The organism is Streptomyces sp. 135 (genome assembly GCF_020026305.1).
Classification (GTDB): Bacteria; Actinomycetota; Actinomycetes; order Streptomycetales; family Streptomycetaceae; genus Streptomyces.
In genome coordinates this window covers 1,940,538-1,996,247 of sequence record NZ_CP075691.1, presented here as the reverse complement: position 1 = coordinate 1,996,247, position 55,710 = coordinate 1,940,538, and the positions used below count along the sequence as shown (strand labels likewise).

The 55,710-nt window shown below is 72.8% G+C and carries 52 protein-coding genes, 2 pseudogenes and 1 riboswitch (2 of these 55 running past the window's edge); of the genes and pseudogenes, 23 read left to right on the top strand and 31 right to left on the bottom strand.

Going from position 1 to position 55,710, the window contains the following annotated elements; all coding sequences use genetic code 11:
* The 5 genes from KKZ08_RS08985 to KKZ08_RS08965 all read right to left on the bottom strand — a co-directional run.
* Positions 1 to 692, bottom strand: partial view of a carbohydrate ABC transporter permease gene (locus KKZ08_RS08985; RefSeq protein WP_223773945.1) — the 5' portion only. 139 nt of this gene lie to the left of the window's left edge; only the first 692 of its 831 coding nucleotides appear in the window; its start codon is at positions 690 to 692; its stop codon lies beyond the left edge, outside the window.
* Positions 692 to 1,648 (bottom strand): sugar ABC transporter permease, encoded by a 957-nt coding sequence (locus KKZ08_RS08980; protein WP_223773944.1) that lies wholly within the window; start codon positions 1,646 to 1,648, stop codon positions 692 to 694. Before KKZ08_RS08980 ends, KKZ08_RS08985 begins: the two co-directional genes overlap by 1 nt.
* On the bottom strand, positions 1,645 to 3,012 hold the full coding sequence (locus KKZ08_RS08975; protein ID WP_223773943.1) for a sugar ABC transporter substrate-binding protein: 1,368 nt from the start codon (positions 3,010 to 3,012) through the stop codon (positions 1,645 to 1,647). Before KKZ08_RS08975 ends, KKZ08_RS08980 begins: the two co-directional genes overlap by 4 nt.
* Positions 3,013 to 3,102: 90 nt before the next feature.
* Positions 3,103 to 3,873 carry a DeoR/GlpR family DNA-binding transcription regulator gene (locus tag KKZ08_RS08970; RefSeq protein ID WP_223773942.1) on the bottom strand — a complete coding sequence of 257 codons (771 nt, stop codon included), beginning with the start codon at positions 3,871 to 3,873 and terminating at the stop codon, positions 3,103 to 3,105.
* Positions 3,874 to 4,108: 235 nt separating this feature from the next.
* The gene (locus KKZ08_RS08965) at positions 4,109 to 4,918 is read right to left on the bottom strand and encodes an NAD(P)-dependent oxidoreductase (RefSeq protein WP_223773941.1); all 810 of its coding nucleotides are present in this window, start codon (positions 4,916 to 4,918) and stop codon (positions 4,109 to 4,111) included.
* A 276-nt stretch (positions 4,919 to 5,194) separates the two neighbouring features.
* On the opposite strand from KKZ08_RS08965, the gene KKZ08_RS08960 reads away from it, so the two are divergent.
* The 3 genes from KKZ08_RS08960 to KKZ08_RS08950 all read left to right on the top strand — a co-directional run bounded on the left by KKZ08_RS08960 (position 5,195) and on the right by KKZ08_RS08950 (position 8,925).
* Positions 5,195 to 6,160 carry a 5-dehydro-4-deoxyglucarate dehydratase gene (locus tag KKZ08_RS08960; RefSeq protein ID WP_223773940.1) on the top strand — a complete coding sequence of 322 codons (966 nt, stop codon included), beginning with the start codon at positions 5,195 to 5,197 and terminating at the stop codon, positions 6,158 to 6,160.
* Positions 6,157 to 7,323: a hypothetical protein gene (locus KKZ08_RS08955; protein ID WP_223773939.1), complete on the top strand. Its 1,167-nt coding sequence runs from the start codon at positions 6,157 to 6,159 to the stop codon at positions 7,321 to 7,323. The genes KKZ08_RS08960 and KKZ08_RS08955 overlap by 4 nt, the downstream gene beginning before the upstream one ends.
* A gap of 249 nt (positions 7,324 to 7,572) precedes the next feature.
* Positions 7,573 to 8,925, top strand: a complete 1,353-nt coding sequence (locus KKZ08_RS08950; RefSeq protein WP_223773938.1) for a S28 family serine protease — start codon at positions 7,573 to 7,575, stop codon at positions 8,923 to 8,925.
* Here the strand turns inward: KKZ08_RS08950 and KKZ08_RS08945 are convergent.
* Positions 8,900 to 10,108 carry an MFS transporter gene (locus KKZ08_RS08945; protein WP_223773937.1) on the bottom strand — a complete coding sequence of 403 codons (1,209 nt, stop codon included), beginning with the start codon at positions 10,106 to 10,108 and terminating at the stop codon, positions 8,900 to 8,902. The two genes, KKZ08_RS08950 and KKZ08_RS08945, sit on opposite strands and share 26 nt — an antisense overlap.
* Positions 10,109 to 10,261: 153 nt before the next feature.
* Here KKZ08_RS08945 and KKZ08_RS08940 point away from each other — a divergent pair, with 153 nt between their 5' ends.
* From KKZ08_RS08940 to KKZ08_RS08925, 4 genes are all read left to right on the top strand, one after another.
* Positions 10,262 to 10,855, top strand: a complete 594-nt coding sequence (locus KKZ08_RS08940) for a TIGR03086 family metal-binding protein (RefSeq protein WP_223773936.1) — start codon at positions 10,262 to 10,264, stop codon at positions 10,853 to 10,855.
* Positions 10,856 to 11,020: 165 nt separating this feature from the next.
* Positions 11,021 to 11,758 (top strand): CPBP family intramembrane glutamic endopeptidase, encoded by a 738-nt coding sequence (locus KKZ08_RS08935; RefSeq protein WP_223773935.1) that lies wholly within the window; start codon positions 11,021 to 11,023, stop codon positions 11,756 to 11,758.
* A gap of 13 nt (positions 11,759 to 11,771) precedes the next feature.
* Entirely contained in the window at positions 11,772 to 12,110 is a 339-nt protein-coding gene (locus KKZ08_RS08930) for a PadR family transcriptional regulator (RefSeq protein ID WP_223773934.1), read from the top strand.
* Positions 12,107 to 12,865 carry a hypothetical protein gene (locus KKZ08_RS08925; RefSeq protein ID WP_223773933.1) on the top strand — a complete coding sequence of 253 codons (759 nt, stop codon included), beginning with the start codon at positions 12,107 to 12,109 and terminating at the stop codon, positions 12,863 to 12,865. Before KKZ08_RS08930 ends, KKZ08_RS08925 begins: the two co-directional genes overlap by 4 nt.
* A 105-nt stretch (positions 12,866 to 12,970) precedes the next feature.
* On the opposite strand, the gene KKZ08_RS08920 is transcribed toward KKZ08_RS08925, so the two are convergent.
* The 6 genes and pseudogenes from KKZ08_RS08920 to KKZ08_RS08895 form a co-directional block, all read right to left on the bottom strand.
* Positions 12,971 to 14,419 (bottom strand): penicillin-binding transpeptidase domain-containing protein, encoded by a 1,449-nt coding sequence (locus tag KKZ08_RS08920; protein ID WP_223773932.1) that lies wholly within the window; start codon positions 14,417 to 14,419, stop codon positions 12,971 to 12,973.
* A gap of 90 nt (positions 14,420 to 14,509) precedes the next feature.
* Entirely contained in the window at positions 14,510 to 15,187 is a 678-nt protein-coding gene (locus KKZ08_RS08915) for a response regulator transcription factor (RefSeq protein ID WP_223773931.1), read from the bottom strand.
* Positions 15,184 to 16,354 (bottom strand): annotated as a pseudogene (locus KKZ08_RS08910) (histidine kinase). The gene KKZ08_RS08915 and the pseudogene KKZ08_RS08910 overlap by 4 nt, the downstream one beginning before the upstream one ends.
* Positions 16,355 to 16,431: 77 nt before the next feature.
* Positions 16,432 to 17,463 (bottom strand): hypothetical protein, encoded by a 1,032-nt coding sequence (locus KKZ08_RS08905; RefSeq protein ID WP_223773930.1) that lies wholly within the window; start codon positions 17,461 to 17,463, stop codon positions 16,432 to 16,434.
* A 76-nt stretch (positions 17,464 to 17,539) separates the two neighbouring features.
* Positions 17,540 to 18,016, bottom strand: a complete 477-nt coding sequence (locus KKZ08_RS08900) for a GNAT family N-acetyltransferase (RefSeq protein ID WP_223773929.1) — start codon at positions 18,014 to 18,016, stop codon at positions 17,540 to 17,542.
* A gap of 3 nt (positions 18,017 to 18,019) precedes the next feature.
* Entirely contained in the window at positions 18,020 to 18,793 is a 774-nt protein-coding gene (locus KKZ08_RS08895; RefSeq protein WP_223773928.1) for an IclR family transcriptional regulator, read from the bottom strand.
* 125 nt (positions 18,794 to 18,918) lie between these two features.
* Here KKZ08_RS08895 and KKZ08_RS08890 point away from each other — a divergent pair, with 125 nt between their 5' ends.
* Together KKZ08_RS08890 and KKZ08_RS08885 are read left to right on the top strand one after the other, a co-directional pair.
* Positions 18,919 to 20,451, top strand: coding sequence for an aldehyde dehydrogenase (NADP(+)) (locus tag KKZ08_RS08890; protein WP_223773927.1), 1,533 nt, complete (start codon positions 18,919 to 18,921; stop codon positions 20,449 to 20,451).
* Between the two features lie 4 nt (positions 20,452 to 20,455).
* On the top strand, positions 20,456 to 21,064 hold the full coding sequence (locus KKZ08_RS08885; RefSeq protein ID WP_223773926.1) for a DUF1349 domain-containing protein: 609 nt from the start codon (positions 20,456 to 20,458) through the stop codon (positions 21,062 to 21,064).
* A 45-nt stretch (positions 21,065 to 21,109) separates the two neighbouring features.
* Here KKZ08_RS08885 and KKZ08_RS08880 read toward each other — a convergent pair whose 3' ends face one another.
* Positions 21,110 to 21,850, bottom strand: coding sequence for a class I SAM-dependent methyltransferase (locus KKZ08_RS08880; protein ID WP_223773925.1), 741 nt, complete (start codon positions 21,848 to 21,850; stop codon positions 21,110 to 21,112).
* A gap of 101 nt (positions 21,851 to 21,951) precedes the next feature.
* Positions 21,952 to 23,094: a Gfo/Idh/MocA family oxidoreductase gene (locus KKZ08_RS08875; RefSeq protein ID WP_223773924.1), complete on the bottom strand. Its 1,143-nt coding sequence runs from the start codon at positions 23,092 to 23,094 to the stop codon at positions 21,952 to 21,954.
* A 63-nt stretch (positions 23,095 to 23,157) separates the two neighbouring features.
* On the opposite strand from KKZ08_RS08875, the gene KKZ08_RS08870 reads away from it, so the two are divergent.
* The 3 genes from KKZ08_RS08870 (at position 23,158) to KKZ08_RS08860 (ending at position 25,441) form a co-directional block, all read left to right on the top strand.
* Complete coding sequence (locus KKZ08_RS08870; RefSeq protein WP_223773923.1) at positions 23,158 to 23,532, top strand: helix-turn-helix domain-containing protein; 375 nt, start codon at positions 23,158 to 23,160, stop codon at positions 23,530 to 23,532.
* 104 nt (positions 23,533 to 23,636) lie between these two features.
* The gene (locus KKZ08_RS08865; RefSeq protein ID WP_223773922.1) at positions 23,637 to 24,365 is read left to right on the top strand and encodes a DsbA family oxidoreductase; all 729 of its coding nucleotides are present in this window, start codon (positions 23,637 to 23,639) and stop codon (positions 24,363 to 24,365) included.
* Between the two features lie 11 nt (positions 24,366 to 24,376).
* A complete protein-coding gene (locus KKZ08_RS08860; protein WP_223773921.1) occupies positions 24,377 to 25,441 on the top strand; it encodes an aminotransferase class V-fold PLP-dependent enzyme in 1,065 nt (354 codons plus the stop codon).
* Between the two features lie 20 nt (positions 25,442 to 25,461).
* On the opposite strand, the gene KKZ08_RS08855 is transcribed toward KKZ08_RS08860, so the two are convergent.
* Complete coding sequence (locus tag KKZ08_RS08855; protein WP_223773920.1) at positions 25,462 to 25,986, bottom strand: MarR family winged helix-turn-helix transcriptional regulator; 525 nt, start codon at positions 25,984 to 25,986, stop codon at positions 25,462 to 25,464.
* 124 nt (positions 25,987 to 26,110) lie between these two features.
* Here KKZ08_RS08855 and KKZ08_RS08850 point away from each other — a divergent pair, with 124 nt between their 5' ends.
* Complete coding sequence (locus tag KKZ08_RS08850) at positions 26,111 to 27,172, top strand: alkene reductase (protein ID WP_223773919.1); 1,062 nt, start codon at positions 26,111 to 26,113, stop codon at positions 27,170 to 27,172.
* Between the two features lie 71 nt (positions 27,173 to 27,243).
* On the opposite strand, the gene thpD is transcribed toward KKZ08_RS08850, so the two are convergent.
* From thpD to KKZ08_RS08820, 6 genes are all read right to left on the bottom strand, one after another.
* Positions 27,244 to 28,143 (bottom strand): ectoine hydroxylase, encoded by a 900-nt coding sequence (gene thpD / locus KKZ08_RS08845; RefSeq protein ID WP_223773918.1) that lies wholly within the window; start codon positions 28,141 to 28,143, stop codon positions 27,244 to 27,246.
* Between the two features lie 52 nt (positions 28,144 to 28,195).
* On the bottom strand, positions 28,196 to 28,600 hold the full coding sequence (locus KKZ08_RS08840) for an ectoine synthase (protein ID WP_219687406.1): 405 nt from the start codon (positions 28,598 to 28,600) through the stop codon (positions 28,196 to 28,198).
* A gap of 53 nt (positions 28,601 to 28,653) precedes the next feature.
* Positions 28,654 to 29,925, bottom strand: a complete 1,272-nt coding sequence (ectB, locus tag KKZ08_RS08835) for a diaminobutyrate--2-oxoglutarate transaminase (protein ID WP_223773917.1) — start codon at positions 29,923 to 29,925, stop codon at positions 28,654 to 28,656.
* Between the two features lie 95 nt (positions 29,926 to 30,020).
* On the bottom strand, positions 30,021 to 30,572 hold the full coding sequence (gene ectA, locus KKZ08_RS08830; protein WP_223773916.1) for a diaminobutyrate acetyltransferase: 552 nt from the start codon (positions 30,570 to 30,572) through the stop codon (positions 30,021 to 30,023).
* Between the two features lie 377 nt (positions 30,573 to 30,949).
* Positions 30,950 to 31,477, bottom strand: coding sequence for a DinB family protein (locus tag KKZ08_RS08825; RefSeq protein ID WP_223773915.1), 528 nt, complete (start codon positions 31,475 to 31,477; stop codon positions 30,950 to 30,952).
* A 121-nt stretch (positions 31,478 to 31,598) separates the two neighbouring features.
* Positions 31,599 to 32,699, bottom strand: coding sequence for an aminotransferase class V-fold PLP-dependent enzyme (locus KKZ08_RS08820; protein ID WP_263303400.1), 1,101 nt, complete (start codon positions 32,697 to 32,699; stop codon positions 31,599 to 31,601).
* Positions 32,700 to 32,841: 142 nt separating this feature from the next.
* Here KKZ08_RS08820 and KKZ08_RS08815 point away from each other — a divergent pair, with 142 nt between their 5' ends.
* Positions 32,842 to 33,936: an amidohydrolase family protein gene (locus tag KKZ08_RS08815; protein ID WP_223773913.1), complete on the top strand. Its 1,095-nt coding sequence runs from the start codon at positions 32,842 to 32,844 to the stop codon at positions 33,934 to 33,936.
* A 339-nt stretch (positions 33,937 to 34,275) separates the two neighbouring features.
* Entirely contained in the window at positions 34,276 to 35,226 is a 951-nt protein-coding gene (locus KKZ08_RS08810) for an SCO1860 family LAETG-anchored protein (RefSeq protein ID WP_223773912.1), read from the top strand.
* A gap of 324 nt (positions 35,227 to 35,550) precedes the next feature.
* On the opposite strand, the gene cobC is transcribed toward KKZ08_RS08810, so the two are convergent.
* Complete coding sequence (cobC, locus tag KKZ08_RS08805; protein WP_223773911.1) at positions 35,551 to 36,987, bottom strand: Rv2231c family pyridoxal phosphate-dependent protein CobC; 1,437 nt, start codon at positions 36,985 to 36,987, stop codon at positions 35,551 to 35,553.
* A gap of 81 nt (positions 36,988 to 37,068) precedes the next feature.
* On the opposite strand from cobC, the gene KKZ08_RS08800 reads away from it, so the two are divergent.
* Positions 37,069 to 37,800: a ZIP family metal transporter gene (locus KKZ08_RS08800; protein ID WP_223773910.1), complete on the top strand. Its 732-nt coding sequence runs from the start codon at positions 37,069 to 37,071 to the stop codon at positions 37,798 to 37,800.
* 17 nt (positions 37,801 to 37,817) lie between these two features.
* Here the strand turns inward: KKZ08_RS08800 and KKZ08_RS08795 are convergent, their stop codons facing one another.
* From KKZ08_RS08795 to KKZ08_RS08765, 7 genes and pseudogenes are all read right to left on the bottom strand, one after another.
* Positions 37,818 to 39,170 (bottom strand): cobyrinate a,c-diamide synthase, encoded by a 1,353-nt coding sequence (locus KKZ08_RS08795; protein WP_223773909.1) that lies wholly within the window; start codon positions 39,168 to 39,170, stop codon positions 37,818 to 37,820.
* Positions 39,164 to 39,772, bottom strand: a complete 609-nt coding sequence (cobO, locus tag KKZ08_RS08790) for a cob(I)yrinic acid a,c-diamide adenosyltransferase (RefSeq protein WP_223773908.1) — start codon at positions 39,770 to 39,772, stop codon at positions 39,164 to 39,166. The genes KKZ08_RS08795 and cobO overlap by 7 nt, the downstream gene beginning before the upstream one ends.
* Positions 39,772 to 41,832: a putative cobaltochelatase gene (locus tag KKZ08_RS08785; RefSeq protein WP_223773907.1), complete on the bottom strand. Its 2,061-nt coding sequence runs from the start codon at positions 41,830 to 41,832 to the stop codon at positions 39,772 to 39,774. Before KKZ08_RS08785 ends, cobO begins: the two co-directional genes overlap by 1 nt.
* A complete protein-coding gene (locus KKZ08_RS08780) occupies positions 41,829 to 43,367 on the bottom strand; it encodes a cobyric acid synthase (protein WP_223773906.1) in 1,539 nt (512 codons plus the stop codon). The genes KKZ08_RS08785 and KKZ08_RS08780 overlap by 4 nt, the downstream gene beginning before the upstream one ends.
* Positions 43,364 to 44,312 (bottom strand): annotated as a pseudogene (locus tag KKZ08_RS08775) (cobalamin biosynthesis protein). Before KKZ08_RS08775 ends, KKZ08_RS08780 begins: the two are co-directional and overlap by 4 nt.
* A gap of 129 nt (positions 44,313 to 44,441) precedes the next feature.
* Positions 44,442 to 44,524: riboswitch (cobalamin riboswitch) on the bottom strand.
* Positions 44,525 to 44,679: 155 nt separating this feature from the next.
* Positions 44,680 to 44,913 (bottom strand): hypothetical protein, encoded by a 234-nt coding sequence (locus KKZ08_RS08770; protein WP_127912642.1) that lies wholly within the window; start codon positions 44,911 to 44,913, stop codon positions 44,680 to 44,682.
* A 12-nt stretch (positions 44,914 to 44,925) separates the two neighbouring features.
* Complete coding sequence (locus KKZ08_RS08765; RefSeq protein ID WP_223773905.1) at positions 44,926 to 46,224, bottom strand: inorganic phosphate transporter; 1,299 nt, start codon at positions 46,222 to 46,224, stop codon at positions 44,926 to 44,928.
* 305 nt (positions 46,225 to 46,529) lie between these two features.
* On the opposite strand from KKZ08_RS08765, the gene KKZ08_RS08760 reads away from it, so the two are divergent.
* From KKZ08_RS08760 to KKZ08_RS08750, 3 genes are all read left to right on the top strand, one after another.
* Entirely contained in the window at positions 46,530 to 47,216 is a 687-nt protein-coding gene (locus tag KKZ08_RS08760; RefSeq protein ID WP_223773904.1) for a class II aldolase/adducin family protein, read from the top strand.
* A gap of 178 nt (positions 47,217 to 47,394) precedes the next feature.
* Positions 47,395 to 48,531: a hypothetical protein gene (locus tag KKZ08_RS08755; RefSeq protein WP_223773903.1), complete on the top strand. Its 1,137-nt coding sequence runs from the start codon at positions 47,395 to 47,397 to the stop codon at positions 48,529 to 48,531.
* Between the two features lie 364 nt (positions 48,532 to 48,895).
* Positions 48,896 to 50,098 (top strand): hypothetical protein, encoded by a 1,203-nt coding sequence (locus KKZ08_RS08750; protein ID WP_346657917.1) that lies wholly within the window; start codon positions 48,896 to 48,898, stop codon positions 50,096 to 50,098.
* Between the two features lie 3 nt (positions 50,099 to 50,101).
* Here KKZ08_RS08750 and KKZ08_RS08745 read toward each other — a convergent pair whose 3' ends face one another.
* Both KKZ08_RS08745 and KKZ08_RS08740 read right to left on the bottom strand, forming a co-directional pair.
* On the bottom strand, positions 50,102 to 50,524 hold the full coding sequence (locus tag KKZ08_RS08745; protein ID WP_223773902.1) for a VOC family protein: 423 nt from the start codon (positions 50,522 to 50,524) through the stop codon (positions 50,102 to 50,104).
* Between the two features lie 44 nt (positions 50,525 to 50,568).
* Positions 50,569 to 51,459: a neutral zinc metallopeptidase gene (locus KKZ08_RS08740; RefSeq protein ID WP_223773901.1), complete on the bottom strand. Its 891-nt coding sequence runs from the start codon at positions 51,457 to 51,459 to the stop codon at positions 50,569 to 50,571.
* Positions 51,460 to 51,694: 235 nt separating this feature from the next.
* Between KKZ08_RS08740 and KKZ08_RS08735 the strand changes: the two genes are divergently transcribed.
* From KKZ08_RS08735 to KKZ08_RS08720, 4 genes are all read left to right on the top strand, one after another.
* Positions 51,695 to 52,534 (top strand): hypothetical protein, encoded by an 840-nt coding sequence (locus tag KKZ08_RS08735; RefSeq protein WP_223773900.1) that lies wholly within the window; start codon positions 51,695 to 51,697, stop codon positions 52,532 to 52,534.
* Positions 52,535 to 52,655: 121 nt separating this feature from the next.
* Positions 52,656 to 54,254, top strand: coding sequence for an ABC-F family ATP-binding cassette domain-containing protein (locus KKZ08_RS08730; protein WP_223773899.1), 1,599 nt, complete (start codon positions 52,656 to 52,658; stop codon positions 54,252 to 54,254).
* A 358-nt stretch (positions 54,255 to 54,612) separates the two neighbouring features.
* Positions 54,613 to 54,834, top strand: coding sequence for a helix-turn-helix domain-containing protein (locus KKZ08_RS08725; RefSeq protein WP_055550175.1), 222 nt, complete (start codon positions 54,613 to 54,615; stop codon positions 54,832 to 54,834).
* Positions 54,835 to 54,971: 137 nt separating this feature from the next.
* Positions 54,972 to 55,710, top strand: partial view of an enoyl-CoA hydratase/isomerase family protein gene (locus KKZ08_RS08720; RefSeq protein WP_223773898.1) — the 5' portion only. It continues 65 nt past the right edge of the window; 739 of the gene's 804 nt are visible here — the first part of the coding sequence; its start codon is at positions 54,972 to 54,974; its stop codon lies beyond the right edge, outside the window.

Sequence of the window (55,710 nt, the reverse complement as noted above, 5' to 3'; positions counted from 1 at the left end):
GTCAGGAAGACGGGCGCGGTCTGGGCGACGACGCCCGTGAGCACCCGCGCGAAGAGCAGTTCGTTCCAGCTGAAGATGAAGCAGATCAGGGAGGTCGCGGCGATGCCGGGCAGCGCGATGGGCGCCACCACGCGCGCGAGGACGGTGGGCAGCCGTGCCCCGTCGATCTGCGCGGCCTCGATGACCGCTCTGGGCACCTCGGCGAGGAAGGACTGCATCATCCACACCGCGATCGGCAGGTTCATCGAGGTGTAGAGGATGACGAGCAGCCAGATGTTGTCGAGCAGACCGGTGTTCTTGGCGAAGAGGTAGAGCGGCAGCAGGCCCGCCACCACCGGCAGCATCTTCGTGGACAGGAAGAAGAAGAGCACGTCCGTCCACTTCTTCACGGGCCTGATGGACAGGGCGTACGCGGCGGGCAGGGCCAGCACGAGCACGCACAGGGTCGAGGCGAGCGACGCCACGGTCGAGTTGATGAGCGCGGGCCAGGGGCTCGCGCCGCCGCCCGCGCCGAAGAACTCGCGGTAGCCGTCCAGGGTGAGCGAGGCGGCGACCGAGGGCGGGTTGGTGGCGGCGTCCTCCTCCGAGTGGAAGGAGGTCAGCGTCATCCAGGCGATGGGCAGGAAGAACAGGATCCCGGCGAGCCAGGCGACGAGCCCCAGGACGGCTCCCTTGGTGCGTGCGGCACTCATCAGCGGGACACCTCCTCACGGAAGAGGGACGAGACGACCCGCAGCGCGAAGGTCGCGATGATGACCGAGCCGATGACGACGAGTACCCCGGCCGCGGAGGCCAGGCCGTTCTCGTGCGCCTGGTAGAAGCTCTGGTAGACGGTGTAGGGCAGGTTGGCGGTGCCGAGACCGCCCGAGGTGAGCGTGAAGACGGCGTCGAAGTTCTGCACGATGTAGACCGAGCCGAGCAGCGCGCCCAATTCGAGGTAGCGGCGCAGGTGGGGCAGGGTCAGATGGCGGAAGACCTGCCAGTCGCCGGCCCCGTCCATGCGGGCCGCCTCGATCAGCTGGGGGTCACGGCTCTGCAGCCCCGCGAGCAGGATCAGCATCATGAAGGGCGTCCACTGCCACACCAGGGAGGCCTCGATGGCCGGCAGCGGGGTGTCCGAGATCCAGTCGGGCTGGGCGGCACCGTCCCCGCCGGCCCAGTGCAGGAGGCCGTTGAGAAGGCCGTACTCGGGGTTGTAGAGCACGTGCTTCCACAGCAGCGCGGCGGCCACCGGCACCAGCAGGAACGGCGCGATCAGGAGCGTGCGCACGAGCCCGCGCCCCTTGAACCGCCGGTTGAGGAGCAGCGCGAGGACGAGCCCGAGGACCAGGCTCGCGAGGACGACGGAGACCGTGAGCAGGATCGTGGTCAGGACGGACTCGCGCAGGTCGGGGTCGGTGAGGACCTCGGAGTAGTTGGCGAACCAGGTGAAGCTGCGGGCGTTCGGGTAGAGGGCGTTCCAGTCGAAGAACGAGATCACCAAGGTGGCCACGAACGGCAGCTGGGTCACGGTGATCATGAAGATCAGGGCGGGCAGCAGGGGCGCCCTGGTGGCCCAGGCGCGCAGCCGGCCCGGGGTGCCGGGAGGGTTGGCGGCGGGCACGCGCGCGTGGCCGACGGGAGCGGTGCCGGAGGCTGTGGCGGTCATCGTCCCTCGTACTCCTCGGAGATCTTTTCGGCGAGCCGCTGGGACGTGTCCAGGGCGGCGTCGACGGACTGGCGCCCGGCGATGGCCGCGCTGATCTCCTGGGAGACCTTGGTGCCGAGGTCGGTGAACTCGGGGATGCCGACGAACTGGATGCCGGGCGCGGGCCGGGGCTGCACACCAGGGTCGCGGGGCCTGGCGCCCTCGATGGCGGCGCGGGTGACGTCCTGGAAGGCGGCGGCTTCCTTGCGGTAGGCGGGATTCGCGTACGTCGAGGCGCGTTTGCCCGCGGGGACGTTGGACCAGCCGGTCTTCTCGCCGACGAGCCTCTCGTACTCCTTGCCGGACGCCCAGGAGATGAACTTCCAGGCCTTGTCCGGGTTCCGCGAGGCCTTCTGCATGCCCCAGGCCCACGTGTAGAGCCACCCGGAGCTCCTGGTCCGCACCACCGGGGCGGGCACATAGCCGATCTTGCCCTTGACCGGGGACTTGGCGGACTCCAGTGATCCGGCGGCGGCCGTCGCGTCGTACCACATGGCGGTCTTGCCCTGGGTGAGGTTGTTGAGGCACTCGGCATAGCCGGACTGGGCGGCCCCGGCCTGGCCGTGCTCGCGCACGAGGTCCACGTAGAAGCGGGTCGCCTTCTTGAACTCGGGGGCGTTCAGGCGGGCCTTCCAGTCCTTGTCGAACCAGGTGCCCCCGAAGGTGTTCACCACGGTCGTCAGCGGGGCCATCACCTCGCCCCAGCCGGGCAGGCCGCGCAGGCAGATGCCCTTCATCCCCGGCTCCTCGCCGTCCACCCGGGCGGCGAGGTCCGCCACCTGCTGCCAGGTGGGGTGCTCGGGCATGGTGAGGCCCGCCTTCTTGAAGACGTCCTTGCGGTACATCAGGAAGGACGACTCTCCGTAGAAGGGCTGTCCGTAGAGCTTGCCGTCCTCTCCGGCGAGGGACTGCCTCATGGGCGGCAGGACGTCCTTCTCGTCGTACGCGGTGTCCTCGCGGGCGTAGGAGCCGACCTCGTGCAGCCAGCCGTTCCTGGCGTAGATCGGTATCTCGTAGTTGCTCAGGGTGGCGACGTCGTACTGCCCCGCCTGGTTGGCGAAGTCCTGGCTGATCTTGTCGCGGACGTCGTTCTCGGGCAGGACGGTGAAGTTCACCTTGATGCCCGTCTCCGCGGTGAAGTGGGCGGCGGTGAGCTTGCGCAGCTGGAGCATCTGCGGGTTGTTCACCATGAGGACGTTCAGGGAGTCGCCTGAACCGGCCCCGCCCGCACCGGTCCAGCAGCCGGCGAGCAGCGGGGTGAGCAGCGTCCCTGCGGCGGCCGCGGCGAGCGCGCGCGGCCTTCGTCGTCGGCTCGGGGTTCGCATGAATTGCTCCTGGACGTAGGGGGAGGATTACGGATGTTCCGGGCATGCCGCGGCGTGTGGAGGCGCGGTGTGCCGCGTGGCGGGGAGCCGTCAGGCGCGGATGACCTGGGGGCCGAGGAGGGAGTAGCGGTGCGCCTCCGAGGCGGGCAGGCGGCTGCTCGTGACGATCGCGTCCAGGTCGGCGACGCCCGCGAACCGGCAGAAGCTCGTCGCGCCGAACTTGGTGTGCACGCCGAGGAAGACGGTGCGCCGCGAGGCCCTGATCGCCTGCGCCTTGACCTCGCTCACCGCCGGGTCGGGCGTCGTCAGGCCGTGCTCGCGGGAGATGCCGTTGGCGCCGATGTACGCCAGGTCGATGACGAACCCGGCCAGCATCTTGGTCGTCCAGTGGTCGACGGTGGCGAGCGTGCCCGGCCGCACCCGCCCGCCGAGCAGCAGCACGGTGACGTGCTCGGCCTCCGCGAGGGCGCCCGCGGCGGCGAGCGAGGCGGTGACCACGGTCAGCGGGCGCCCCGCCGCGGCGCCGGGCAGTGCCTCGGCGGTCAGCTGGGGCGTGAACCCCTCGTCGACGAAGACGGTCTCGGCGTCGCCGAGCAGTTCGGCCGCGGCGGCGGCGATGCGCCGCTTCTCCGGCACGTGCATGGTGGTGCGGAAGGCGAGGGTGGTCTCGAAGCCCGCGCTCTCCACGGGATAGGCGCCGCCATGGGTGCGGCGGACCAGGCCGTGGTCCTCCAGGGTGCGCAGATCGCGGCGGACGGTCTCCTTGGCGACGCCGAGCTGGGCGGCGAGCGCCGTCACGTCGACGGAACCGGAGTGGCGTGCCGCGTCGACGATCCGCCGCTGACGTTCCTCCGCGGTCATCGGCGCCACCCCTTCCCCTGGTCATTCCCCTGGTCGAAGCCCCGGGTCGGGGCGTGCCCGTTCGGGCCTGTGGGGAAGTTCTACAGCGCGGGCAGGGGGGTGACCAGGTGCGCAGCGGACGCGATGCTGCCCGTTTGTGCCCGTTCGGCGGGGCGGCGGCCTGGGGCGCGGGCGGCGGCCGTGCCCGTTTCGGGGGTGCCCGCCGCCCGTTCGGCGCCCGGGGCGGGGCCGGGGGTCAGTGCGGCCACACCGGGGGGCGGGTGCAGAAGTGGCCGCCCAGGTGGGCGTGGTCGGGGTTGCCGGGGTCCAGTTCGCCCTGCTCGGCGATGAGCTTGGCCGCGTACCGCTCGGAGTCGTCCCGCGGTTCGTAGCCGAGGGCGCGCGCCGAGGAGAGGTCCCACCACAGGCGGGTGTTGGCGGACGAGCCGTAGACGACGGCGTGCCCGACGTCCTCGGCGGTGAGCGCCGCGTGGAAGAGCCGCGCGCCGTCGGCAGGGCTCATCCACACCGACAGCATCCGTACGTTCGACGGCTCGGGGAAGCACGAGCCGATGCGGACCGAGACGGTCTCGATGCCGTGCTTGTCCCAGTAGAACTGCGCGAGGTCCTCGCCGAAGGACTTCGACAGGCCGTAGAACGTGTCGGGGCGGTGCGGGGTGTCGTCCGGGATCAGCGGGTCGTCGCCCTGCGGGCGGGGCGTGAACCCCACCGCGTGGTTGGAGGAGGCGAAGACGATCCGCCGCACGCCTTCCTCGCGGGCCGCCTCGTAGAGGTTGTACGTCCCTTCGATGTTGGCCTTGAGGATTCTGTCGAAGGTGGACTCCAGGGAGATGCCCGCCAGGTGGAGGACCGCGTCGACCCCGCGGACGGCCTCGCGCAGCGCCTCGCGGTCCGCGAGGTCGGCGACGATCGCGTCCGGCTCGCCCTCGATGGCGCGCATGTCGAGCAGGCGCAGATCGTGGCCGTGGGCCGGCAGGTGCCCGCGCATCAGCGTGCCGAGGCCGCCTGCGGCGCCGGTGAGCAGGACGGTGCGGGGAGCGGGCATGCGGGGTCTCCTCGTGCGGCCGTATGTATGGACGTACAGAATTCACATCCGTAGACAACCTAGGGATCACGGTCGCGCCCCGTCAAGTGTCGTCGAGTCTCTCGCGAAGGCGGTAAATCCGCTCCTGTGTGGGGAGTTCATCGGCTTGACCGGGCCCAAGGGGGCGCCTTAGCGTGGCCGTGTTCAGGGATATGGACATGAGTCAGAAACGTGCACGGGGATCAGGAACGTGCACGGGAATCAGAAAGTGCACGCCTGCACGCTTAGGGAGAGCCCGTGACGTCAGCCCCTCTAGCTTCCCGACTTCGCGTCCCCAGCGGGCCGTTGTTCTTCCCGGTCACCGCGTACGGACCCGACGGCTCCGTCGACCTGGACGCCTTCCGCACCCATGTGCGCGGCGGCATCGAGGCGGGCGCCGCGGCCGTCTTCGCCTGCTGCGGCACGGGCGAGTTCCATGCCCTGACTCCCGAGGAGTTCCAGGAGTGCGTGGCCGCCGCAGTCGAGGAGGCGGCGGGCCGGGTGCCGGTCGTCGCCGGCGCGGGGTACGGCACCGCGCTCGCCGTGCGGTACGCGCGCCTGGCCGAGGAGGCGGGCGCCGACGGGCTGCTCGCCATGCCGCCCTACCTCGTCGTCGCCGGGCAGGAGGGGCTGCTGCGGCACTACACCGAACTCGCCGCGGCCACCTCCCTGGACGTCATCGTCTACCAGCGCGACAACGCCGTCCTCACGCCGGAGACGGTCGTCGCGCTCGCCCGCGCCGAAGGCGTCATCGGCTTCAAGGACGGCCTCGGCGACATGGACCTGATGCAGCGCACGGTCAGCGCCGTGCGGGCCGAAGTACCCGGGGACTTCCTCTACTTCAACGGCCTGCCGACCGCCGAACTGACCGGCCTCGCCTACCGCGGCATCGGCGTGAGCCTCTACTCCTCGGCCGTCTTCTGCTTCGCGCCCGACATCGCGCTCGCCTACCACCGGGCGTTCAACGCCGCGACCCCCGAGGGCGACGCCACCGTGAACCGCCTCCTGGACGGCTTCTACCGGCCCTTCGTGGAGCTGCGCGCCCTCGGCCGCGGTTACGCCGTCTCCCTCGTGAAGGCGGGCGTGCGGCTCGGCGGCCTCGATGTCGGCCCCGTGCGCCCGCCGCTGCACGAGCCCGCCGCCGAGCACGTCAAACGCCTGGCCGAACTCGTCGAGCAGGGGCGTGGGCTGCTGGGGACCGCGCACCCGGGGGCGGGCGCGTGAAGGCCGCCGCGTTCCTCTACCCCTGGGACGTCGTCGGCGACCCGGACGCGCCCGCCCGCATCGCCGCGCTCGGCGTCCGGCAGGTCACCCTCGCCTCCGCCTACCACTCCACGCGCGCGCTGACCCCGCGCCACCCGCGCCACCGGATCGTCACGGCCGCGCACGCCGCCGTGCTCTACCCGCCGGGGGAGGCGTGGGAGGGGCGCGTGCCGCGGCCGTACGCCGCAGGGGACTGGGCGCCGGGCGATGCCTACGGAGAGGCCGCGCAGGCGTTGCGTGCCGCCGGGCTCGACGTGCACAGCTGGGTCGTCCTCGCCCACAACTCCCGCCTCGGCGCGGAGCAGCCGGCGACGTCCGTGGTCAACGCCTACGGAGACCGCTACCCCTGGGCGCCGTGCGTAGCGCAGCCCGCCACGCGCGCGTACCTCGTCGACCTCGCCGCCGAGGCCGCCGCGCGCCCGGAGACCAGCGGCACCGAACTGGAGTCGTGCGGCTGGTACGGCCTCGCCCACCTGCACGCCCACGACAAGATCGCCGGCGTCGGCCTCGGCGAGGCGGGCCAGTACCTGATGTCGCTCTGCTTCTGCGCCTCCTGCCGCGAGGGGTACGCCGGAACGGGCCTCGACCCCGACGGGCTCGCGGCAGCCGTGCGCGACGCCCTGGAGCCGCTCTGGCGCGGCCGGGCCGAGGACACCGGCTGGGCGTCCGTCGAGAAGCTCCTCGGCGTGGAGCGGGCGACGGCGACGCGCGCGTGGCGCGAGGAAACCGCCCGCACGCTTCAGGAGGCCGCGATCGGCGCCGTCCGCGCGGCGGCCCCGCCGGGCTTCCAGGTGCTGCTGCACGCGGACCCGGTCGCGTACCACTGCGGCGCGAACGCGGGTGTCGACCCGGCGCACATCCTCACCGTGGCCGACGGCGTGGTCGTGCCCTGCACGGGCGGCGCGCAGGCCCTGACGCCGTTCGCCGAGCACGCGGGCGACGGGACCGTGCTGGCCGCCAACCTCACCGTGGTCACCGGCATGGGCGGCAGCCCCGCGACCCTCGCGGCCGACGCGACCCGGGCGGCGGACCTGGGCGCCACGGAACTGCGGCTGTACCACGCGGGGTTGGCCTCGGACGCGGACCTGGCGCGGGTCGGGCGGGGGTTGGCGGGTCTGGGATGAGTGGCCATGGGTGCACTTGCGCGGACCCTGTCGCGCCCTGAGGGGCCGACCATGCTTGCCCCGCAAGGGCCTTGACCCGCCCGCAGTGACCGACCACGCCCGCCCCGCGCCGACCCTGTCGCCCCCCGAGTGATCGCCGCTACGATCCGCGCACCACAACCGCCGCCGGTACCGAGGACGGCCACGAACCGCCGCCGGTACCGGAGACGGCCACAACCGTCGCCCGTACAGGGGACAGAGGGAGACAAGGTGCGCAACAAGGGGATATCCGCGCTGGTCTGCGCGGGACTGATGGCGGGTGCCGCGGTGCTCGGCGGTGCGGGGGACGCCGTCGCGCAGGTCGCTGCGGCGGACCGGGAGGGCCAGACGGCCGGCACCGTCCGTGAACGCCTGGAGAAGATACCGGGCATGAAGGTCGTGTCCGTCGCGGAGAAGGAGGGCCACCCCCTCTACACGCTGACGTACGTCCAGCCCGTCGACCACGCGAAGCCCCGCGGCGCCACCTTCACGCAGCGCGCCACGCTCTGGCACAAGTCCACGGACAAGCCGACCGTCCTCTACACCACCGGTTACACCCTCGGCGGCGGCACCGCCTCCCTCACCCGCCTCATCGACGCCAACCAAGTCAGCGTCGAACACCGCTACTTCGGGCCATCCCGGCCCACCGGCGCCGCGGGCGACGACTGGTCCAAGATGACCGTTCAGCAGGAGGCCGCCGACGAGCACCGCCTCACCCGGGCCCTGCGCACCATCGAGAAGGGCAAGTGGCTGGGCACCGGCGCCAGCAAGGGCGGCATGACCGCGACCTACCACGAGCGCTTCTACCCCGACGACCTCGACGCGGTCGTCGCGTTCGTCGCGCCCAACGACGCCGACAACCGCGACGACAGCGGCTACGAGCGCTTCTTCAAGACGGTCGGGACCAAGAAGTGCCGGGAGTCGCTGAACGCCGTGCAGCGCGAGATGCTCGTACGCCGCGACACACTGCTCCCCAAGTTCGAGACGGACGCCAAGGCCAACGGCGACACCTTCGAGGAGACCCTCGGCACCACCGACCGCGCCTACGAGTTCGCCGTCCTCGACCAGGTCTGGAACTTCTGGCAGTCCGGCACCGCCGCCGACTGCCCCACCGTGCCCGACGCGAAGAAGGCCACGGACGACCAGCTCTACGACTGGTCGAAGGAGCACGGCCTGAGCGTCTACCGCGACGAGGACCTCGGCACCAACGGCTCGGGCCCCTACTACCACCAGGCGGCCACCCAACTCGGCTGGGCGGACCTGAAGTTCAAGCACCTCAAGGGCGTCCGCCACTACCCGGACATCTACCAGCCCAACTCCGTGCTGCCCGCCGCCATGCGCGGCACCTACGACAACAGGACCGTCGCCGACGTCGACCGCTGGGTGAAGACCCGCGGCGAGCGCATGATGTTCGTCTACGGCCAGAACGACCCGTGGAGCGCCGAGCGGTTCACCCCGAGCCACCGCGACTCCCACCGCTACGTCGTGCCGGGCGCGGGCCACGGCGCGTCGATCGCCAAACTGCCCGCCGCCGAACAGGCCGAGGCCGTCGCCACCATCAAACGCTGGGCCGACGTGAAGTAACCCGCACCCGGCGCCCGAGGAGCAGGGGCGCGGCGATCAGCAGCCGCGCCCCCGCGAGAACCGGCAGCAGGACGCGGATGTCGACGCTCTCCACGAGGGCCGCGCCCCCCGCGATGCCGAGCGCGGTCGGTGCGAACATCAGCGTATTGGCGGTCGCCGCCACCCGGCCGAGCAGCGCGTCCGGCGTCTCCCGCTGCACCGCGGTGAGCCCCGCGATCAGCACGCAGGGCAGCCCGGCGCCGTTCGCGAAGCTCCCCGCGAGGACCGCCGCGTCGCTCGGCAGCGCGCTCAGGACCGCCGACACACCGGTCAGCGCGATGCCCGCGCCACCGAACCGCCACGCCCCGAAACGCCGCAGCAGCGCCCCCGAGGCCACGCCCACCGCCACGGAGCCCGCGCCCTGCACGACGTACAGCACGCCCGTGTACGCGGGCGAGTGGCCGAGCCGCTCCACGATCGCGTAGACCGTCGCACCGCTGATCCCCGACGTCAGCATCGTCAGGCCGCCCGCCACCACGACGGGCCGCAGCCGCTCGTGCCCCCACAGGTACCGGGCGCCCTCGGCGGTCCGGGCCCGTAGCGAGGCGCGCTCACGCACCGGGGCGGCCTCCCGGACCCGCAGCAGCGCGTACATGCCCGCGGCGAGTACGAACGTGACGGCGTCCAGGAGCGCCACCCGGGCGCCGCCGTACGCGGTGAACAGGCCCGCCCCCGCGAGCGGCGCCATCAGCTTCATGCCCTCGTTCGCGGACATCCGCAGGCCGTTGAAGTCACCGAGCAGCTCCTTGCCGACGGCCGCCGGGACCAGGGCGGCCTCCGCCGCGTCCGTGACGACGCCGCACGCCCCGTACACCAGCAGGAGCGCGAAGAGGATCCACAGCCGTCCGGCGGAGTCCACCGCGAACAGGGACAGGAGCAGGGCGCCGAGGGTCAGGTTCACGGTCACCAGGAGCGGTTTGCGGCGCGTGCGGTCGGCGAGCGTGCCGAGCAGCGGGCCGACGAGGGTGGGCGCCCACAGGGCCAGCTGGCAGAGCGCGGCGAGCCCGTCGGAGCCGGTCAGCTCCTTCACCCAGATCCCGGAGACGAGCCACAGCGCGGAGGTCCCGAAGCCGGAGACCACCACCGCGCCCAGATAGAGGCCGGCGTTGCGGTCCCGCAGGACGCGCCCGATCGTCGATGTCATGCCTGGTGATGCTGGTTCCTGAGGCCCTCGGCACGGTATCGGGCGGTTTCCCTAAGGAAGCCGATGAGTTCGGGCCGCGCGGCCGGTCCACCAGGGGAGGCGTACCGAGAAAGCCGCCTTATCCCAAGCGCGAAGTCCTTAGTGGAGGCCCCCATGACCGTCGACCACCTCGATCTCGCCCCGCAGGCCCGCCTGGTGGCGCAACTGGCCGCGCACGTCACGGACGAGCAGCTCGCGGCGCCCACGCCCTGCCCCCAGTACGCGGTGCGGAATCTGCTCGGACATCTGATCGGCCTCGCCCGGGCCTTCGAGGCGGCCGCGCGCAAGGACTTCGGGCCGGCCCTGGACCAGGACCCCGCGAGCACCGAGCCGGACATCGGCCCCGGCTGGCGCGACGAGCTGCCCAAGGCCCTCGACGCCCTCGCCGAGGCGTGGCGCGACCCGGCGGCCCGGCAGGGCATGACCCGCGCGGGCGGCATCGACCTGCCCGGCGAGGTCGCGGGCCTGGTCGCCCTCGACGAGCTGGTCGTCCACGGCTGGGACCTGGCGCGGTCCACCGGCCAGGAGTACGCGCCCGACGAGGTGAGCCTGGAGGGAGCGCTGGCGGTGCTGGCCCCCGGTGGGGAGGAGGGCGAGGAGCCGGGCGGCCTCTTCGGCCCGCCGGTCCCGGTGCCGGACGGGGCGCCGCTCCTGGACCGGGTGATCGGGCTGAGCGGCCGCGACCCGGGGTGGCGGGCCGCGGGCTGAGGAGCGATCGTCCGTGCGTTCGGGCCCCCTGCCACACTCGACGTACCTAGATAGGTTGCATCCCTGACTAGATCGCTCTACGGTCTAGGTAGCTCAGACGCTCACGGGGGTGCGGGCACGTGCCACCGCGCACGTCCGCGCCCCCTTCGGGAAGGGGGACCCGCCATGACCATCTCGCCGGACTTCTCACCCGCCGCCACGGCTCTCACGGCCGCGCTCGGCGCCTATCTGCTGCTCGGGGAGCCCCTGCTCGGCCGTCGCATGTACGCCTCGCTGGCCCGCCGCCGCGCCACCGAACCCGGCGCCCTCGTCCGCTACTTCCGCGTCGTGCTCGCGCTGTGGTGGGCCCTCGCCGCCCTCGCGGCCGCGGCGCTGCTGCTCTCGCCGGGTACGGCCGCCGCCGACCTCGGCATCGCCTTGCCCGACAAGCCCGCCGTCGTCGCGGTCGGCGTCCTGTTCTGCGCGGTGATCGCGGTGACCTCCGGGCGCGCGCTCCGCGACCTCGACCGGCAGGGCAAGCACGTACCGGGGCGCGCCGCCATCGAGGCGATGCTGCCGGGCACGCCCCGCGAGCGCGCCCTCGCCGTCGCCTTCGGCGTGAGCGACGGCATCTGCGCGGAGTTCGTCTACCGCGGGCTGCTCATCGCCTTCGGCGTCGGCGTGCTCGGCCTCCACCTCTACGCCGCCGCGGCCCTCTCCGTGCTCGTCTACGCCGTCGCCGGCTACTACCAGGGCCGCCAGGGACTCCTCGTCTTCGCCGTCTTCGGCGCGCTGCTCAGCGGCCTGTACCTGGCCACCGGCAGCCTGCTCCTGCCCATGGCCCTGCACGTCATCCTCAGTGTGCGCGACCTGACGACGCTCACGCCGCCGACGCCGTCCGCGGCGCCGCTCACCGCCAAGTGAAGGGCCCGGGAACGTGACCGCCGACCGCCGCGCCAGCTGGTTCAAGGGCGTACTCGACCTCCTCGTACTCGCGAGCCTCACCGACGGCGAGAGCTACGGCTACGAGATCGCCAAGCTCCTCGGAGCCGCCGGCTTCGGCCAGATCAAGGGCGGCACGCTCTACCCCGTGCTGAACCGCCTGGAGGAGGCGGGCCTGGTCGCCGCCGAGTTCCGCGCCGCCGAGAAGGGGCCGGGACGGCGCTACTACCGGCTCACCGACGCCGGGCGCGAGACCCTCGGCGAGCAGGGCGGGCTGTGGCTCGCCTTCGACGGCTCCGTACGGGACATCCTCGCGAAGGCGGGTGTGCGATGAGCACCCCACACACCCCGCACACACAGGACGGCTACCTCATCGACCTCGCCGAGCGGCTCCTCGCGCACGGCCTGCCCGCCGACCGCGTCGAGGCGACCGTCGCGGACCTGGCCGCGCACCTGGAGGAGTCCGGCGCCGAGGACGCGGAGGCGGAGTTCGGCCCGGCGCGGGACTTCGCCCGGCAGCTGGCCCCCGAGGCCGCCACCCCCGACGGGCCCCCGGAGGGACACGTCGAGACCTGGCGCTGGACCGCCGACACCTACGTCGACGAGGAACTCCTGAACCGCTTCGGCGACCAGGGCTGGGAGGTCGAGCGCGTCGACGCCCTCGGCCGCTTCGTCAGCCACCGGGATCTCGCGCGGCCCCAGCGGTGGGAGTACCGCAGGGAGCTGATCACGCGCGGCCGCGAAGGCCTGGACGAACGCCTCGCCCCCGACGGCTGGGAGGCCTGCGGCACCTGGGTGGTCTACGCCTGGTTCAAGCGCCCCAGGGCGGCCAGCCTCGGCCCGGCGGCGGAGATCGCCGCGCCCCCGCCGGTCCCGGAGCGGACGAACTTCCTCAGCCGGAAGTTCTACGCCCTGCTCGCCGTCCTCGGGGCCACCGTGGCGCTGGCGGGCCTGTGGGCCGCGCTCGACGACGGCGAGGCGAGCACGGGGCTCGGCTTCACCGGCGGGCTGCTGTTCGGCGCGGCTGTGCCGCTGACGCTGACCCTCGGCCTCCGGCTGTGGGGCAACAGGCGCGGCCGGGGGCGCTGACGGGCATGGACGCGGGCGTGGACAAGTACGGACGCGGGCACTGACATGCGCACACGCGCGCGGGCCCCGGGGGCGGCACCTCGGGGCCCGCGCGCGTGTGCCGCCTCAGCCCTTCAGCGCCGCCTCCATCATCGCCTTGGCGATCGGCGCGGCCAGGCCGTTGCCGCTGACCTCGTCGCGGGCCGCGCTCGACGACTCGATCATCACCGCGACCGCCACCTCCTGGCCGTCCGCGCCCTTGGCGTACGAGGTGAACCACGCGTACGGCGTCTTGCTGTTGTTCTCGCCGTGCTGGGCCGTGCCCGTCTTGCCGCCGACCGTCGCGCCGTCGATCTGCGCGTTCGAACCCGTGCCCTTCTCGACGACCGTCCGCATCGCCGACTGGAGGCCCTCGGCGACGGACTCGCTCATCACACGCTGGGGGTCCCCGTCGCCGAACTTCTCCAGGACGTTGCCGTCCGCGTCCGTGATCTGCGAGACCATGTGCGGCGCGGCGAGCTCGCCGCCGTTGGCGATCGCCGCCGACACCATCGACATCTGGAGCGGCGTCGCCGTCACGTCGAACTGGCCGATGCCCGACAGGCCCGTCTGCGCCTTGTCCATGCCGGAGGGGTACACGCTCTTCGCCGCGCGCACCGGCACATCCAGCTTGTCCGCGCCGAAGCCCAGCTTCTCCGCCATCGCCTTCACCTTGTCCTGGCCGAGGTCGACGGCCATCTTCGCGAAGACGTTGTTGCAGGAGTACTGCAGGCCCGTACGGATCGTCGCGTTCTCGCACGGGGCCGACGGGTTCTCGTTCTTCAGGACCGTCACCGTGCCCGGCAGCGTGTACGGGTTCGGGCTGGCGGTCCTCGCGTCCACCGAGGAGTAGAGCCCGTCCTCCAGGGCCGCCGCCGCGACGACCAGCTTGAACGTCGAACCGGGCGGCAGCGGCTGGCGCATCGCGCGGTTCACCATCGGCTTGTCCTCGTCGGTCGTCAGGGCCTTCCACTCCGCGGAGTCCGTGGAGCCGCTGATCTTCGACGGGTCGTACGACGGCGTCGAGACCATGCCGAGGATCTTGCCGGTCCTCGGGTCGAGCGCGACCGCGGCGCCCTTGGTGTCGCCGAGCGCCTTGTAGCCCGCCTTCTGCACCGCCGGGTCGATGGTCGTCACCACGTCGCCGGGGTCGGCGCGCTTGTTGGTGACCGTGTCGAGCGGGTTCTTCAGGCGGTTGTCGGTGCCGTCCAGGAGGTCCTTGTAGATGCCCTCCAGCTGGGTGGCGCCGTACACCTGCGAGCTGTAGCCCGTCACGGGTGAGTACAGGGCGCCGTTCTTGTACGTGCGCTTGTAGGCGAGGTCCCCTCCTGTCGTCCGCGCGGAGCCGGTGATGGCCTCACCGCCCACGATGATGTCGCCCAGCGGGTTCGCGTACTGCTCGATCGCGTTGCGCCGGTTGTGCTTGTCGTCCGCGAGCGCCTTGCCGTCGTAGAACTGCACCCACGTCGCCCGCACCAGCAGGGCGAGCACGAGCAGCAGAGCGAAGACCGAGGCGCGCCTGATCGTCTTGTTCATCCCACGGAAGGACGAGCGAGGGGGAAGGTTTCGTTCCCTTCTGGTCCGCTTGCGACCGTTTTCTCAGAGAGTCCTCATGAACCGCTGCCGTCAGTCGGTCTTCATGAAACCGGCCTCGTACGCCGCGATCACCGCCTGCGTGCGGTCCCGCGCGCCCGTCTTGGCGAGGACGGACGCCACGTGCGTCTTCACCGTCGCCGCGCCCACCCCCATCCGTCCGGCGATCTCCGCGTTGGTCAGCCCCGCCGCCATCAGCCGCAGCACCTCGTTCTCCCGGCCGGTGAGCCGCGCCACCCAGGCGGGCGGTGCGGGCCTGGCGCGTCCGTGCTCGGCGGCCAGGGCGCGCACGGCCGAGGGGAAGAGCAGCGAGTCGCTGTGCGCGACGATGCGCACGGCCTGGACGAGCGAGTCCGCGTCCGCCCGCTTGAGCAGGAACCCGGCGGCGCCCGCGCGCAGCGCCTCGTACACGTACGCGTCGTTCTCGAAGGTCGTCACGACCACGATGCGCGGCGGTCGCGGCATCGTCCGCAGGATCTGCTCGGTGGCGCGGATGCCGTCGATCTCCGGCATGCGGACGTCCATCAGGACCACGTCGGGCTCAAGCTCCCGCACGACCGACACCGCCTCGGCACCGGTCGCCGCCTCGCCGACGACCTCGATGCCCGCCTCGGCGGAGAGGATCGCGCGCAGGGCGGTACGCACCATGCGCTCGTCGTCGGCGAGGACGACCCGCAGGGTGGGGCTCTCGGGGGAGGGTGCGGTCGTCATGCGTGTCCTTTCAGCGGAAGTCGTACGTCAAGGCGCCACACCCCGTCCGCCGGGCCCGCCGCGGCCGTGCCGCCCAGCAGCCGGGCCCGGTCCGCGATGCCGCGCAGGCCGTGGCCGCCGCCGGGGCGCGGGGCGGGGGAGCGGGGCGGCAGCGGGTTCTCGGCCGTGACGGTGAGGTCGGGTCCTTCCAGGGCGACGCGCAGGGTGACATCGGTGCCCTCACCGCCGTGCCGCAGGGCGTTGCTCAGCGCCTCCTGCACGATGCGGTACGCCTCACGGGAGACCAGCGGGGGCAGGCCGGCGGGGTCCATGTCGACGGCGGCGCTCACCCGCAGGCCGCCCGCCCCGGTGCGGCGCAGCAGGCCGTCCAGGTCGGCTTCGAGGGTGGGCGCGGGCGCCGTCGCGCGGGCGTCGTCGGCCTCCCGCAACACGCCCAGGACGGCGTCGAGTTCACCGACCGTGCGGCGCGTGGTGTCCTCGATGGCGGCCAGCGCCTCGCGGACGAACTCCGGGTCGTGGTCGAGGACGCGGCGGGCCGCGCTCGCCTGGAGCGTGACGGCGCTCAGCGCGTGGCCCACCGAGTCGTGCAGCTCGCGTGCCAGGCGGTTGCGCACCGCGAGGTCGGCGGCCCGCTGCTCGGCGGCCGCGAGCCGGTCGGCGGGCGTGGGCCGAGCAGTTCCGGCGCCCAGCGGGCGAGGAGCCCGCCGTGGCCGCGCACGCCGCGAGCGCGACCAGCGACGCGCAGCCGATGACCGGGGAGAGCGCCACCATCCAGGGCTCCCCGAAGACTTCGGGCAGCCCGATGCGGCTGCCCCCGAACACGACGAAGAACGGCAGCGCGATCAGCACGCAGGCGAACGGCGGCAGCGCGAGCGACATGCCGCTGACGATCCCGCCGAGGCCGAGGTGCAGCGTGAACCAGGCGGCGGTCCGCCCCCGCGCCACCCGCCCCCGCGCGGGCCCCTCGGCGAGCGAGTCGTCCGGCACCGCGCACAGCGCCCGCACGGCGGCCACCGACATCGGCCGGGTCAGCGGGAACAGCGCGGTGATCGCGGCCAGCGGCAACCCGGCACCGAAGGAGGCGAGTTGGGAGGTCAGCGACCCGAAGAACCGGTCGTCGCCGACGAGCGGCCCGACGAGCACCGAACCGACGAAGACGTACGGCATGGAGAGCGCGCCGCCCAGGATCAGATGGATCCACCGGCGGCGCGTCCGACGCCCGAAGAGGGCGGTGACGAGGGCCCTCACGCCGGTGAACCCGCCCGCTCCTTGAGGAAGCGCACCCCGACGGCGGCCACGAGTATTCCGGTGATCATCTGCACAGAGTAGGCCAGGAGCATGAGGCCGGTGGGTTGTCGGGAGACGTCGTCGGAGGGGCCGACGAGCGAGGCGAACAGCAGCCAGCCGCCCCAGCAGCCCACCGCGCCTGAGCCCACCCAGGCCAGCGCGAACGGCACCTTCACGGGCAGCGCGGGAAGCCACCGGAAGGCCGGCACCAGGGCGCCCGTCACAGCGGCGGCGAGGTAGACCATGTCCAGGCACTCCAGGACGTAGAAGTCGGTGGTGCGCGCCTCGGCCTGCGCCGCGCTGAGTCCGGCGGTGGAGCCGGTCGCCCACAGCAGATGGCATACGAGCAGCGCCAGGGCCGGCAGCGCGGCGGCGACGGCGGTGGCCCGCACGCCCCTCGAACCCGCGCCGGGGCGCGGCAGGTCCCCCACGCGCCCTCGCCACAGGTGCCCCCAGCGGTCCCGGGCGTACAGCACGAAGAGGGAGCCGAGCGCGATGCCCTGAAGGATGAAACCGGTGTAGACGACGCCGAAGACCCACTCGGCGAGGAACGGCTCGCCCCCGCCGCTCCCCGAAGAGCCGTGCACGCTTTCGCCGAACGCCCTGACCAGCAGTTGCAGCGGAAACCCGGCCACGATCGGCACGAGCAACCCCGTCGCCGCCCACATCGGGAACGCGAGCAGCCACGCGGGCGTCCGCAGGCCCCACGGCCGGGTCAGGAGCAGCACCAGCACGATGACGGCCGCGTCCATCAGCACGGTCAGGCCGTTCGCGAAGATCATTGACGCGCGGTGGTCGAGCAGCGGGCTGCCCTCGGGGATCCCGAGGTGACTCCCGCCGATCCAGGCGGCCTTGAGGGCGAGGTAGGGGACACAGGCGGCCAGGGCGACGCACCGCAGCACGCGGCGGGAACGGCCCAGCGCGAACGGCGCGGGGGAGGCCGGCCGCGGGGCGACGGCCAGGAGCGGGGCGGGCAGCGATCGGGTCATGTCCCCACGCTCCCGCCGGGAGAGGCCACCGCGCCTCCTGCGCCGCGATGATCCGCCTCCCCCGCGCGGCGGAGCCTCAGCCGCCGTCCAGGACGAGGACCACCTCGTCGACCTCCGCCCCGCGCGCCGCCGCGAACCCCCGCTCCCGCACGGTCTCGCGGAACCCGCACTTCGCCAGGACGCGCCGCGAGCCCGCGTTGTCGGCCGCCGCGCGGGCGTAGAGCGGGCGCTCCGGGATCAGCGCGAGCAGCTCGCGCAGGGCGGCGGTGGCCAGGCCGCGACCCCAGTACGCGCGGTCGATCCAGTACGTCACCTCGCGCTCGCCCGGCTCGCCGTACACCGCGGCGCTGCCGACCACGTCCCCGTCGGCGAGGACCGTGCGCACGTCGACGCCGGGGGAGGTGCGCATCTTCTTCCAGTGCGCGTCGAAGCGGTCCATGTCGCCGGGGTCCTTCGGGGTGAAGGCGGCCATGTGGGCGGACTCGGGGTCGTTCATCTGCCGGAAGAAGACGGGCAGATCGCTGTCGTGCACTTCGCGGAGACTGACATCCATGCGTCAGAGCCTACGAGTTGCCAGTGTCAGTCGGTCGCGCGCGTCGAACAGGGCGTCCTTGACCATCTGTTCGTGGGCGGGCGTGAGCCGCGCCACCGGCACCGAGCAGCTGATCGCGTCCCGCGCCGGGGTGCGGTAGGGGATGGCGACGCCGAAGCAGCGCAGCCCCAGCGTGTTCTCCTCGCGGTCCACGGCGAAGCCCTGCTCGCGCACCGTGTTCAGCTCCTCGATGAGCTTCTCGCGGTCGGTGATGGTGTGCTCGGTGAGCGCGGGCAGCGCCTCGGGGAGCATCTTGCGGACCTGCTCGTCGGTGTGGGTGGCGAGCAGCGCCTTGCCGAGCGAGGTGGAGTGCGCGGGCAGCCTGCGCCCCACGCGGGTGAAGGGCCGCAGGTAGTGCTGGGACTGGCGGGTGGCGAGGTAGACGACGTTCGTGCCGTCGAGCCGCGCCAGGTGGATGGTCTCCGTCGTGTCGTCGGAGAGCCGGTCCAGGGTCGGCCGGGCTGCGGCCACCACCTCGTCGCCGTCGATGTACGAGGTGCCGACCAGCAGGGCGCGTACGCCGATGCCGTACCGCGTGCCGGTCGCGTCGGTCTCCACCCAGCCGAGCTCGACCAGGGTGCGAAGGAGCATGTAGAGGCTCGACTTCGGGTACCCGACCGCTTCCTGGACGGCGGCCAGGGAGTGCATTCCGGGGCGGCCCGCGAAGTACTCGAGCAATTCAACCGTCCGCACCGCGGACTTGACCTGCGCACCGCCTCCGGTCTCGCCAGTCGACATCGCCCTTGACCCCTTAGTTCGCCGAGAAATAGTCTCCGAAGCCTCCGGTCATTCACGAACAGAGACGGCGTTCAGTATATCGAACAGCCCAGGTGAGTGGCATACGTCTGGAAAGGGAATCCGCGGTGGCAGCAGCACCAGTCTGGAGTGTCGACCCCCGAACCGGGAAGCAGCGTGAGCAGGTTGCGGTGGAAGCCACAGCCGAGGAGGTCGGCCGCGCGGTCCTCGCCGCCCGCAACGCGGCGCCCGCGCTCGCCGACCGCGCGGTCCGCGCCGCCTTCCTGCGCACCGCCGCCGAGCTGCTCCAGGAGGCGAAGGACCAGCTCGTGGAGGCCGCGGACGCGGAGACCGCGCTCGGCTCCGTCCGCCTCACCGGCGAACTCGCCCGCACCTGCTACCAGCTGCGGGCCTTCGCGGACATAGTCGACGAGGGCGCCTTCCTCGGCGTCGTCATCGACCATCCCGACGCCTCGGCGACCCCGCCCATCCCGGACCTGCGCCGCTACAAGATCCCGCTCGGCGTCGTCGCCGTCTACTCCGCGTCCAACTTCCCCTTCGCCTTCTCCGTGCCCGGCGGCGACACCGCGAGCGCCCTCGCCGCGGGCTGCCCCGTCGTCGTCAAGGCCCACCCCGACCATCCGGGCACCTCCGAGCTGGTCGCCTCGGTGCTGCGCAGGGCCGCCGCCGCGCACGACATCCCCGAGGGCGTCCTCGGCCTCGTACACGGCTTCGAGGCGGGCGTCGAGCTGGTCAAGCACCCGCTGGTCGCGGGCGCCGGGTTCACCGGCTCCATCCGCGGCGGCCGCGCCCTCTTCGACGCCGCCGCCGCCCGGCCCGTCCCGATCCCCTTCCACGGCGAGCTCGGCTCCCTCAACCCCGTCGTCGTCACCGAGGCCGCCGCCGCCGAGCGCGCCGAGCAGATCGGCACCGGACTCGCGGGCTCGATGACGCTCGGCGTCGGCCAGTTCTGCGTCAAGCCCGGCCTGGTCCTCGCCCCCGAGGGCGCGGGCGGCGACCGGCTCGTGAAGTCCCTCACCGAGGCGGTCGGCGGCACCGAGGCCGGGGTGCTCCTCGACCACCGGATGCGGGACAACTTCGTCGCCGGGGTGCGCGAGCGCGCCGGACTCCCGGACGTGGACGCCCCGGTGACCCCGGGCGCCGGCGACGAGCACACCGTCAGCGCCGGCTTCCTCACCGTCCCGGCCGCGCGCCTCGCGAGCGAGGGGGAGCACGACCTGCTCCTGGAGGAGTGCTTCGGCCCGGTCACCGTCGTCGCGCGGTACGCGGACGACGCGGAGATCACCGCCGTCCTCTCGCGCCTGCCCGGCAACCTCACGGCGACGGTGCAGCTCTCCTCCGACGAGGCGGCGGGCGTCAGCGGCCGCGGCGCCGAACTGATCGCCGAGGTCACCCCGCTCGCCGGACGCGTACTCGTCGACGGCTGGCCCACCGGCGTCGCCGTCGCACCCGCCCAGCACCACGGCGGCCCCTACCCGGCCACCACCTCCACCTCGACGTCCGTGGGCGGCACGGCCATCGAGCGCTGGCTGCGCCCGGTCGCCTACCAGAGCACCCCGGAGGCCCTGCTCCCGCCGGAGCTGCGCGACGCCAACCCGCTGGGACTGCCGCGGCGCGTGGACGGGCGCCTGGAACACTGACGCCATGGACGTCACCATCGAGCACCTCCCGTTCCCGCTGCGCAGCTACGGCCCCGAAGGCCACTGGGCGTACGAGGAGGGGGTGCTCACCGGCCGGGCCGGGGCCCGGCAGGACCGCTTCGTGCCGCCGACCGGCGCGGCACTGGACTCCGCCTCCGACGCGCCCCGCCTCCTCGGGGCGCCCGAAGGCGACTTCCAGCTGATCGCCCGCGTCACGGTCGGCTTCGCGGCCGCCTTCGACGCGGGGGTGCTGTACCTCCACGTCGGCGAGCGGGAGTGGGCCAAGCTGTGCCTGGAGCGCTCCCCCGACCGGCCCACGATCTGCACGGTCGTCACCCGCGGCCGCTCCGACGACGCCAACGCCTTCGAGGTGGACGGCGACAGCGCCTGGCTGCGCGTCAGCCGCACCGGCTCGGCGTTCGCCTTCCACGCGTCGACGGACGGCGAACGCTGGACGTTCGTGCGGATCTTCTCGCTCGGCGACGAGGAGTCGGCGGGCGCGGCCCTCGTCGGCTTCATGGCCCAGTCGCCCACCGGCGAGGGCTGCGAGGTGACGTTCGACGGGATCGAGTTCCGCCCCAACTGGCCGAAGGGCCTGCGGGACGGCTCCTGACCGGCGGCCGGCGAGGGGGGTCTGCGCGTCTCGGCGCGGCGGAACCTACGGTTTGTGGGTCACCCAGAGCAGTTCCGCCGGCCAGCGGTGTGCCCAGTCGGGCGGGTCGGTCTCGTTGTAGCCGTTGAGAGTTCCCGGTTCGGGCCGCGGTTCGATGAGGTCGTCGATGACGAGACCCGCGCCGCGCAGGACCCTGACCCAGTCGCCGTAGGTGAGCTGATAGCTGGTCGCGCCGTCGCCTTCGGCGATGGTGTGCAGCCCGAAGTAGTCCTGCCGCAGCGTCGTGGTCGCGCGGCCGGCGGCTTCGTCGTAGCAGGCTTCGAACCACGGGCTGGCGACGTTGAACACCAGGCGCCCGCCTGGGCCCAGGACGCGTGCGGCCTGCGGGACGGCCAGGTGCGGGGGCGCCCAGCTGAGCCCACCGAAGTCGCAGAACACCAGGTCGAAGCTGCCGTCGGCGAAGGGGAGCCGTTCGGCGGCGCCTTGCACCAGCGCATAGCGGGCCGCCCCCATAGCGCGGGCCGCGGCGGCGAGTTGGGCTTCGGACAGGTCGAGCCCGACCACGGTGGCGCCCTCGGCGGCGAGCGCCCTGGACCACTGGCCGGCGCCGCAGCCGAGTTCGAGGACGCGCTTGCCGGTGACGTCGCCCAGGGCGTGCAGGTGCGCGTCGGGGATCGAGTACATGCCCCACAGCCGGGGTGCGGCCCCGATGCGCGGGTCGTGCTCGTGCTGGTAGGCGCTGCTGATCCGGTTCCAGAGCCGCCGGTTGGCGGGGATGCTGTCCACGTGCCGACTCCAGCACCGCCCGCCGGGGCGGTCAACTCGATTGGGGCACCGGCCCTCGCCTCGCTCGGGCCCCGGCTCGGCCCGTGTTCGGCCGGACGAGCCTAGACGTGCACCCGGGCCCCCGTGGCCGCCGCCCGCCCGATCGCGTCCAGCAGCCGCTGGCGCCGCACCGCGTGCCCGAAGTCCGGCGCGTGGGCGGTGCCCTGCGTCAGGTCGGCGAGGACCTGGGCGTACTGCGCGCCGACGTTGTACGCCACTTCGTACGACGGAGCCCCGCGCAGTCCGTCCAGCTCCGGCACCCCGAAGTGGCGTTCGGGCACGGGTAGTTCCGCGAGGCCCGTGTCCGCGCCGCGCCCGCCGCGCACGGTCACCGCCGCCTGCTGGAGGTGGCCGGAGTCACCGGTGACGACGAGGTCTCCCTCCGTGCCGTTGATCTCCCAGTGGAAGTCCGTGCCGCGTGACAGCCCCGACCGGAAGTGGGCCGAGACGACGGCACCCGACTCCAGGCGCCCCGAGACGGCGATCTGGTCGGCGGCCGTCATCGGCGCGGTGCGCCCCGTGCCCGCCTCCCGCACGACGGGCCGCCGCGTCGCCGAGGTCGCGGAGACCTCGGTGAACTCCCCGAGCGCCATGGTCACCGCGTCGACGGTGTGCCCGAAGGGGATCGTCAGCATGGTCGCCCCGTTCGTCTCGTCCAGCAGGTACGCGGCGCCCGGCTCGAAGACCGGCCCCCACCCCCGCCCCGAGGCCACCAGGCTGGTCGAAAGGACCTCGCCCACGTAGCCGTCGGCGACCAGCTCCCGGACGTACCGGACGGCGGGCGCCGACCGGGCCTGGAGCCCCACGAACGTCCGCACCCCCGCCCGTTCCGCGGCCGCCGCCAGCTCCTCGGCCTCGGCGAGGCCGTTGCCGAGCGGCCACTCGCAGAGCACCGCCTTGCCCGCGCCGAGCGCGGCGAGGACCACCTCGCGGTGCAGCGGCAGGCGCACGCTCACCACGACGAGGTCGACCTGATCGCTGCGGACGAGTTCCTCGGTCGACCCGAAGGCCAGCGGTACGCCGTACTTCTCGGCCGCGGCCCGCGCGGAGGCCTCGCTCGACGCGGACAGGGCACGCAGTTCGTACCCCTTCAGGGCGGACAGCGCGGGCAGGTGGGAGCGGGGCGCCCAGCCGCCGCGGGCGGACAGGCCGACGAGGCCGACGCGGACGGGGGAGCCCAAGGGGGAGACAGCGGTGGAAGTCATGATCGGGACGGTAAGGCGGACCGCGTGGTTACCCGCAAGGGCCGTAACTATATTTTCGAAACCATGACTGGTCAGCCCACGTACACCGGCCCCTCTCCCCACACGCCCCACGACATCTACGGCCTGCTCTGCCCCGGCCGCGCGGTCTGGGAGCTGCTCGTCCACAAATGGACGGGTCTCGCCATCACGGCCCTCGCGGACGGCCCGTGCCGCTTCGGCGAGCTGCGCCGCAAGCTGGAGGGCGTCAGTCCCAAGGCGCTCACCCAGACCCTGCGCCGCCTGGAGGACCACGGCCTGGTCCTGCGCACGGTCCGCGCGGAGGTCCCGCCCCGCGTCGATTACGAACTGACCGACCTGGGCCGCGGCGCCCTGGAGCCGCTGGCCCACCTGCGCACCTGGATCCGCGCGAACGCGGAAAAGTTCACGGCGGGGGAATGAGCCGCTTTGCCCGTACGTTGACGCCGTGAGCGGAGGCTGCCTCCGCACCGGCCATCCGCGTACCCCCGTGTCCGCGTACCGCACGACCTGGAGAGAAGCCACACATGCGCGTCGAGATCTGGAGCGACATCGCCTGCCCCTGGTGCTACGTGGGCAAGGCCCGCTTCGAGAAGGCCCTCGCCGCCTTCCCGCACCGTGACGGCGTCGAGGTCGTGCACCGCTCCTTCGAGCTGGACCCGAACCGCGCCAAGGGCGACTCCGGGCCCGTCATCCCGATGCTCATGGGCAAGTACGGCATGACCGAGGAGCAGGCCCGCGAGGGCGAGCGGCGGCTCGGGGAGAACGCCGCGGCCGAGGGCCTCGACTACCTCACCGAGGGCCGCGACCACGGCAGCACCTTCGACATGCACCGCGTCCTGCACCTCGCCAAGGAGCGCGGCAGGCAGGACGAGTTGATCGGCCTCCTCTACCGCGCGAACTTCGCCGAGGAGCGGTCCGTCTTCGAGGACGAGGGGCGCGTCGTCGAGGTCGCCGTCGAGGCCGGTCTTGACGCGGACGAGGTGCGTGCCGTCCTCGCCGACCCCGCCAAGTACGCCGAGGACGTCCGCGCCGACGAGCGCGAGGCCGCCGAACTGGGCGCGAACGGCGTACCGTTCTTCGTCCTCGACCGCAAGTACGGCATCTCCGGCGCCCAGCCCGCCGAGGTCTTCACGCAGGCCCTTGAGCAGGCGTGGGGCGAGCGTTCACCGCTGACCACCCTCGCGGACGCCGGCGAGGGCGACGCGTGCGGACCCGACGGATGCGCGGTTCCGCAAAGCGGCCGAGACGTATAAGAGTTGACCCCATGGCGATCACCATGGGGATCAATGACGTCCGTCGCACCGAGTTCACGCCCACATCGGCGTATCTGAACACCGCGAGCTGCTGCCTGCTGCCGCGCCGCGCGAGCGAGGCCGTGGGCGCGCTCGTCGCCGGGCTGGGCGAGGGCAGGCCCGGCGGGGCGGGGGACTTCGAGGTCGTCGACGAGGCCCGCGCCTCCTTCGCGCGGCTCGTCGGCGTGGATCCGGGGCGCGTGGCCACCGGCGCCTCGGTCGCCACGCACGTCGGGCTGATCGCGGCCTCGCTGCCGCCCGGCGCCGAAGTCCTCCTCCCCGAGGGCGAGTTCGCGTCCGTCGTGAACCCCTTCGTCGTACGGGGCGACCTCCGGCCGCGCTACGTGCCGCTGGAGTCCCTCGCGGAAGCCGTGCGCCCCGGCACCGCGCTCGTCGCCTTCTCCGCCGTCCAGTCGGCCGACGGCAGGACCGCGGATCTGGCGGCGGTGCGGGAGGCCGCGGCCGCGCACGGCGCCCGTACGCTCGTCGACGCCACGCAGGCGGTGGGCTGGCTGCCGTTCGACGCGGGGTTGTACGACTACACCGTCACCGGCGCCTACAAGTGGCTGCTGTGCCCGCGCGGCACGCAGTTCCTCACGGTGAGCGAGGCGGCGCAGGAGTCCCTGATCCCGCTGCACGGCGGCTGGCTCGCGGCGGCCGACACCTGGAACTCGACGTACGGGCCGCTGACCGCACTCGCCCCGGACGCCCGCAGGTTCGACGAGGGACCGGCCTTTCTCGCCTATCACGGGGCGGCGGCCGCGCTCGCGGTCCTGGAGGAGGTAGGCGTCGAGGCCGTGCACGCCCACGACACGGCCCTCGCCGCCCGTTACCGCGCGGGCCTCGCGGAGCTGGGTCACGCCCCCGTGCCCGGGACGTCCCCCATCGTGGCGGTGCCCGGCCTCGGCGGGCGTCAGCCGGAGCTGGCCCGCGCCAAGGTCGTCACCTCGGCCCGCGCCGGGCATCTGCGGGCGTCGTTCCACCTGTACAACACGGAGGCGGACGTGGACCGGCTCCTCGACGTGCTGTCCGGCTGACGACCGCTCCCCGTCGGGGTTCAGCCGTCGGACGCCCGGCGTTCCGGGCAGTCCGCGGTCTCCGTGCAGAGGTTGGTCTCCACCCGGGTGAGCAGGTGAAGGAGTGTGGTGCGCTCGTCCTCGTCGAGACCGGCGAGCGTGTGCCCTTCCAGTTGTCCCCAGGCGCGCTCCACCTGGGCCAGCAGGCCGCAGCTGGCGTCACTGGCCTCGACGAGCACGGCCCGGCGGTCGGCCGGGTCGGGGCGGCGCCGCACGTGCCCGGCCTGCTCCAGGCGCTGGAGCATCTTCGTGACTGTCGACGGGTCGAGGTCGACCGCCTTGATGAGCTCGGACTGCCGGACCGGACCGGCATCCCACAGGTGCATCATCACGAACTCCTGGCCCGGATAGAGGCCGACCCCCTTCAGGACCTTGCCCGCCGCGATGCGGTGCAGGCGTGCCACCCGGCTGAGCGCATGGCTGACGGGGCCCGCCTCCGCCACCGCGGGGAGTCCCGGGGGACAGGCGGGGTCGGCCGGTTCGGTCTGCGGGGCGTCGGCCTTCATCACGGTGCTCCTGCTGGTCACTGGACGTCTTCCGAAAAGATTACCTTGGTCGGCCAAGAAATGCGTTACAGTGAAGCCCGGCCAGATGGTTGGCCGACCACATAAAACCTGCCCGGGAGTCCTGATGACCACCGCGTTCGACCCGATCGACCTGTCCGGCACCCCGCTCGCCAACCGCATAGCCATGGCCCCGATGACCCGCAGCCGCGCAGGTCAGGGCGGTGTTCCCACCGACTTGTCCGTTGAGTACTACGCCCAGCGGGCCTCCGCGGGCCTGATCATCAGCGAGGCCATCCAGCCTTCTGTGGTCGGCCAGGGATACCCGGACACCCCCGGCCTGCACAGCGCCGAGCAGGTCGCCGCCTGGCGCAAGGTCACCGACGCCGTGCACGCGGCGGGCGGCAAGATCTTCGCCCAGCTCATGCACGCGGGCCGCATCGGCCACCCGGTCCTGCTCCCCGACGGACTGGTCAACGTCGCCCCCTCGCCCGTACAGCCCCAGGGCCAGGTCTACACCGCCGAGGGCCCCAAGGACTTCGTCACCCCGCGTGAGCTGACCGACGCCGAGATCCGCGCCACGATCGACGACTTCGCCGCCGCCGCGCGGAACGCGGTGGACGCCGGCTTCGACGGCGTCGAGCTGCACGGCGCCAACGGCTATCTGATCCACCAGTTCCTCGCGCCCGGCACCAACCGGCGCGTCGACGAGTGGGGCGGCTCCGTGGAGAACCGCCTGCGCTTCGCCGTGGAGGTGGCCAAGGCCGTCACCGCCGAGATCGGCGCCGCCCGCACCGGCTTCCGCATCTCGCCCGGCAACCCCTTCAACGACATCAACGAGCCCGACCCCGAGCCGGCGTACACCGCCCTGGTCAAGGAGCTGGCCGCGCTCGACCTCGCGTACCTGCACGTCATGGAGGTCGGCGAGATCCGCGAGCTGACCACCCGGCTGCGGCAGGACTTCGGCGGGACGTTCCTCCTGAACCCGCAGACCGAGGGCCCCACGAGCCACGACGCGCTCGCCCTCGTCGAGGACGGCACCGCGGACGTCATCGCGTTCGGCGTGCTGTTCCTCGCCAACCCCGACCTGCCGGCCCGCCTGAAGGCCGAGGGCCCGTACAACACGCCTGACCCGGCGACCTTCTACGGCGGCACGGAGAAGGGCTACACGGACTACCCCGCCCTGTAGCGAGCGGGCAGGCCACGAGCCGGCCCGGCGCCCACGGGGGGTGCCGGGCCGGCTCGTGTCCTGCCCTCAGCTCACCCGACCGGGGTGAAGTCCCGCGCCCCGATGAACTCGGGCCTGCGCACGGGCGCCGCGAACGGCTCGACCGCGGTGTTCTCCACGCTGTTGAAGACGATGAAGACGTTCGACCGCGGATACGGGGTGATGTTGTCCCCGGAACCGTGCATGGCGTTGCAGTCGAACCACGTGGCCGAGCCCGCCTCGCCGGTGAACAGGCGGATGCCGTGGTCGGACGCGAGGTGGGTCAGCGTCTCGTTCGACGGGATGCCCGCGTCCTGCATCTGGAGCGACCGCTTGTAGTTGTCCTTCGGCGTGGCGCCCGCACAGCCGAGGAACGTCTTGTGCGACCCCGGCATGATCATGAGGCCGCCGTTGGTGTCGTGGTTCTTCGTCAGGGCGATCGACACCGAGACGGTGCGCATGTTCGGCAGGCCGTCCTCCGCGTGCCAGGTCTCGAAGTCCGAGTGCCAGTAGAACCCCGAGGCCCCGAAGCCCGGCTTCACATTGATCCGGGACTGGTGGACGTACACGTCGGAGCCGAGGATCTGCCGGGCCCGGCCCACCACGCGCGGGTCGGCGGCCAGCTTGCCGAAGAGCTCACTGATCTTGTGCACCTCGAAGATCGAGCGGATCTCCTGCGAGCGCGGCTCGACGATGGAACGCTCGTCCGCGCGCATCGCGGGATCGTTCATGAGCCGTTCCAGCTCGCCGTGGTACACGGCGACTTCGTCCGGGGTGATCAGCTGGTCGATGGCCAGGAAACCGTCCCGCTCGAACCCCGCCAGATCCCCGGCCGCGATGGGCCCTTCGGCACCCGGCTCGGACCACACCACCGGGTCCTTGCGTTCGATGAGCACCTCTTCGGCGCCTCGGGTCGGGTACAGGTCAATGGTGCGTTCGGGTGCGGTGGTCATGGTGTTGCCTGCCTCTCCTCTCGTACGGCCCTGTGCGGGATGTAGGTCGCGGTCAGACCGGGTCCGGCTCCGTGAGCAGCGGGTACACGCCGTTCTCGTCGTGGTCCTCACGACCGGTGACGGGCGGGTTGAAGACACACAGGCAGTGGAAGTCCTCCTTGATCCGCATGGTGTGCTTCTCGTGCCCGTCGAGCAGATACATGGTGCCCGGCGTGATCGTGTACTTCTCGCCGGTCGTGTCGTCGGTCAGTTCGGCCTCGCCCTTGGTGCAGACGACGGCCTCGATGTGGTTGGCGTACCACATCGACGTCTCCGTCCCCGCGTACAGGATCGTCTCGTGCAGGGAGAACCCCACACGCTCCTTGGCGAGGACGATGCGCTTGCTCTCCCAGGTACCCGACTTGGCCTTCACATGCCGGTCGGTGCCTTCAATGTCCTTGAACGAACGGACGATCACGGTGTGGTGGTTCCTTTTCTCTTACGGTGTGAGGGGCTCGGACAGTCGCTCGCTCAGGCGGTCTCGCGGACCGCGCGGGCCAGCGTGCGCAGCCCCTCGTCCAGCTCGTCCGGGGTGATCGTCAGCGCCGGGAGGAGCTTGACGACCTCGCCCTCGGGGCCGGAGGTCTCGATCAGCAGGCCCAGTTCGAAGGCCCGCTTCGCCACGGCGCTCGCGCGCTCCTTGTCCAGGAACTCGATGCCCCAGACCAGGCCGCGGCCGCGGAACTCCTTGATCTCGGCGCGGTTCTCGTCGACGATCGCGCTCAGCGCCTGCTCGACCTGCTCGCCGCGGGCGCGGGTCTGCTTCTCCATCGCCGAACCGTCGGTCCAGTACGTCTCAAGCGCGGCGGCGGCCGTGACGAACGCCGGGTTGTTGCCGCGGAAGGTGCCGTTGTGCTCGCCCGGCTCCCACACGTCGAGCTCCGGCTTGAACAGGCAGAGCGACATCGGCATGCCGTAGCCGCTGATCGACTTCGACACCGTCACGATGTCCGGCGTGATGCCCGCCTCCTCGAAGGAGAAGAAGGCGCCGGTGCGGCCGCAGCCCATCTGGATGTCGTCGACGATCAGGAGCATGTCCCAGCGCTCGCACACGTCGGCGAGCTTGCGCAGCCACTCGGCGCGGGCGACGTTGATGCCGCCCTCGCCCTGCACCGTCTCGACGATGACGGCGGCGGGCTGGTTGAGACCGGAGCCCTGGTCCTCCAGGAGCCGCTCGAACCAGATGAAGTCGGGCGTCTGGCCGTCGAGGTAGTTGTCGAACGGCATCGGCGTGCCGTGCACCAGCGGGATACCGGCGCCCGCCCGCTTGAAGGCGTTGCCGGTCACCGCGAGGGAGCCGAGCGACATGCCGTGGAAGGCGTTCGTGAACGACACGATCGACTCGCGGCCCTTGACCTTGCGGGCCAGCTTCAGCGCCGACTCCACGGCGTTGGTGCCCGTCGGGCCCGGGAACATGACCTTGTACGGCAGGTCGCGCGGGCGCAGGATGATGTTCTGGAACGACTCCAGGAAGGCGCGCTTGGCGGACGTCGACATGTCGAGGCCGTGCACGACCCCGTCGCGCTCCAGGTAGTCGATGAGCGCGCGTTTGAGGACCGGGTTGTTGTGCCCGTAGTTGAGCGAACCGGCCCCGGCGAAGAAGTCGAGGTACTCGTGGCCGTCCTCGTCGAACATGCGGCTGCCCTGCGCGCGGTCGAAGACCGTAGGCCAACCGCGGCAGTAGCTGCGCACCTCCGACTCCAGGGTCTCGAAGACGCTCAGGTCGGGCTGGGTGATGGTCACAGCGGATCTCCTGGGAGATGGAAAGAAAGACGTGGAGGTGGGGGGCTGGGGGTGGTGCGTGGGGGACTCGCCGGCTCGTGGGGGGAGCGAGCGGATCAGAAGTCGAGTGGTCCGATGCGGTACAGCACCTCGGGCTCGTGTCCGCCGTCGGGGAAGAGCCCCGCGTCGAACAGGACCTCGCGCTCGACCTGCGCGCCGTGCCGCCGCGCGTAGGAGGTGAACAGGCGCTCGGACGCGGTGTTGCCGGGCGTGATGGTGGTCTCGACGCGGGCCAGTCCGCGCTCGGCGGCGACCTTCGAGGTCAGCCCGTCGAGCAGGGCGCCGGCCAGGCCGCGGCCGCGCTGCCCGTGGTCGACGGCCACCTGCCAGACCACCAGGGTGTCCGGGCGCTCGGGCCGGATGTAGCCGGTGATGAAACCGGCCGGCTCACCGTCGGCGCCGCGGGCCACCACGGACGTCGCCGCGAAGTCGCGGCACCACAGCAGATAGCTGTACGAGGAGTTGAGGTCGAGCACCTTGGAGTCGCGGGCGATCCGCCAGATCGCGGCGCCGTCGGCGACGGCGGGACTGTCGAGTCGCAGCCCCTCAGGCATTTTCAGGAATTTCGCTTGCAGGTCGGTCGGTAGATCGGCTTGTGCAGCGGTCATGCGGATTGAATTTACCGAGCAATTTCTTGAATTGCATCGTGGGAAGGGGTTACGTGAGCGCGTCTCATGTGTTATCACGCGGGGGTGCGCGCCCGCATGAGCAGCTTGCTTTTTGGGGCGATTTGACCGGGTCATATGAGGAGGAAACGGACGCGATGTGGAGTACGTCACACAGATGTAACCCGCGTGAGACGCGCCCGAATTACGCCTTTTGGTGCTGCCGAAATCTTAGTGTTTAGGCCTTCGGAAAGCGGGCAGAAGAATACGGGAAGCTGAGTTCATAAAGAATTCGTGAGAATGCTTCATGGGAATGCGCGGATGAATAGGCGGACGATGCTCGTGGAGTGCGGATGGCGTGCGGCAATTGCGCGCCCGATTCATGACCCCGTCACGCCGTCGATACCCTCCCGCAAGAGGTCCGCATGCCCGTTGTGGCGCGCGTACTCCTCGATGAGGTGCATCAGGACCCAGCGGAGGCTGACCTCGTCGTCACCGCCCACGACGGCCGCCTCCTCGGCGCCGAGCCGCCCCGTCTCGTCCGGCGAACGCCCCGCGCAGATCTCGCGGTTGACGGCGACCTCGCGCTCCCACGCCGCGAGCACCTCGGCGAACGTCCTCGACCGGTCCAGGGTGAAGCCGCCGGGCCGTCCGGCGTAGAGCAGCGGGACCTCCCGCCGGGCGAACACCCGCTGGATCCAGTTGCGTTCGACCTCGGCCAGGTGCTGCACCAGGCCGAACAGCGAGAGCGCCGACGGCTCCACGGGCGTACGCAGCGCCTGCTCGTCGTCCAGGCCCGCGCACTTCACGGCGAGCGTCGCGCGGTGCAGGTCGAGCCAGCCGGTCAGCATGGCCGGCTCATCGGCGGTCAGGGGCGGAATGCGGCGGCCGTCCGGAAGCGTGGTCATGGCGGGCACGGTGCCACGGGGGAGCGCCACGGCGGAAGAGCGCCCCGCGAGCCAAGAGCCAAGAGCTAAGAACTAAGAGCCAGCCAAGAGCCGAGGTGCGGATCCGGACGGCCAGGGCCGCCTACCGCCAGGCGTCGGTCACCGCGCGGCGCGCCGCCTCCAGGTCGACCACGAGACCGGCCTCGCCCATCGCGGCGCCCAGGGCCGCGAGGCAGGCGTGCACGACACCGCGGGTGGCGTCGGGGCCGTAGTGGTTGACCCGGATCATCTCCTTGGCCAGCGCCCCGCCCCCGGCGACCAGCGGCAGCACCGGGTCGGCGGCCAGCGCCTTGGCGACCAGCTCCGAGGCGTCGGTGCCCGAGGGCGCCCGCAGGGTGGTGGCGACCGGCGCCGCGTCCCCGGCCTCGTACACGTACGGCTCAAGGCCCCCGCCGAGCGCGAACGCGCCCGCACGGGTCGCGGCGGCGGCGGTGGCGTGCCGCGCCATCAGGGCGTCGAGGCCCTCCGTCTCGATGCGCTCCACGCACGCCTCGAGGGCCAGCATCTCCAGCTGGGCGGGGGCGTGCAGCAGCGCCTTGCGGCCGCCGTCGATCCAGCGCTCCTTCCAGTCGAGGAGGGAGAGGTAGGAGCGGCGGGGCGCCTGCGGGTTGGCGGCGATCCGCTGCCAGGCCCGCTCGCTCACGGACACTGCGGAGACGCCCGCCGGGCCGCCCATCGCCTTCTGCGCGCCGATCACGCACAGGTCCACGCCCCACGCGTCCGGCAGCAGCGGCTCGGCGCCCACCGAGGCGACCGCGTCCAGCATGAACAGCGCGCCGTGCTCGCGCACGACCTCACCGATCTCCGCGACCGGGTTGGTGTTGCCGGTCGCCGCCTCGGCGTGCACCAGCGACACGAAGTCGATCTCCGGGTGCTCCGCGAAGGCCTGGCGCACCTGGTCGGCCGTGACGGCCGTGTGGAAGGGCACGGCGAGGTCGACGACCGTGGCACCGCAGTCGCGCAGCCAGTTCCCGAAGGTCTGGCCGTACGGCCCGGTGATCACGTTCAGCGCGGTCGTGCCGGGCCGCGCGGCGCCCCGAATGCACCCCTCCAGGGGCAGCAGGGCCTCACCCTGCATGATCACGACGTCCTGCTCGGTGGCCAGCAGCCCGGCCACCCGCGCCTCGATGGCGGCGAAGTGCTGGGCGCTCAGCGGCGCCAGGTCCAGAAAGGGATGCGTCACGGTACTGCTCACGTCACTGCTCACTTCGCTCACGTCGCTCACAAGTTCGTTCGGGCTGCGGTACGAGCGTACCGAGGGGCCCGGGACCGGGCGTTCCCAGTGCCCCGTTCCCCCCGCCCTGAGCTCCTCCTAAGCTGCTGCCATGAGTGATCACGCGGTGTTGCACGTGAAGGGGCGGGTGCTCGTCGGGCCCGAGGACGTACGGGACGAACTGTGGGTCGTCGGGGGCAAGGTGACGTACGACCGGCCGCTCGCCCCGGCCTCCGGGACGGTCACCGTCGAGGGGTGGGTGCTGCCCGGCCTGGTCGACGCGCACTGCCACGTCGGCCTGGACGCGCACGGCCCGGTGGACGCCGCCACGGCCGAGAAGCAGGCGCTGACCGACCGCGAGATCGGCGCACTGCTCCTGCGGGACGCGGGCTCCCCCTCCGACACCCGCTGGATCGACGACCGCGAGGACCTGCCGAAGATCATCCGAGCCGGCCGGCACATCGCGCGCACGCGCCGCTACATCCGCAACTACGCCCACGAGATCGAGCCCGAGGACCTCGTCGCGTACGTCGCCCAGGAGGCGCGGCGCGGCGACGGCTGGGTCAAGCTCGTCGGCGACTGGATCGACCGCGAGGCCGGCGACCTGACGGCCTGCTGGCCCCGCGACGCGGTCGAGGCGGCGATCGCCGAGGCCCACCGGCTGGGCGCCCGCGTCACCGCCCACTGCTTCGCCGAGGATTCCCTGCGGGACCTGGTCGAGGCGGGCATCGACTGCGTCGAGCACGCCACGGGCCTGACGGAGGACACGATCCCGCTCTTTGCGGAGCGCGGCGTCGCCATCGTCCCGACCCTGGTCAACATCGCCACGTTCCCCGATCTGGCCGCGGGCGGCGAGAAGAAGTTCCCCCGCTGGTCGGCCCATATGCGCAGGCTCCACGACCGCCGCTACGACACGGTGCGCGCGGCGTACGACGCCGGCGTCCCCGTCTTCGTCGGCACCGACGCGGGCGGCTCCCTGCCCCACGGCCTGGTCGCCGCCGAGGTCGCCGAACTGACCCGCGCGGGCATCCCCCCGCTGGCCGCGCTCTCCGCGACGACCTGGGCCGCGCGGGACTGGCTCGGCCGCCCCGGCCTGTCGGAGGGCGCCCCGGCCGACCTCGTGGTGTACGAGGCGGATCCCCGACAGGACGTACGGGTCCTGGCGGCGCCTCGGCGGGTGGTGCTGGACGGGCGGGTGGTGGGGTGACGGTGGGGTGGCGGTGGAGCGTGGGTTGACCGGGCGTTACGTGACCGTCGCCCCGGTCGTTTGGTTCTGGCAGATCCGGGGCGGGGGAAGGTCAGTGTGCCCTGAACGGGTGGGGTTCGGGGGGTTCGAGGGAACGCCCGTGCCGGTGGATTCGAAAGCAAGGCCGGAAACCCCCCTTTGGAGTGAACTCACCGCAGGTTGCTGACCGTTCACTCTCCGTGCGTAAAGATTCCCGCGTCGTCCTTCGTCGATGGAGGGCGACGCCCTCGGCGCGCACGTGATGTCCCCATGTGGCGTGCGCCGCCGGCGGCCCGTCTCTCTTGTGGGGGTTCCACCACCTTGAACAGCAACACCTTCCGCCTGCCCGCGCGCCGCCTCGCCGTCGTCGCCGCCACCACCGCCCTCGCCGCCGGTCCCGCGGCGCTCGCCGGGGCCGGGCCCGCGCAGGCCACCGGCGGTGATCACGACCGCGGTGGCCGCGCCGACGCCGTCGTCCTGCGGACCGGGCTCGACGTCTCCCTCCTCAACAAGACCGTGAACGTCCCGCTCAAGGTCGCCCTCAACGAAGTCCAGGCCCCCGAGAGCGCGGAGAAGACCGCGCTCACGGCGCGGCTCGACGGAGTCGACGGAGGAAAGCCGTTCAGCGTGCTGCGCGCGGACGTGGCCACGGCCAAGGCGACCGTGCGGGGCGGCCGGGCGGAGGGCTACAGCAACATCGCGCGGGCCGAGGTGCATGTGCCGGGGCTGCCGCTGCTCTCCCTCATCGAGGTCGAGCAGGTCACCTCCAAGGCCGTCTGCGAGGCGGGCAAGCGGCCTGTCGCCGAGGCGAATCTGCTGGGCGGGGTGACCGTGCTCGGCAAGAAGGTCACGTTGACCGCCGGGGGGACGAGCGAGGTGATCGCGCCGGGGGTCGGTGAGGTGCGGCTGGAGCTGTCCAGGACCCGTACGACGTCGCGTACGGCTGCGGCGTCCGCGCTGGAGCTCAAGGTGTCGGTGAATCCGTTGAAGCTGAACGTCGCCGAGGTCGAGGGGACGGTGACGCTGGCGGGGGCCGGCTGTTCCGCGCCGGGGGTGGCGCGTGAGGAGGGCGGGGCGGAGCCGCAGGGGGAGCGGGAGAAGCCGGTCGACGCGGAGGCGGACGCCGAGCCGAAGACGGAGCCCGAGGCCGCTGAGGCGGGCCTCGCGGAGACCGGGGGGAACTCCATGACTCCGTACGTCGCGGGTGGGGCGGTGGTGCTGCTGGCCGCGGGCGGGGGTGCTGTGGCCATGGCTCGACGCGGCCGGGGGTAGCCGGGGGCGGGCTCGGCCGGGGCGCCTGGGGTGCGTCTTGGGGGGGCGCGGGTGCGCCTGGGGTCGTCTGGGGGGCGGGGCCGCGGGAGTAGGTCCGTGCTCGCCATCTTGGTGCGGGGCCTTTGCTGCTTCGGGGCCCTGGTGACCACCACTGTGCTCCGCGCGCACCTACCCCCACGTCCCCTCGGGCGCGCTCGCGGCTGCGGGCCGTCCGCGCGTCCCTCCTTTTACGCTCCTACCTCGACGTCCCGACACCGAGTTACGGGCGGGTGGGTGGGAGGTATCCGGCGCGGAGCGGCGGGGTGGGGGATACCGCCGGGCCCCTCAGTCGCGCAGCGTCGCCGCCAGCGCAGCGAGGAAGCGGTCCGACGTGGCCCGGTCCCTGACCGCGAGGCGGAGCCAGTCAGGCCCCAGGCCAGGAAACGTGTCGCCCCGCCGCACCGCGAACCCCGCCGCCCGCAACCGCCCCCGCACCCCCAGCGCTCCGGGCACACGGACCAGCACGAACGGCCCCTCCGCAGGCCCCGCCACCCGTACCCCGAAGCCTCCCAACTCCCCCAGCCCCGCGAGGAGATACGCCCGGTCCGCCGCCACCCGATGCGCCGCATGCCCGGCCTCCGCCAGCGCCCGCGGCCCCACACACGCCCGCGCCGCCACCAGCGCCGGCGTGGACACCGGCCACAGCGGCTGCGCCCCCGCCAGGGTGGCGATCACGTCCGGCGCGGCCAGGACGTAGCCGATACGGAGCCCCGCGAGGCCCCACGTCTTCGTGAGGCTGCGCAGCACCACCAGGCCAGGGACATCCGTACGGCCCGCCAGCGCCTCCCGCTCACCCGGCACCGCGTCCATGAACGCCTCGTCCACCACCAGGATCCGCCCCGGCCGGGCGAGCGCCACGATCGACGCCGCCGGGTGGAGGACGGACGTCGGGTTCGTCGGATTTCCGATGACCACGAGGTCGGCCTCCTCCGGAACCGCCGCCGGGTCGAGACGGAAGCCGTCCTCCTCCCGCAGCAGCACCCGCCCCACCTCGTGCCCCGCGTCCCGCAACGCCGCCTCGGGCTCGGTGAACTGCGGGTGCACGACGACGGGATGCCGTACCTTCAGGGCGCGTGCCAGGAGGACGAACGCCTCCGCCGCCCCGGACGTGAGCAGCACGCGATCCGGGGGGAGACCGTGGCGCGCCGCCACCGCCTCCCGCGCCGAGCGTCCGTCCGGATACGCCGCCAGATCGTCCAGCGACTCGGCGATGACCTCTTTCAGCCAGGCCGGAGGAGTGTCGGCCCGTACGTTCACCGCCAGGTCGGTCAGCTCGGCGCCGTCGTCCCGCACCTCCGCGTCCCCGTGGTGCCGCAGATCGTGCCCGGCGGCACGGCGTACGACCGCACACGTCACCATCGGCGGTCGGCCCACCGGCGCCGACTTCCGCTTGGGGACGAGGAGTTCGCCGCCGCCCCGCAACGCCGCCGCCTCCGCCACCGACGGCGTACCCACCGCCGCGCCGGCCCACGGGGACGGGTTCGGGACCGTCACCTCCGCCAGCTCGGCCGCCGAGTACGTCACGAGCGGCACCCCGAGCCGAGCCGCCGCCGCGACGATCCCCGGCTCCTCACCCTTCACGTCGACCGTCGCCAGCTCGGCCACCGCGCCCTCGGGAAGACCGGCCTCGCGGACCGCCTCCCGGACGAGGCCGAGCACCTCCTGCGGGGGCGCGCCCTCGCAGGCGCCGACGCCCACGACCAGAACCTGGACGTCAGCCATGGAGGGGTCCTTTCATACGAGGAGGGGGGACACGGGGTGAGGGATGTGCGGGAGAGGGGGACGATCCGCTAGCAAGGGGCCATGGCGGTGTTCGTGGCGCTCGGCGCCTTCCTCATGACCCTGGTGGGCGGGTGGACGGCCCAGCGGGTCACCGACCGGCGCCATCTCGTCCTCGGGCTCGCCGGCGGCCTCATGCTCGGCGTCGTCGGCCTCGACCTGCTCCCGGAGGCCCTGGAAGCCGCCGGGAGACCGGTCTTCGGCGTACCGGAGGCGCTGCTCCTGTTCGTCGGCGGCTTTCTCGTCGCCCATCTCGTGGAGCGTCTCCTCGCGGGACGGCAGGCCGGCCACGGCGCCGATGAGCATGAGCGTGGGCGGGTTCCCCAGGTGGGGCTGACGGCCGCCGCCGCCATGGTCGGGCACAGCGTCATGGACGGTGTCGCCATCGGCGCGGCCTTCCAGGTCGGCGGCGGCATGGGCGTGGCCGTGGCGCTCGCCGTCGTCGCCCATGACTTCGCGGACGGCTTCAACACGTACACGATCACCAGCCTGTACGGGAACGCCCGCCGCAAGGCCCTCGCGATGCTCTTCGCGGACGCGGCGGCCCCGGTGGTGGGCGCCGCCTCCACCTTGCTCCTCACCATCCCGGAGCAGCTGCTCGGCGCCTATCTCGGGTTCTTCGGCGGGGCACTGCTGTACCTCGCGGCGGCCGAGATCCTGCCCGAGGCGCACCACGACCACCCCGCCCGCTCGACGCTGCTGTGCACGGTGGCGGGCGTGGGGTTCATCTGGCTGGTGGTCGGCGTCGCCGAGTGAGCGGCACCGCGCGATGTTCACGGCGTACACAGGTCGACGAAGCGGCGCGCGACATCCGGGCGCGCGGCCCAGTGCGTGTGCAGGTAACTCGCGTGCACGTTCCCCTGTACGAAGCCTTCGACGCGGCGCTCAGGGGCGTGCAGGCCCCAGGCGGGGGCCGGGCCCGCCCCCGGCTCCACGACCGTGCGGTGGAACTCGTGCCCCCGCATGCGCGTCCCCGCCGCCGCGAGCACGCTGTCCGACACGGCGACCGCCTCGCGGTACCCGAGCGTCAGCCGCTCCGACATCCGCGCCTCGGTGTCAAGCACCCCGCACATAGGCTTCCCGTCCAGCTCACGGGCGAGGTACAGCAGCCCCGCGCACTCCGCGGCCACCGGCGCCCCGGAGCGCGCCAGCGCCGCCACGGCCTCGCGCAGCGGTTCGTTGGCGGACAGCTCGGGTGCGTACACCTCGGGGAAGCCGCCGCCGATCACCAGGCCGGCCGTGCCCTCCGGCAGCCGCTCGTCGTGGAGCGGGTCGAACGGCACGACCTCGGCCCCGGCCGCCGTGAGCAGTTCCGTGTGCTCGGCGTAGGAGAAGGTGAAGGCGGCGCCACCGGCGACGGCGACACGGGGCCTGCGTCCGGCAACCGGAGCCGACGCCGGTACCGCGCCGGGATCCCACGCACCGCCGGGCAGCGACGGCGCGCTGCGGGCCAGCGCGAGCAGCGCCTCCAGGTCACAGCCCTCCCGCACCTGCGAGGCGAGCGCGGCGACGGACTCCACCGCCTCCGCCTGCCGTTCGGCGACCGGGACGAGACCCAAGTGCCGTGACGGCGCCCGTACTTGACGTACCCGGCGCAGCGCGCCCAGGACCGGTACGCCGGACTCCTCCAGCGCCTCCCGCAGCAGCGTCTCGTGCCGGTCGGAACCCACCTTGTTGAGGATCACGCCCGCGACCCGCACCTCCGGGTCCCACGACGCGAAGCCGTGCACGAGCGCCGCCACCGAACGGGACTGCGACGACGCGTCGACGACCAGGACGACCGGTGCGCGCAGCAGCTTCGCGACATGCGCCGTGGAGGCGAGCTCGCCCTGGCCCGCCGCCCCGTCGTACATCCCCATCACGCCCTCGACGACCGCGAGATCGCACCCCGCCGACCCGTGCGCGAACAGCGGCGCGATCAGGTCGGGGCCGCACAGGTACGCGTCGAGGTTGCGGCCGGGCCGGCCGGTCGCCAGCGCGTGATAGCCGGGGTCGATGTAGTCCGGCCCGACCTTGTGCGGGGACACGGCGAGCCCGGCCGCCGTGAAGGCGGCCATCAGGCCCGTCGCGACGGTCGTCTTGCCACTGCCCGACGACGGCGCCGCGATGACGAGACGAGCTACCACTCGATGCCCCTCTGGCCCTTCTGCCCGGCGTCCATCGGGTGCTTGACCTTGGACATGTCCGTCACCAGGTCGGCGAAGTCGATCAGCTGCTGCGGTGCGTTGCGGCCGGTGATGACCACGTGCTGGGTGCCGGGGCGGTTCCGCAGGACCTCCACCACCTCGTCCGTGTCGATCCAGCCCCAGTGCATCGGGTACGCGAACTCGTCGAGCACATAAAGCTTGTACGTCTGTGCCGCGAGGTCCCGCTTGACCTGCTCCCAGCCCTCGCGGGCCTTGTCCTCGTTCGTCGACTCGCCCTCGGCGGGGGCGCGCTGGATCCACGACCAGCCCTCGCCCATCTTGTGCCAGGCGACCGTGCCGCCCTCACCGGAGGCGCCGAGGACCTTCAGCGCGTTCTCCTCGCCGACCTTCCACTTCGCCGACTTCACGAACTGGAACACCCCGACCGGCCACCCCTGGTTCCACGCCCGCAGCGCGAGCCCGAACGCGGCGGTCGACTTGCCCTTGCCGATGCCCGTGTGCACGAAGACCAGCGGGCGGTTGCGGCGCTGGCGCGTCGTGAGCCCGTCGTCCGGTACGACACTCGGCTGTCCCTGCGGCATCAAGCGGCCCTCCTCGAAGGCGAGTTCATTCCCTGTACGTCCTTGACGAGCCCGGCGATCGAGTCCGCCCGCAGCTCGTCGAGCGTCACGGCCGTGCCGCCGAGCTCGCCCGCCAACTGGCCCGCGAGGCCGAGGCGTACGTAACCCGACTCGCAGTCGACGACGACCGAGGCCACCTTGTCGGCCGCGAACAGCCGTGCCGCGCGGCCCGCTCGGGCCACCGGCTCCACCCCGCCCGTCGCCCGCCCGTCCGTCACCACGACCACCAGCGGCCGCCGCGCGGCATCGCGCAGCCGCTCCACACGCAGCACGTCGTGCGCCTTCAGCAGGCCCGCGGCCAGCGGCGTACGGCCGCCCGTCGGCAGCGTTTCGAGGCGGGCGGCGGCGGCGTCCACCGATGATGTCGGGGGCAGCGCCACCTCGGCTTCCTGGCCCCGGAACGTCACCAGGCCCACCTTGTCGCGCCGCTGGTAGGCGTCCAGGAGGAGCGAGAGCACGGCACCCTTGACGGCGCTCATCCGCTGCCGCGCCGCCATCGACCCCGAGGCGTCCACGACGAACAGCACGAGGTTGCCCTCGCGGCCCTCGCGGGTCGCCTGCCGCAGGTCGTCACGGCGTACGACGAGACCGGCGCCGGAGCGGCCCCGGGCCTTCTGGTGCGGGGCGGCGGCCTGCACGGTCGCCGCCAGGTGCAGCTTGGTCAGGGCGCCTTGAGGGCGCCGCGAACCCGTCGTACGGCCGTGCTCGGTACGGGCGCGCGAGCGCCGCCCGGCCGCGCCCTCGCCGATGCCGGGCACGCTCAGCATCTTGGTGCGGAAGGGCTCGGCGGCGCGCACGGCCTGCTGCTCGCCACGGGCACCGCCCGGCGCCGGGGCCGGTTCCCGCGGGGCCGCCGGCGTCTCGTCGTCGGAGCCGGGTCCCTGCTGCTGGGAGGGGAGTTCCGGGGCCGGTGGGCCGCCCTCCGGGGGCTGCCCACCGCCACCACCGTCGCCGGGACCGCCGCCGTCGGGGTCATCCTCAGGAGGCTCGGGCGCCTCGGTAGCCTCGTCGTCGCGTGCCTCCTCCAGCGTCTCGTCGAGCTTGTCCTCGTCGAGTCCCGGCGCGTCGAAGGGGTTGCGGCGCCTGCGGTGCGGCAGCGCGAGCAGCGCGGCCTGCCGCACGTCCTCGCTCTCCACCTCCGTACGCCCCGCCCAGGCGGCCAGCGCGGTCGCCGTGCGCGCCATCACGATGTCGGCCCGCATCCCGTCCACCTCGAACGCCGCGCAGGTCGCCGCGATCTGCCGCAACGCCCCGTCGCCCAGGACGACTTGGGGCAGCAGCGCCCGCGCCGCCACGACGCGGTCGCGCAGCGCCGCCTCGTCCTCGGCGAAGCGTGCCGCGAAGGCCTCGGGGTCGTCGTCGTACGCGAGCCGCCGCCGCACGACCTCGACGCGCTGGTCGGTCTCGCGGGACGCGGCCACCTCGACGGTGAGCCCGAACCGGTCGAGCAGCTGCGGGCGCAGCTCCCCCTCCTCGGGGTTCATGGTGCCGACCAGCAGGAAACGGGCGGCGTGCCGTACGGAGACGCCTTCGCGCTCCACGTACGAGGCACCCATCGCGGCGGCGTCCAGCAGCAGGTCGACCAGGTGGTCGTGGAGGAGGTTGACCTCGTCGACGTAGAGGATGCCCCGGTGTGCGTCGGCCAGCAGGCCCGGCTCGAAGGCCTTCACGCCCTCCGCGAGCGCCCGCTCGATGTCCAGGGCGCCGACGAGCCGGTCCTCGGACGCGCCGACCGGCAGCTCCACCATCCGCGCGGGCCGCTCGGTGGCCCCGCCCGCCTCGTGGGGGCCGTCGGGGCAGTTCGCGTCGGGCGCGGCCGGGTCGCACGAGAAGCGGCAGCCCGCGACCACCGGCACCTTTGGCAGCAGGGCCGACAGGGCGCGTACGGCGGTGGACTTGGCGGTGCCCTTCTCACCCCGTACGAGGACGCCGCCGACGGCGGGCGAGACGGCGTTCAGCAAAAGCGCGAGCCGCAGGTCGTCCTGCCCGACAAGGGCGGTGAACGGGTACGGGGTACTCACAGGGCCTCCTTGGCATGTTCTGGTGATGCCGACGGCGCTCCGGGCGCGATGAACGGCAGTCCGGCCGGCGCCCCCTTCTCGATCAGGCTCAACAGCCCGTCCGTGTCCGCGTGTTCTTCGATCAGGTCGCCGAGGAGGTCGAGCTGCTCCTCGCGCAGCGTGCCGAAGCTGGTGTCGGGCGCGGCCACGAAGCGGCGCCCGGCCGCGCGCGCCACCTCGGTGAGGAACCGGCGCCGGAACGCGTCGCTCTCCAGCGACCCGTGCCAGTGCGTGCCCCACACCTCGCCGACCCGGCAGCCGTCCAGGAAGGGTTCCCCGCCCAGGACCTCGGCGACGCCGTGGTGGATCTCGTACCCCTCGACCGGCTCGCCGAGGGCCTCGCCCACCGGTCTGGCGAGGGTCTTCTCGCGGGCGAACCGCACCCGCACCGGCAGCACCCCGAGCCCCGCCACGGCGCCCGCACGCGACTCGACCTCGTCCTCGATGTGCTCGCCGAGGACCTGGAAGCCGCCGCAGATGCCGAGCACGGGCCGCCCCTCGGCGGCGCGGCGCACGAGGGCGTCCGCGAGGCCGCGCTCCCGCAGCCACTGGAGCGCGCGTACGGTCCCGCGCGTGCCCGGTACGACCACGAGGTCCGCGTCGACGAGTTCCTCGGCCCGGTCCACGAACCGCACGACGACACCCGGCTCGGCGGCCAGCGCGTCCACGTCGGTGAAGTTGGACATCAGCGGCACCGCGCACACGGCGACCCGCAGCACGTCCTCACCGACCGGCGGTGCCACCACGGACTCCCGCACGGCGCCCCGCAGCGAGACCCGCAGCCCGTCCTCCTCGTCGATGCCGAGCCCGTGCTGGAAGGGCAGCACACCGAAGGTGCGGCGCCCGGTCAGCTCGTACAGCATGTCGAGGCCCGGTTCGAGGAGCGAGACGTCGCCCCGGAACTTGTTCACCAGGTACCCGGCGACCAGCTCCTGGTCGGCCGCGCTGAGCAGCGCCGTCGTACCGAAGAACGAGGCGAACACCCCGCCCCGGTCGATGTCCCCGACCACCAGGACGGGGAAGCGGGCCGCGCGCGCGATGCCCATGTTCACGATGTCGGTGCGCCGCAGATTGATCTCGGCGGGGCTCCCCGCGCCCTCACAGATCACGGCGTCATAGCTGCCCCGGAGTTCTTCGAGGCATCCCACGACGGTGTCGAGCAGCGCCGCCTGCCGGCCCCCGTGGTAGCCGCGCGCGCTCATCTCGCCGACCGGCTTGCCCATGAGGACGACCTGGCTTGAGCGGTCGCTGCCCGGCTTGAGCAGGACGGGGTTCATCAGGGCGCTCGGTTCGACGCGGGCGGCCTGCGCCTGCATGGCCTGCGCCCGCCCGATCTCGGCGCCCTCGCGGGTGACGAAGGAGTTCAGGGACATGTTCTGCGCCTTGAACGGCGCGACGGACACACCCTTGCGGGCCAGCCACCGGCAGATCCCGGCGGTGACGACGCTCTTCCCGGCGTCCGACGTGGTTCCCGCGACCAGCAGCCCACCACTCATGAGGTCCTCCTCGACCGAGACCGACGGCACATCTCCCGCACACCCACCGCGACGCCCAGCGCCAGCCAGCTCACCCGCCGCGACAGCTTCACGGCCCGCTCGATGTCCGTCACCCGCACGTCCCGCCCGTCCGTGTTCAGGACGGGCCGGTGCTCGACCCGCCCGCCGTACGAGAGGGTCCCGCCGAGCCGCACCCCGAGCGCTCCCGCGAAGGAGGCCTCCACGGGCCCGGCGTTGGGGCTGGGATGCTTGGCGGCATCCGTACGCCATGCCCGCACCGCCCCCGAGGGCGAGTCCCCGGCCAGCGCCGCGAGCCCGGCGGTGAGCCGCGCCCCCGGCCAGCCGAGGACGTCGTCGAGCCGGGCGGAGGCCCAGCCGTACCGCCGGTACCTGGGCGACTTGTGCCCGACCATGGCGTCGAGGGTGTTCACGGCGCGGAAGGCGACGAGCCCCGGCACCCCGCCGACGGCACCCCACACCAGCGCGCCGACCACCGCGTCGGAGGTGTTCTCGGCGACGGACTCGACGACGGCGCGCGCGATGCCGTCGGAGTCCAGCGCCTGCGGATCCCGTCCGCACAGATGGGGCAGCCGCTCCCGGGCCACGTCCACGTCACCGGCGGCCAGCGCGCCGCCGATGGCCCGCGCCTCCCGTCCGAGCGAGGTCCCGCCGACCACGGCCCACGTCGCGGCGGCGGTCAGCGTGACGGAGGCGGCGGGGAGCGGCGTAGAGAGGCGGCGAGCGCGGCGGCGCCCGCCGCGCCCCGGCACAGACCACGGCGTGCAGCGCGCCCCACCCGCGGTGGTCCCGCCACAGCACCCGCTCGACGGCGGCCGCCGCACGCCCGAACCCGGCGACCGGATGGCCCCGGCGGGGATCGCCGAGCAGCAGGTCACCGAGGAGGCCGGCGGCGGCGCCGTACGCGAAGTCGCGATCGGCACTCATGGGGTCAGCCCGTCGCCGTGCCGGGTGATGAGCTGACGCTCGGGAACAGGTCCGGCAACGGGCGGCCGCGCATGGCGATATGTCCTCACTCAGGGTGTCCGCGCCCTGGTTCGACGTGATCGGCGGCGAGAGTTCCTGGCTTCCGGGAGCGTCGGGGACGGCTGCCCGGTGACAGTGGCGGGACCGCGCCGGATTCGCACCGGCTTCCTCTTCTGCCGCCGTAGTTGGCCCCGGCAGTCCACCACGCCCCGCGAACGCCCGTCAACTCGCCGTTGACCTGCGGCGGGAGAGTGTGTGGAGCCGCACATACGGCGGCGGGGCGCGGGACGTGACCACACGTCCCGCACCCCGCCGTGAACCGCTGCCGTCAGGCGACGATCAGATAGATGCCGTACGCCACGGCCGCCGCGCACAGCGCGAAGCAGGCGTACGCGCCGGTGCGCGCCAGCGCCACGGAGCCGCCGGAACCACTGCCCGACGCGGCCGCCGTCTCCTGCTTGGAGAGACCGATGATGCCGAGGGTGAACAGGCCCACGAGAGCCACCGTCACGGCGAGGCTGACTCCGAAGACGGAGCCGAGTGCTGCCCAGTCGATGTTCATGGTGATGTGTCCTTACACCGTCGCGGGCCGGGCGGGGTCCGCCATGGCGCCGGTCGTGGTCGAGGTCGGGGCCGAGATGGTGGCCTTGACCAGTTCGTCGGAGGAGGCGCCCGCGGCGGCCATCGCGCCCGTCGGGGGCGGGGTGACGGCGGCGATCGCGGTGGTCACGACGCCCGCGGGCTCGGCGCCCGTGGTGTCGTCGTGGCGGACCTCGTCGTCGGTGACGTTGGTGTGGTCGACGGCGTTGCGCCGGGAGAGCACCCAGATGACGGCCGAGCCGGCGACCAGGAGCGCGGCGGTGACCGCGATGCCCCAGGGGCCCTGCTTGGTGAGGAACTCGGCGCCCGCGCCGACCAGACCGGCGGCCGGCAGGGTCAGGCCCCACGCGACGAACATGCGGGTCGCGGTGGACCAGCGGACCACGCCGCCCTTGCGGCCGAGGCCCGCGCCCATCACGGCGCCGGAGCAGGACTGGGTGGTGGAGAGCGAGAAGCCCAGGTGGGAGGAGGCCAGGATGACCGTCGCGGCGCTGGTCTGGGCGGCGAAGCCCTGCTGCGGCTGGAGGTCGGTGAGGCCCTTGCCCATGGTGCGGATGATGCGCCAGCCGCCGAGGTAGGTACCGAGCGCGATGGCGACACCGGCCGAGACGATGACCCACATCGGGGGGTTCGCGCCGGGGTTCAGGACGCCGCCGGTGACCAGGGCGAGCGTGATGATGCCCATGGTCTTCTGCGCGTCGTTCGTGCCGTGCGCCAGGGAGACGAGGCCCGCGGAGGCGATCTGGCCGGCGCGGTAGCCCTTGGCGGTCGCCCTGGTGTCGGTGTTGCGGCCGATGCGGTACGTCAGGCGCGTCGCCAGCGTCGCGGCGAGTCCCGCCACGAGCGGCGCGGCGAGGGCCGGGATGAGCACCTTGGTGACGACGGTGCCGCCGTTGATCGACGACCAGCCCATCGACATGACCGCGGCGCCGATGAGGCCGCCGAAGAGGGCGTGGGAGGAGCTGGAGGGCAGGCCCACCAGCCAGGTCAGCAGGTTCCACAGGATCGCGCCGACGAGCGCGGCGAAGATGACCTCCGTCTTGAGGCCGTCCTCGTTGACGATCCCGCCTGAGATCGTCTTGGCGACTTCGACGGAGAGGAAGGCTCCGACGAGGTTCAGCACGGCGGACATGGCCACCGCCGTCTTGGGCTTGAGAGCGCCGGTCGAGATGGTCGTCGCCATCGCGTTGGCAGTGTCGTGGAAACCGTTCGTGAAATCGAACACGAGAGCGGTAACGATCACGATCCCGAGGAGAAGCGTGATGTGTTCCATTTACCCAGGCTTCTGTTGGACGTCAGTGGCATGTGGAACGTAGGCAACCCGGGTGAACGGAAAGTGAACTGGGCCGGGCGGCACGGTGACCCGAAGCGGAGTGTCGCCACTCCCTATCCATCAGGGGTCTGACGTCGATCGTACGGAATGACGGTGCGGCGCCCGGAATCTGGGCGGAGTGTCGGCTTCCGTCGCCTGCCGGGCCCCTGCGGACGGGCCGCGCCCCGCCCGCCCACGGGGCCGCCGAAGAGATACTGATCACTCGCCGTCTACAGCGCGGCGCGCCCGGCTGGCAGGATCGTCATATGACTGAGCAGCGGCAGGACGCCGGGCACGGCGCGGGGCGGGACGAGCTCGGACGGGCATGGGGCGAGCTGGTGGAGACGGCCCGCAGGACGGTGACGGACGGTCTGGTCGTCGGCACCTCCGGCAACGTCTCCGTGCGGGTCGGCGACACCGTCCTGGTCACCCCGAGCGGGGTCGCCTACGACCGGCTGCGGCCCGAGGACGCGCTCGGCGTCGACCTCGAAGGGCGGCGGGTCATCGGCGGCCTCGCGCCGACCAGCGAGCTGCCGATGCACCTCGCGATCTACCGGACCACCGGCGCGACGGCCGTGGTCCACACCCACGCGGTCCACGCCACGGCCGTCTCGACGCTGGTCCCCGAGCTGCCCGCGGTGCACTACATGACGGGCGTCCTCGGCGGCCCGGTCCGCGTCGCCCCCTACGCGCTCTACGGAACCGAGGAACTGGCCGAGAACATGCTCCGCGCCCTGAGCGACCGCACCGGATGCCTCCTCCAGAACCACGGAACGGTCACCTACGGGGACTCCCTGTCACAGGCGTACGACCGCACGGCGCAACTGGAGTGGATGTGCCGCCTGTGGCTCACCGCCACGGCGGTCCCGGGCCATACCCCGAGCCTCCTGTCCGCCGCCCACCTGCGCGAGGCCCAGGAGAAACTGCGGGGATACGGACAGCCGACTTTCTGACCGTTGCGATCCGCCGTCCACGGGCACGAGTACACCTATGGCGAAACCGACGCGCACACACCGCTCCCGGCCCGCGGACGGACGAGGCGGGGCACTGCCCTGGCGCCGCCCCACCACCGCGTCACCCCGCGGACCGCGCCCACTGGCCCCGCGGCCGTCGCCCCCGGACACTGGGACGGTGCGCCCAGCCAAAGCGACGGCAGCGGCCGTCACCGCAGTCACAGCAGCCCTGGGGACAGCCGCGGTCGCGGTCGCGGCGGGGCGGTTCGCCAGCGACGCCGCCCTCAGGGCCCCGGCGGGCCGCCCCCTGCCGTCGGAACCCCGCCTCACCGTGCACGCCACCGATGCCGGACAGGTCTCCCTGACCCGCGCCCTCGCGAGCCTGCGCCCCGGCACGTACGGCCTCACCGGCAACGGCACCCACGCCGTCGTCGGGCCCGTCCTGGAGTCGGCGCGGCACGAGGCCGACACGGTCGTACGCCGCCTGGAAGCCGTCACCCACGGCACCCTGGAACCCGGCGCGAAGGTCTGGCTCACCCCGCAGGTCCACGTCGGCGACCCGTACACCGCGCTCGGCATCGACCACACGGACGTCGGCATCCCGGGCGAACTCGGCACCCTGCCCGCCTGGTTCGTGCCCAATCTGCGCGACACCTGGGTCATCACCGTGCACGGCCTGGGCACCACCCGCGAGCACCCCATGGTCGTCATGGACTTCCTGCGCCGCCTCCGGCTGCCCGTGCTCGACCTCGCCTACCGCGGCGACCCCGGCGCGCCCCGCTCCGCGGACGGACTCGGCCACCTCGGCGAGACGGAGTGGCGCGACCTGGACGCCGCCCTGCGCCACGCCGTGCGCCACGGCGCCCGCAAGGTCATCCTCCACGGCTGGTCCACCGGCGCCACCATGTGCCTGCACGCCGCCGCCCACTCGGCCCTGCGCGACCACGTCAGCGGCCTCGTCCTGGACTCCCCGGTGCTGAACTGGGAGACCACCCTCCGCGCCCTCGCCGTGGCCCGCCGCACCCCGGGGCCGCTCCTTCCGCTTGCGGTCCGCGCGGCCCAGGGACGCACGGGTCTGCGCGGCGACCGCACCCTCGCGGCAGCCGACCCCACGCTGCTGCGGGTGCCGACCCTCGTCCTGCACGGCCCCGACGACACCGTCGCCCCTTGGGCGCTCTCCCGGCGACTGGCCGAACAGCGCCCGGAACTGGTCGCGTTGCGCACCGTCCCCGGCGCTCCCCACGGCGCCATGTGGAACGCCGACCCGGCCGGCTACGAAGAGGCGCTGCGCCGCTTCCTCACCCCCCTGATGTGACCCTTCGCGGTCCCTCCTACACCACCCGGCGCGCCCCCTCGCGCGGCCCCCGAAAGCCCGCCGTCGCCATTCCGTTTGGGTTTTCGGACCGTCAACAGGAAGACTGCTCCCGTGACGTCCCGTACCCCGCGCGACTCCAGGCTCCGACTTGTCCGCGCGCCCTACCCGAGGGCCGAGAAGCGAGGAGAGACCCAGCGCGACCCAGCGCGACCCCTCTCCGCCGCCCCCGGCGCGGTGGGCAACCGCCGCGCGCGCCGTCCCGCGCCCCGCCCGCCCGAGGGCACGCCCGCGCCCTCGGAGCTGGCCCGGGCAGCGCGCGCTTACTCGCCGACGCCGCCGGGTCGCCCGCTGGGCCGACACCGCCCTGCGGCCCGGCCCCGGCAGCACCGGCGGGACGCCCGACGGCAAGGGCACCCTCTCCGACGCCACCGCCGAACGCGCCGCCGCCGAACTGGGACTGACCGCCGCTCAGGTCCGCGCCGACTGGGACACCGCCCGCCTCGCGGGCCTCGTCGAGGTGCACGGCGATCGCGCCCGCCCCGGCTGGCGCCTGCGCGCCTGGGACCGCGACGACACCGCCGTGCTGCGTGGCTGGGTCGCGCTCTTCGACGCCTGGTCACTGGCCCACCCGGCACCGGACGAGCTCGCGCCCGCCGCGGTCGCCGAGGTAGTCGAGGCCATGCCGCAGGTGCTGTCCTTCCTCCAGCTGTCGGCGGGCCCCGTCCCCGTCCCGCAGCTGCTCGACCTCCTGGACCAGCGCGTCACGGAACTGCGCACCGAACGCTGCGAGATCCCCTACGGCCCCCAGCCGGAGACCCCACCGGCCGACTGCCCCGAAGAGGCGGCCCCGCTGCCCGCCCTCCTCGACTGGGCGCTGCACGGCCTCGCCGCCGTCGGCGCGCTGACCTTCGCCGACGGCCAGGCCACCCTGACCCCGCTCGGCAGCTGGGCGGTCTGGGTCAAGCTGGAGCAGATCTGCGTCGCCGCGCAGAGCCCCGCCGGGCACATCGAGCAGTCCGCCGAGGACATGCTGCGCGGCTGTGCCCGCCTGCGCCCCAACGCGGCCCGCGCCGAATACAGGGCCTGGCTCGCCGCCCGCCCCGTCGGCAGCGCCGTCACCGACCTGCTCACGGCCGCCCGCGGCGAGGACGCCCTGCTGCGCGGCCTCGCCTTCGAGGCCCTGCGCGTCGTCGGCGCCCCGGCCGAGCAGGAGGTCAGGGCCGTCCTGGACGAGACCCCCCTGCGGCCCTACGCCCTGCTGTGGCTGGCCGAGCAGGAGGGCGCCGACCCCGAGGACGTCCACCTCGTGCTGAGCCGCGAGGAGTCCACCTGGCTGTGGATCGACACCGCGGCGGCCGTCGCCGACCACGGGGAGGGGGAACTCCTCGTCCGCCACCTGGAGTCGGCGGTCCAGCCCACCGTGCCCGCCCTCCTCGACGAGGTGCGCCGCGTGGGACACCCCCGCACCGTCCAGGTCCTGGTCGCCCTCGCCGCCGCCCACCCCGACCCGGCGCTGGCCAGGGCCGTGCGCCGCGCCGCCTTCCAGGTGCACACCGGCGGGGAGTGAGCGTCAGCCCCCGGCGGTCCCGGGGGCGTACGTGCCGAAACTCCATACGTTGCCCTCGGCGTCCCGCGCCATGTAGTCCCGCGAGCCGTAGTCCTGGTCGGTCGGGGGCATGAGGATCTCCGCGCCGTGTTCCACGGCCCGCCGGTGGTGGGCGTCGACGTCGTCCACGACGACGTACACCCCGCAGGGTCCCGCGCCCTTCATCGCTCGGTCGAAGACGCCGCCCGTGCCCTTGGAGCCGAGCATCACCAAGCCGTTGCCCTGGGCCAGTTCGGCGTGCGCGACGCTGCCGTCCTCGCCCTCGTACACATGCAGCTCGGTGAAGCCGAAGGCCTCCGTCAACTGCCGGACCGCGGCTTTCGCGTCCGCGTACAGCAGCGTCGGGAAGATGCTCGGCCGCCCGCTGCCGCTCTCGTTCCCTGCCATGTACATCACTCCGATCGGATCGTGCCGCGCCGGGGTCCGGGCGGTCAGCGGAAGGTGTCGCACCGCCCCATGTCACCGGTGCGATAGCCCTGGTAGAACCACCGCTGGCGCTGCTCGGCGGAGCCGTGCGTCCAGGTCTCGGGGGTGACCCGGCCCTGGAACTTCTCCTGGATCCGGTCGTCGCCCACCGCGGCCGCCGCGTCCAGGCCGTCCCGGATGTCCGCGTCGTCGAGGCTGCTGATCAGCGGCTTGCCCGTGCGCTCGTCCGGACTGCGGGTCGCGTGCCGCGCCCAGACCCCGGCGTAGCAGTCCGCCTGGAGCTCCACCCGCACGGCGTTGCTGTCGCGGCCGGTGCGCCCGTCCTGGGAGCGCTGCAGGGTGCCCGCCAGGTTCTGTACGTGGTGCCCGTACTCGTGGGCCACCACGTACGCCTGCGCGAAGGGGCCGCCGGTGGAGCCGAACTTCGTGCGCAGCTCGTCGAAGAAGCCGAGGTCCAGATAGACCTTCCGGTCTCCGGGGCAGTAGAACGGCCCGACCGCCGAGGTCGCCGTCCCGCAGGCGGTGCCCACCCGGCTCGTGAACAGGACGGTCTGCGCGGGGGAGTACGAGGCCCGCCTGCGCTGGAACTCCGGGCGCCAGAAGTCCTGCACGCTGTTGACCACCGCCACGATGCGGCAGTCCTCCTTGGTGTTGGCGTCCTGCCCCGTGCGGCAGTTCCGCTGCACCTGCGCGAGGGAGGACGACGAGGCCTCGGGCTCCTCGTCACCGGAGGAGAGGCCCAGCTGATCCGGCCCCACCCCGAAGAAGAGGCCGAGCACCAGCGCGATGAGCCCGGCGATGCCGCCGCCCACGGTCGCCCGGCCGCCGGGGATCCGGCTGCCGCGCACATCCCGCACCTCGGAGGTGTCCAGGCCCGCGTCGTCGTCGAACTGCATTGGGCGCACCCCTCTGCGTCACACCCGGGACGACGCACGCCGTCCCGCACCGGGCGGCCCGGCCACTTCATCCTGGTACGCCCGCCTGCGCCCGGCGCCGGGCGGAGGTCCGAACGGGGGACGCCGACCGCTCCCCGCGCCGTGTCGCACCGGCGGAACCACGGCCACCCGGTGCCCCACCGCTACGCTCTGCGCCTGAACGCCTGATCTGGGTGGTGGTACCGAAGGGGGCGTCATGTCCGCTCTGCCGAGCGAGTCCGCCGCAGAGCCCGCAGAGCCCGCAGAGCCCGCCGGGACACCGCCCCCGCACCCGGCCCGCGCGAGCACCCGCGGCAGCACCCGCAAAGGCGCCGGCAGGGGCACCCGCATCGCGCTTCCCGTCGCCCTCGCGCTGCTCGCCCTGCCGCTCATCACCGCCGCCCACCACTCACGGCCGGCCCCCTACGGAGACCGCCTCATCGCCCACGCGCGCGTGCCGGACACGGACCCCGGCGCGGCGCCCGCCCTGCGGACACGGGGACCGGCCGTCCAGGCGTACGAACCGATCGGCGGCGCGATCCGCTGGACGTACACGCGGGAAGGCCGCCGGCCCCTCGTGGTGCTAGCCGCGCCCGGCCACGCCTTCACGCTCTGGAGCGACGGCCTGGTCACCGACACCGAGCGCGACGGCGGCCGCTCCGTGCGCTGGCACCGTGCCGTTCCCGAGAGCGCCGGCTGGCTGCGCACCCCGGCCGCGCGCGGCGGCGCCGGAGTGCTGCGGCCGCTCGCGCCCGGGGCCCGCATGCTGGCCGTCGTCACTCCGCGCCGCATCACCGCCTACCGCGCCGCCGACGGCGACCTGCGCTGGGTGCTCCCCGCCCGCCGCGGCTGCGCCTTCGAACCGGCCCGCTCGCTCCACCGGGACGGGGCCCTGCTGGTCGCCCAGCCCTGCGCGGGCACCGCCGCCTCCTGGACCGCGCAGGTCGTGGCGGTGGACGACCTCGGCAGAATCGTTCCCGGCCGCACTCCGCTGGGCAACGGCGACCTGGAGCGTGACGCCGGGGCGGGCGAGGGCGACGGCGGCCCAGAAAACTAGTTGCGCTCGCCCGTTAGACTGGCTGCCATGGCAGCTCCTCTTCTCAGTTGGACGGCGTAGACACCGGCCCCGAGCAACCAGTCGTCCCTCTCGCCGTCCACCCTGTTCAGGAGTACCCCCCGTGATCACCGCTTCCGGCATCGAGCTGCGCGCCGGCGCCCGCATCCTCATCGAGAACGCCTCCTTCCGCATCGCGAAGGGCGACCGCATCGGCCTCGTCGGCCGCAATGGGGCGGGCAAGACCACCCTCACCAAGTGCCTGGCGGGTGAGGGCATGCCCGCCGGCGGCACGATCTCCCGCTCCGGTGAGGTCGGCTACCTCCCGCAGGACCCCCGCACCGGCGACCTCGACGTCCTCGCCCGCGACCGCATCCTCTCCGCGCGCGGACTCGACATCCTGATCCGCAAGATGCGCGAGAACGAACAGCGCATCGCGAACGGCCAGGGCTCCACGCGCGACAAGGCCATGAAGCAGTACGAGCGCCAGGAGACGGAGTTCCTCACCAAGGGCGGGTACGCCGCCGAGGCCGAGGCCGCCACCATCGCCGCCGCGCTCAACCTCCCGGACCGCGTGCTCGGCCAGCCCCTGCACACGCTCTCCGGTGGTCAGCGCCGCCGCATCGAGCTGGCCCGCATCCTCTTCTCGGACGCCGACACGCTCCTGCTCGACGAGCCGACCAACCACCTCGACGCCGACTCGATCGTCTGGCTGCGGGACTACCTCAAGACGTACCGCGGCGGCTTCATCGTGATCTCCCACGACGTCGACCTCGTCGAGACGGTCGTCAACAAGGTCTTCTACCTCGACGCCAACCGCTCCGCGATCGACGTCTACAACATGGGCTGGAAGCTCTACCAGCAGCAGCGCGAGTCCGACGAGAAGCGCCGCAAGCGCGAGCGGCAGAACGCCGAGAAGAAGGCCGCCGCCCTGCACTCGCAGGCCGACAAGATGCGCGCGAAGGCCACCAAGACCGTCGCCGCGCAGAACATGGCGCGCCGCGCCGACAAGCTCCTCGCCGGTCTCGACGAGGTGCGCCAGAGCGACAAGGTCGCCAAGCTCCGCTTCCCCGAGCCCGCCCCGTGCGGCAAGACGCCGCTGATGGCCGAGGGACTGTCGAAGTCGTACGGCTCGCTGGAGATCTTCACCGACGTCGACCTCGCGATCGACAAGGGCTCGCGCGTGGTCATCCTCGGTCTCAACGGCGCGGGCAAGACCACCCTGCTCAGGCTGCTCGGCGGCGCCGAGAAGCCCGACACCGGCCAGGTCATCGAGGGCCACGGCCTCAAGCTCGGGTACTACGCCCAGGAGCACGAGACCCTGGACCCCGAGCGCACGGTCCTGGAGAACATGCGCTCGGCCGCCCCCGACCTCGACCTGGTCGAGGTGCGCAAGACGCTCGGCTCGTTCCTCTTCTCCGGGGACGACGTCGACAAGCCGGCGGGCGTGCTCTCCGGCGGTGAGAAGACCCGGCTCGCGCTCGCGACCCTCGTCGTCTCCTCGGCCAACGTCCTGCTGCTCGACGAGCCCACCAACAACCTCGACCCGGCCAGCCGCGAGGAGATCCTCGGCGCCCTGCGCACCTACAAGGGCGCGGTCGTCCTCGTCACCCACGACGAGGGCGCGGTCGAGGCCCTCCAGCCGGAGCGGATCATCCTGCTCCCGGACGGCGTCGAGGACCTGTGGGGCCAGGACTACGCGGACCTCGTGGCGCTCGCCTGAGCCCAGGGCGTCCACTTGGGGTGATCGAACTGCTGATCCACTGCGTATGGATCATTCGGCGGAGCGGTGATCCCTCATCTGTGTGAGCCGCCCTCGTACCGAGGTGTGTCATACACGGATTCCGCCGCCGTCGGGGCATGCGGCCCGGCCTCCCGTCGGCACCGCCCTGACCTGCTGGTTCGTCGCGCGGTTCGGCCGGGCGTACGGAATCCAGCCCGCGGAATAGTTGATTCCGCTCGTGGCGGGCCCCTCCGTCGCGGCAAACCTCGTCGTACGGACCTTGCCGAATGGGTGGCCAGGAAGCCCGGGAGGGGTGATCATGAGAAGTCCAGAGCGCACTTCCCATGAGGAGGCACGGGTGGCCGAGACTCTGAAGAAGGGCAGCCGGGTGACCGGCGCCGCGCGCGACAAGCTCGCGGCAGACCTGAAGAAGAAGTACGACGGCGGTGCGAGCATCCGTGCGTTGGCCGAGGAGACGGGCCGTTCGTACGGGTTTGTGCACCGCATGCTCAGCGAGTCCGGCGTCACGCTGCGGGGACGCGGCGGGGCGACGCGAGGCAAGAAGGCCGCCGCCGGCTGACGGCAGGCGCGGCCCGCTGTACCCATGGTCCGACGGTGGCCACCCGGTCGATCGCGTGATCGGCCGGGTGGTTACTGTGCAGTCACTTACGGGCGCTCCCGAGCACCCGGACCGACCGCACCCCATCGGAGGCACCCATGGCTTCGTCCGACAGCGAGCTCGCACCGGTTCTCGACAAGGACGGCGTACGCCTCACCATCGACGAGGCCGTCGCCACGGTGACGCTGACCAACCCGGCCAAAAGGAACGCCCAATCTCCCGCGCTGTGGAGGGCGTTGGCCGAGTCCGGTCAGCTGCTGCCGGGCAGCGTCCGCGTCGTGGTGCTGCGCGGTGAGGGCAAGTCCTTCTCCGCGGGCCTGGACCGGCAGGCGTTCACGCCCGAAGGTTTCGACGGCGAGCCGTCCTTCATCGACCTGGCGCGCGGCGACGACGGCGTACTCGACGCCACCATCGCCGAGTACCAGGAGGCGTTCACCTGGTGGCGGCGGAGCGACGTCGTGTCCATCGCCGCCGTCCAGGGCCACGCCATCGGCGCCGGCTTCCAGCTCGCGCTCGCCTGCGATCTGCGGATCGCGGCGGACGACGTGCAGTTCGCCATGCGCGAGACCAGCCTCGGCCTGGTCCCCGACCTCACCGGCACGCACCCGCTGGTGGGGCTCGTCGGCTATGCCCGTGCCCTGGAGATCTGCGCCACCGGGCGCTTCGTCCACGCGGACGAGGCCGAGCGGGTCGGCCTCGCCAACCTCGTGGTGCCCGTCGGCCAACTCGACGCCGCCGCGCAGGACTTGGCCGCCGCGCTGATCTCCGCGCCGCGTGACGCGGTCATCGAGACCAAGGCGCTGCTCCAGGGCGCCACGGGCCGCTCCTTCGAGGAGC

Excerpts from the sequence above, each read along its gene's own strand:
- KKZ08_RS08740 (WP_223773901.1), bottom strand. The coding sequence starts at position 51,459 with ATGCAGTTCGACGACGACGCGGGCCTGGACACCTCCGAGGTGCGGGAT.
- KKZ08_RS08965 (WP_223773941.1), bottom strand. The coding sequence starts at position 4,918 with ATGCCCGCTCCCCGCACCGTCCTGCTCACCGGCGCCGCAGGCGGCCTC.
- KKZ08_RS08925 (WP_223773933.1), top strand. The coding sequence starts at position 12,107 with ATGAGCACCCCACACACCCCGCACACACAGGACGGCTACCTCATCGAC.
- KKZ08_RS08945 (WP_223773937.1), bottom strand. The coding sequence starts at position 10,108 with ATGACATCGACGATCGGGCGCGTCCTGCGGGACCGCAACGCCGGCCTC.
- thpD (WP_223773918.1), bottom strand. The coding sequence starts at position 28,143 with ATGACCACCGCACCCGAACGCACCATTGACCTGTACCCGACCCGAGGC.
- KKZ08_RS08900 (WP_223773929.1), bottom strand. The coding sequence starts at position 18,016 with ATGGATGTCAGTCTCCGCGAAGTGCACGACAGCGATCTGCCCGTCTTC.
- cobO (WP_223773908.1), bottom strand. The coding sequence starts at position 39,772 with ATGCCGCAGGGACAGCCGAGTGTCGTACCGGACGACGGGCTCACGACG.
- KKZ08_RS08850 (WP_223773919.1), top strand. The coding sequence starts at position 26,111 with ATGACCACCGCGTTCGACCCGATCGACCTGTCCGGCACCCCGCTCGCC.
- KKZ08_RS08870 (WP_223773923.1), top strand. The coding sequence starts at position 23,158 with ATGACTGGTCAGCCCACGTACACCGGCCCCTCTCCCCACACGCCCCAC.
- KKZ08_RS08780 (WP_223773906.1), bottom strand. The coding sequence starts at position 43,367 with ATGAGTGGTGGGCTGCTGGTCGCGGGAACCACGTCGGACGCCGGGAAG.
- KKZ08_RS08920 (WP_223773932.1), bottom strand. The coding sequence starts at position 14,419 with ATGAACAAGACGATCAGGCGCGCCTCGGTCTTCGCTCTGCTGCTCGTG.
- KKZ08_RS08860 (WP_223773921.1), top strand. The coding sequence starts at position 24,377 with ATGGCGATCACCATGGGGATCAATGACGTCCGTCGCACCGAGTTCACG.
- KKZ08_RS08825 (WP_223773915.1), bottom strand. The coding sequence starts at position 31,477 with ATGACCACGCTTCCGGACGGCCGCCGCATTCCGCCCCTGACCGCCGAT.
- KKZ08_RS08745 (WP_223773902.1), bottom strand. The coding sequence starts at position 50,524 with ATGGCAGGGAACGAGAGCGGCAGCGGGCGGCCGAGCATCTTCCCGACG.
- KKZ08_RS08765 (WP_223773905.1), bottom strand. The coding sequence starts at position 46,224 with ATGGAACACATCACGCTTCTCCTCGGGATCGTGATCGTTACCGCTCTC.
- cobC (WP_223773911.1), bottom strand. The coding sequence starts at position 36,987 with ATGGCTGACGTCCAGGTTCTGGTCGTGGGCGTCGGCGCCTGCGAGGGC.
- KKZ08_RS08865 (WP_223773922.1), top strand. The coding sequence starts at position 23,637 with ATGCGCGTCGAGATCTGGAGCGACATCGCCTGCCCCTGGTGCTACGTG.
- KKZ08_RS08800 (WP_223773910.1), top strand. The coding sequence starts at position 37,069 with ATGGCGGTGTTCGTGGCGCTCGGCGCCTTCCTCATGACCCTGGTGGGC.
- KKZ08_RS08975 (WP_223773943.1), bottom strand. The coding sequence starts at position 3,012 with ATGCGAACCCCGAGCCGACGACGAAGGCCGCGCGCGCTCGCCGCGGCC.
- KKZ08_RS08875 (WP_223773924.1), bottom strand. The coding sequence starts at position 23,094 with ATGACTTCCACCGCTGTCTCCCCCTTGGGCTCCCCCGTCCGCGTCGGC.
- KKZ08_RS08855 (WP_223773920.1), bottom strand. The coding sequence starts at position 25,986 with ATGAAGGCCGACGCCCCGCAGACCGAACCGGCCGACCCCGCCTGTCCC.
- KKZ08_RS08935 (WP_223773935.1), top strand. The coding sequence starts at position 11,021 with ATGACCATCTCGCCGGACTTCTCACCCGCCGCCACGGCTCTCACGGCC.
- KKZ08_RS08905 (WP_223773930.1), bottom strand. The coding sequence starts at position 17,463 with ATGACCCGATCGCTGCCCGCCCCGCTCCTGGCCGTCGCCCCGCGGCCG.
- KKZ08_RS08735 (WP_223773900.1), top strand. The coding sequence starts at position 51,695 with ATGTCCGCTCTGCCGAGCGAGTCCGCCGCAGAGCCCGCAGAGCCCGCA.
- KKZ08_RS08760 (WP_223773904.1), top strand. The coding sequence starts at position 46,530 with ATGACTGAGCAGCGGCAGGACGCCGGGCACGGCGCGGGGCGGGACGAG.
- ectA (WP_223773916.1), bottom strand. The coding sequence starts at position 30,572 with ATGACCGCTGCACAAGCCGATCTACCGACCGACCTGCAAGCGAAATTC.
- KKZ08_RS08885 (WP_223773926.1), top strand. The coding sequence starts at position 20,456 with ATGGACGTCACCATCGAGCACCTCCCGTTCCCGCTGCGCAGCTACGGC.
- KKZ08_RS08770 (WP_127912642.1), bottom strand. The coding sequence starts at position 44,913 with ATGAACATCGACTGGGCAGCACTCGGCTCCGTCTTCGGAGTCAGCCTC.
- KKZ08_RS08915 (WP_223773931.1), bottom strand. The coding sequence starts at position 15,187 with ATGACGACCGCACCCTCCCCCGAGAGCCCCACCCTGCGGGTCGTCCTC.
- KKZ08_RS08980 (WP_223773944.1), bottom strand. The coding sequence starts at position 1,648 with ATGACCGCCACAGCCTCCGGCACCGCTCCCGTCGGCCACGCGCGCGTG.
- KKZ08_RS08970 (WP_223773942.1), bottom strand. The coding sequence starts at position 3,873 with ATGACCGCGGAGGAACGTCAGCGGCGGATCGTCGACGCGGCACGCCAC.
- KKZ08_RS08895 (WP_223773928.1), bottom strand. The coding sequence starts at position 18,793 with ATGTCGACTGGCGAGACCGGAGGCGGTGCGCAGGTCAAGTCCGCGGTG.
- KKZ08_RS08815 (WP_223773913.1), top strand. The coding sequence starts at position 32,842 with ATGAGTGATCACGCGGTGTTGCACGTGAAGGGGCGGGTGCTCGTCGGG.
- KKZ08_RS08940 (WP_223773936.1), top strand. The coding sequence starts at position 10,262 with ATGACCGTCGACCACCTCGATCTCGCCCCGCAGGCCCGCCTGGTGGCG.